This is a genomic window from Kitasatospora sp. NPDC101176, from assembly GCF_044768035.1.
Classification (GTDB): Bacteria; Actinomycetota; Actinomycetes; order Streptomycetales; family Streptomycetaceae; genus Kitasatospora.
Genome location: NZ_JBIWPA010000003.1, coordinates 56130 through 112556 on the forward strand (window position 1 = coordinate 56130; position 56427 = coordinate 112556).

A 56427-nucleotide genomic window follows, 5' to 3' on the forward strand; every position below is an offset into this window, starting at 1 on the left:
CCGCCACGACACCCGAGCCCCCCGCCCACGCCCCTGCCACCGCGCCCGCAGCCGACCTGCCGCCCGCCCCGCCGCACACCGAACCGACCACACCCGTCACCGCTCCGCGGCCGACGGCGCCCCGGGTGCACCCCGGCGCCCCCGCCCGTCCGTCGGCCCCGCCCACCGGCACCGGCGGACCGCACACCGACGCCCGGCCGCACCCCGCGCTGCCGCACGCCCCGGCCCGGCCCGCCGCGACGGCCCCCGCCACGACACCCGAGCCCCCCGCCCACGCCCCTGCCACCGCGCCCGCAGCCGACCTGCCGCCCGCCCCGCCGCACACCGAACCGACCACACCCACCACCGCCGAACCGGCACCCCAGGCCAGCCCCCACGCCGCCGACCTGCCCGGGGCGGCCCCGCACACCTCGCCCCAGCCACCCGCGCCCGAACCCGCCACCCACCGAACGCCCGCCCCGCCGCGCACCGAACCGACCGCACCCGTCACCGGCGGACCGTCGGCACCCGCCCCGCCGGACGGGCACCCGCCGCTGCGCCACCGCACGCCCCGCCCCGCCGTACCGGAGCCCGAGACGGCGCGACCGGCCCGCCCCGACGCTCCCGCCCCGACCGCACCGGCCGGGGCCGCGGCAGGCCTGCGCCCGCCACTGGCGCGTCCGGAGCCCGCCGCGCCCGCGCCGGCCGTACCCGCACGACCGGCAGTCGCGCAGGCCCCCCGAGAGGCGGGCCTGCGCGCACCCCTCGTCCACCCGGCCATGCCGACCGCACCGCCTCGCGCCCCGGCCGGCCCGGCCGTCCCCCAGGACATCGCCAGCGCCTTCGCCCACCTGTACGGGGCGGACGTCTCCGACGTCCCCGTGCACCGGGGCGGCGAGACCGGGGCGCAGGCGGCACGGATGTCGGCGCGGGCGTTCACCCGGGCCGGCGAGGTGCACCTGCCCGAGGAGGCCGGCCCGATCGAGAACCCCCGGGTCCGCGGTCTGCTCGCCCACGAGCTGACCCACGCCGTGCAGCAGCGGCGCCGCGGCGGCACGCTCCCGGCCGAGAACACCCCGGTGGGCGCGGCGCTGGAGTGGGAGGCGCAGGCGGTCGAGCGCCACTTCCGCGGCGATCCCGGCGCACCCTCCCCGCAAGAGGTCCACGAGGTGGTCGAGGCGGTGGAGGCCGCCGAGTCCGGGGAGGACGGTGGCGAGCACGAGCACGCCGCGGTGGAGGGCCTGATCGGTCTGTCGTGGACGCCCGACGGCGGCATGTCGCACGGAGACGAGGGCGTCCAGCGGGCCACCGACGCGGAGTTGACGGAGGAGTTCCTGGCGGAGCTCAACGAGTACCGCTTCAAGCGCAACCTGCCGCAGATCACGGGTGAGGACGCGCTCGACGAGGAGGAGCGCGAGAAGCTGCTGATCAAGCTCCGCCGCGCGTCCTCGGGGTCGGGATCGGACGAGGCTTCCCGGGCGGCCGACCGCCCGCTGGACTGGTCGGAGTGGGCCGGCCAGACCGGCGGCCTTCTCGGCTCCGGCCTCATGCGCTCCTTCTACAACATGGACGAGGAGGAGGAGCAGGAGCAGCGGGACAGGTGGCGGGCCCGTCACCAGCGGTGGCAGAACGGCGACACCCCGGGGGCGGAGAACCTCTCCCTCACCGATCTGTCCGACGGGGGCGGCCTGCCCGGCGCCGGTGGGCCGGCCGCGGCCGCCCTGCACGGAGGAATCGCAGGCACTCCTGACGACGCCTCCCTCGACGAGCTGTCGCAGCTGCTCTACGGGCGGCTGGTCGCCCAGCTGCAGGACGAGGGTCTGCTGCCTCCCGCCCCGGCCACGGGCAAGCAGCACCCGGGGCGTCGGGTCCCCACCGCCGGGATCGGCCGCAAGCCGACCACCGCGGCCTCTGACGGGCCGACGGTGACGCCTGCGGCGGCGGGCCACCCCGCGAGCGGGTCGGGGACCGGCTCAGCCGTCGTCGACCCGCCGGCACCGGTGGTCCCCACCGGCGGCACCACGACGCCCGTCACCTCCACCGCCCCGAAGACGGCTGCGACCGGAGCATCGTCGACCAGGCCCGCGGGCACGACCGCACCCCCGACGGCTGTGACCGCACTCCGGACCTCCGCCCCGGGCCCCGGGCTCGCCGCCCCCGTCCCGAAGTCCCCCGTCACCAAGCCCGGAACCACTGCGCAGCAGACCCCGGCCGCGTCCAAGACGGTGCCGCCCCTACCCTCCAAGGGCACGGGCACGGCGACGCAGCCGACGGCCGAGCCCCTGACGGCCGCGCCTGCAGCGACACCGCCCGCGGGCCGGACCGGCACGGCCAAGCCGGCCGGGACGCCGCTACCCGCTTCCGGGGCCGCCAAGCCCACCACGACCCCGCCCGTTCCCGCCAAGACGCCCGCCGCATCCCCCACTGGGACCGCGGGCAGGAGTGCGGGCACCGCCGGCGCCAAGAAGACGGGCCTCCAGAAGGAACTGACGGACGAGGAGCGGGCCGCGCAGCGCAAGCTCGACTGGTCCGAGTGGGCCGGCCAGACCGGCAGCCTCCTCAGCTCCGGCCTCATGCGCTCGTTCTACAGCATGGACGGCGAGGAGGAGGACGAGCAGCGCGACGCCTGGCGCGACGTCGCCGAACGGCGGCGTCTGGGGGACCGGCCGGGCGCGGAGAACCTCGCGCTGACCGACCTGTCACCGACGGAGCCGGAACCCGACGAGCCGCCGAAGGCCGCCGCGGCGCCGAAGGACGCTCCCGGCCACGGCCTCCAACCCAAGGACCTCGTCGAGCACTTGGACGACGCCTCGGTCGCCGCGCTCGCGGACCGGATGTACGAACGGTTGCACGAGCGGCTTCTTTCGGACCAGACCAAGTACGAGCGCAGGAGGTAGCGGGACGACCTTCCGGTAGCCGCTGCCCCTGACGACCGTCCCACCGATGTCCCGACCACATACCGCGAACACCAAGGAGACCCCCTCATGACCATGTCCAACAGCGCGTCCCTCGCCCTGGCCAACCGGTTCCAGGTCGTCGTCGACGACGGCGCGTACGACCTCGGCGCCTGGGCCCAGGTCCAGGGCCTCGACGTCCAGTGGAAGGTCTGTGACTACCGTGCCGGTGACGCCGGCAACCAGCGCTGGTTCTTCCCGGGCTTCACCGAGTACTCCACCATCAAGCTCACCCGGGCCGCCTGCCAGGACTCGGTCCAGGTGCAGAAGTGGCTCTCCAGCAACTCGTTCAAGAGCATGAAGCACACCGGCTCGATCGTCCTGATGGATCCCGCCAACGTCAAGGTGATCTCGTGGGAGCTGCGCGACATCATGCCGGGCAAGTGGTCCATCGCGAGCTTCGAGGCCGGTGCCAGCAAAGTCGCCCTGGAGACGCTCGAGTTGCAGCACCTGGGCTTCCTCAACGACGACATCGCCTGACCGGTCCCGCGGGCCCGGGAACCTCCCGGGCGTATGACACGAGAGGAGGGACACCGTGCCCACGAGACAGTCGAAGGTGCTGGGGGCCGAGCCCCGGATCGGGCTGTCGGCCCGGTTCCGCGTCACGGTGGACGGCCTCGACCTCGGCGGCTGGAGCAGCTGCAAGGGCCTGGCGGTCAACTTCGACTGCGAGGAGCTGGAGACCGGCGGGAACTACGAGCACACGTTCCTGCTGCCCAAGCGCCTGAAGTACAGCAACATCACCCTGAGCCGGGCGATGACCGCCGAGGGCACCGCGACCGTGCACCAGTGGCTGCGCGACATCGCCGGCGACTGGATGCACAGCTACGAGGACGACTACACGCCGAACACGGCCACGATCACCCTCCTGGACTCGAGCGGCCAGACCGCGGTCCATTGCTGGACGCTGAAGGACGTGTACCCCAGGGCGTGGAAGGGCCCCGACCTCGACGCCGACAGCACCAAGGTCGCCATCGAGACCCTCGAACTGGCCCACCACGGATTTCTCTAGGAAGGACGAACCATGATCTACGGGCCCGCCCTGCTGATCTGCTACGAGGGACTGCTCAAACCGGGCAAGGGGGTCACGCCCAAGATCAACAAGGGCATGCCCGTGTTCAACATGGGCGCGGTCCCCTTCGAGTTGACGCCAGAGAACATCAGCATGTCCAAGGAGGTGCGCTCGCACGCCCACGGCAAGCGCAAGACCGGGAACTGGGGCACCGTCTTCCAGCGCAGCGAACCCACCCGCATCTCGCTGTCCGACGTCACCATCCGCGGTCTGCACACCAAGCCGCTCTGCGACCAGCTGGTCAACTGGATGACACCGGGCGGCAGTCTGCTGGGCCAGGTCGCGGGCGGTGCACAGGCCGTGCGGACGAAGGACGCGAAGGGCCGGTTCACCAACCGGCTGCCGACCCTGCTGTTCCAGTGGGGCCCGCCGTACCTGGGCTTCTGCTACACGGTGATGCTGACCAGCACCACCATCAAGTTCACCCGCTTCAACCGGGACGCCATCCCGATCCGCGCCAAGGTGAGCCTGACCATGACCGAGCAGCCGTCGGTGCTGGGCACCCTGCCCACCAACCCGACCTCGGGCGGCCTGCCGGGGCGCAGCAGTCACACCGTGACGGAGGGGGACGACCTTCCGGCGCTGGCGCTGGAGGGCTACGGCACCCCGGCGGCCTGGCGCGAGGTGGCCGAGGCCAACGGGATCGAGGATCCGCTGCGGATCCGCCCCGGCCAGGTCGTCTACCTGCCGAACCCCGACGAGTTCTCCGGGAAGTGAACCGATGAGCGACGACGTCGCGACCCCGGTCTCCGTCGACCCGCAGGTGCGGGCCGGCGGGACGACGCCGACCGACCTGAGCCAGGCGCTGTCGGAGCGGATCGTGCGGGTGGTGGTGGACAGCCACCTCCACCTCCCGGACATGTTCGAGATCACCTTCTACGAGAACGACCTGGAGGCGGGGACCGCCGCGGACGAGCCGTCGCTGCAACTCGGCTGTCACGTCGAGGTGCTGGCGGCGTCCGGTGACCATCCGACCGGGACGAGGCTGATCCTCGGGGAGATCACGGCGGTCGAGGCGGTGTGCGAGAACATGACGGTGTACACCGTCGTGCGGGGGTACGACGCGAGCCACCGGCTCCAGCGGGCCCGGCGCAGCCACGTCTACCTGAACCAGTCCGACGGGGAGATCGCGCGGCAGCTCGCCAAGGCCTCCGGTCTGACGGTCGGTGAGATCGCGAACGGCCCGTCGTCGCCGTACGTGGCGCAGACGGCGGAGAGCGACTGGGACTTCCTGCGCCGGCGGGCGACGGCCGGCGGTTTCGAGGTCGGGGTGCGGGACGGGAAGTTCTTCTTCCGCCGCACCGTGGCGTCGTCGGGCGGCGGCCCGCGGGCCCGGCTGCCCGAGCTGGTCTTCGGGGACAACCTGCTGTCGTTCCGCCCGCAGGTGAGTTCCGACACGCTCGCCCCTCAGGTGGAGGTGCGTTCGTGGCACGCGGAGACGTCGAAGGTGGTGGTCGGCCGGGCGCCGGTGCGTTCGCCGGACGCCGTGCTGGAGTCGGGGACCACCGCACAGAAGGCGGCGCAGATGTTCGCGCCGGCCGCGCTGCCGGGGGCGAAGGTGGGCGACGCGCCCGCGCCGGCCCCGGACGCCTTCGTCGTGCCGGACTGTTCGGCCGGCCCGGGGGCGGGTGCCGCGGCGGGCGCGGAGGCGGCCGCCCGGGCCGTGGCGGAGCGGCTGGCGCGCTCCCACTGCGAGGCGACCGGGTGCGTGGTCGGCGAGCCGGGGGTGGTGGCGGGGGCCGTCGTGGAGGTGTGCGGGGTGCCGCGCCAGTTCGCGGGGCGCTGGCGGATCACCCGGGCCCGGCACGTGTTCGACGAGAACGAGGGCGGCTACCGCACCCGGTTCGAGATCGGCGGCCCGGACGCGGCGGCTGGGGCCGTGGCCGACACTCGGCCCTCGCCGTCGGGGGGCCTGGTGTGCGGGCTGGTCAGCGACATCAACGACCCGGCCGGGGCCGGGCGGGTGCGGGTGCGCCTGCCGTGGCTGGCGCCGGACTTCCAGACCGACTGGGCGCGGGTGGTGCACGGTGGGGCCGGGCGGCGCGGGGGCGCCCTGCTGCTGCCGGAGGTCGGTGACGAGGTCCTGGTGGGTTACGAACTCGGTGATTCGCGAAGGCCGTTCGTGCTGGGCGGGCTGCTCAACACGAAGGCCGCCTACCACAAGGACGGTCTGGGCGGGCCGATGGTCGAGGTCAAGGGCAAGACGGCTCGGCTGGCGCGGCAGGGCCTGGTGAGCCCGTCCGGCAACCGGCTGGTGTTCATCGACAACGTCCCGGAGGCCGGGGGCAAGCCGACGCAGTCCACCGTGGTGCTGGGCACCGGGCGCGACGAGCTGGCGCTGACCATCGACCGGACGGCGAAGGCGGTCACGCTGGCCTGCCGGCCGGAGCCGGGCGGGCCGTCCGGCCTGATCCGGATCGAGTGCGCCAAGAACGGCACGGTGACCATCGAGGCCGCCAAGGGCGGGACGGTCAACGTCCGCAGCGGTTCGGACGGCACGGTCAACATCGAGGGCGGACGTGCCGTGAACGTCAAGGGCGGCAGCGGCAGCGTGTCCCTCGAGGGCGGGGACGTCCAGGTCACCGCGTCGCGCCGGCTCGCCCTGAAGAGTTCGGGCGCCGTGACCATCAGCGGCACCGCGGTCAACATCAGCGGCACGCCGATCAAGCTGAACTGAGGAGTAGTCATGTCCCAGGCCGGAGCGGCCGACTTCATCGGCGCCGGGTGGGCCTTCCCGCTGGGCGTCGACGCGACCGGGGGGATCGCCCTGGCGCGGCGCCAGCAGGAGATCGAGCAGGCGATCCACCTGATCCTGGCCACCTATCCGGGCGAGCGGCCGATGCGCCCCGCCTTCGGCTGCCGGCTGCGGGACTTCATCTTCCGTGACACCGGCGGCCAGACCAGGGCGGAGCTCGCCACCGAGGTGCGCAACGCGCTGATGAGCTGGGAGCCGCGGATCGAGGTGCACGGGGTGCACGTCAACCCCGACCCGGACGAGCCCTCGCTGCTCTACATCGACGTCCAGTACGCGATCAGGACCACCAACGACTGGCGGAACCTGGTCTTCCCGTTCTATCTGATCCCCGAGGAAGGAGGCGACTACTGATGTCACTGCCCGCTCCCGATCTCGACGACCGGCGGTTCCAGGACCTCGTCGACGACGCCAAGCGCCTGGTCATGCGGCGCTGCCCGGAATGGACCGACCACAACGTCTCCGACCCGGGCGTCACGCTCATCGAGACCTTCGCCTACATGACCGACCAGCTGCTGTACCGGCTGAACCAGGTCCCGGACCGGCTGTACCTGAAGTTCCTCGACATGCTGGGCGTCACCCTGCTGCCGCCCACGGCGGCACGGGCACCGCTGACGTTCTGGCTGACCGCACCGGCCACCACCACGCTGACACTGCCGGCCGGCACCGCGGCCTCGACGCTGCGCGGGGACACCCAGGAGCCGGTGGTCTTCTCGACCACCGAGGAACTGACCATGCCGGCCTGCCGGCTCACCCAGCTGATGACGCTGGACACCGCGGCCGGCGGGATCCAGCCCCGGGACGAACACCTGCGCCTGGACATCGACTTCCCCGCGTTCGGCGACGGCCCGCCCGCCCCCGGCGACGCCCTCCTGGTCGGGCTCAGCGACCCGGCGCCGCGCTGCATGGTCCGCCTGGAGCTGGAGTGCCACATCCAGGGCATCGGCGTGGACCCGGACTACCCGCCGCTGCGCTGGGAGGCCTGGGACGGCACCTCGTGGCGGGCCTGCGAGCTCCACGAGGACGACACCGGCGGCCTCAACCGCCCCGGTGCGGTGGTGCTGCAGCTGCCCGACCAGCACGACGCCAGCGTGCTCGACGGGCGCCGGGCCGGCTGGCTGCGGGCCGTGGTGGTTCCGGCGGCCGAGGGCATGCCCGGCTACAGCTCCTCGCCGGTGGTCGAGGCGATGACCGCGAGCGTGATCGGCGGCACCGTGCCGGCCGTCCACGCCGAGCTGGTCGAGGAGGACATCCTCGGGGTGTCGGAGGGCGTGCCCGGCCAGCAGCTGGGGCTCGCCCAGTCCCCGGTGGTGCTCAGCGCGGCCGAGCCGGTGCTGGAGATCAGCACGGCCGACGGCTGGCAGCGGTGGAGCCGGGTCGAGCACTTCGCCGGCAGCGGCCCCGAGGACCGGCACTTCCTGCTGGACGCGGCCACCGGGACCGTCCGGTTCGGGCCGGCCGTGCGCGAGGCCGACGGCGGACTGCGCCTGTTCGGGGCGACCCCCCAGCGCGACGCGACGGTGCGGTTGTGCCGCTACGCCATCGGCGGCGGGCGCAGCGGGAACGTCGAGGCCGGGGCGATCCAGTCGCTGAAGACCTCGGTGCCGTTCGTCGGCGGGGTGGAGAACCTGCGGCCGGCGCAGGGCGGGGTGGACGGCGAGACGGTCGCGGAGGTCCGGGACCGGGCCCCGCTGCTGCTGCGCACCCGGGACCGGGCGGTCACCGCGGAGGACTACGAGGTCATCGCGCGCCAGGCGGCCCCGGAGACGGCCCGGGTGCGCTGCCTTCCGGCCGGCACCGACGGGGTCCCGGCGGGTTGCGCCAAGCTGCTGATCGTGCCGTCCGTGGAGGCCAGGGAGGGGCGGATCTCCTTCGAGGAGCTGGTCCCGTCCACGGAGATGCTGGAGCGGATCGCCGCCCGGCTGGACGCGACCCGGCCGATCGGCACCACCGTCGTGGTCGAGCCGCCGCTGTACCGGGGGGTCACGGTGGTCGCCCGGGTACGGGCCGCGCTGGGCGCCGGGGCGTCCCGGGTCAGTGCCGACGTCACGCGGGCGCTGCACCGGTTCATCAACCCGATCACGGGCGGGCCCGACGGCACGGGGTGGGCCTTCGGCCGGCCGGTGCAGTCCGGTGACCTCTTCGCGGTGATCCACTCGGTGCCCGGCGTCGAGCTGATCGAGGAGATCCGGCTCTACGGCGCGAACCCGGTGACCGGCGAGCGCGGTGAGCGGACCGACCGGCTGGAGGTGGCGCCGAACAGCCTGGCGTTCTCCTACGAGCACCACATCAAGGTGGAGGAGCACGCGTGAGGGGGACGGTACCGGGCCTGGGCATCCCGTACCCGATCGGCGGACTGCTGCCGGCGGTGTACCAGGAGGACTTCTTCGCCCAGCGTTTCACCGCCGGACTGGACGAGGTGCTCGCGCCGGTCGTCTCGACGCTCGACTGCCTCGACGCCTACCTCGATCCGGCGCTGGCCCCGGCCGACTTCCTCGACTGGCTGGCCGGCTGGCTCGGGCTGGACCTGGCCGAGCACCTCACCCCGCAGCGCCGCCGGGCGCTGCTCGCCCGGGCCTGCGACCTGTACCGGGCGCGGGGCACCGCACCCGGGCTGCGTGAGCACCTGGAGCTGGTGTTCGGCGGCCGGGTGGAGGTGACGGACACCGGCGGCGTCGTCATCGGGCCGCTGCGGCCCGGGCAGGTTCCGGGCGGCTCGGCCGCGGGCCCGGCGCTGCGGGTGCGGATCGCCCCGGCCGTGGCGGTGTCCCCGCTGCTGGTGGAGGAGTTCGTCGCCCGGGTCAAGCCCGCCCACGTGACCCACGTGGTGGAGGTGCTGCAGGCGTGATGGTCTGCCGGAAGTGCGGCTTCCAGAACCACGTCTCCGACGCGTTCTGCGGCTCCTGCGGCGGCTTCCTGGAGTGGACGGGCCAGAAGGTCGCCGTGGAGGCCGACGAGGAGATCCTGGAGGAGGCCAAGGCGGAGGCCGCCAACCCGCAGCAGGGCTTCTTCCAGCGGGCGAGGCGGAACCTGTACCTGGATGTCGGCGAACGCGAACCGCTGCCCGCCGACCAGCGGCGCGCGGGTGGGCCGCCGGGGATGTCCGGGCCGCCCGGCGCCCGCCCGGGGCCGCCCGGCGCCCGCCCGGGGCCGCCGGGGGCCCGCCCCGGGGCTCCGGGGGCTCCCGCTCCGCCGGGGGCACCGGGGGCCCGCCCGCCGGGACCACCACCGCCGCCGGGGGCCCGCCCGCCGGGACCACCACCGCCGCCGGGGGGAGCGAAGCCCCCGCCTCCGCCGCCACCGCCTCCGCCTCCGCCACCGGGAGGAGCGAAGAAGCCGCCACCACCCCCACCACCGCCGGGGGGAGCGAAACCCCCGCCCTCACTGCCGCCACCACCCCCGCCGCCACCACCACCGCCGGGAGCGAAACCCCCGCCGCCACCACCGCCGGGAGCGAAACCCCCGCCGCCACCACCGCCAGGAGGGGAGAAGCCGTCCCCGCCACCACCACCGCCACCCCCACCGGGAGGAGCGAAGAAGCCGCCACCGCCGCCACCACCCCCACCGCCACCGCCACCACCGCCGCCGCCGCCACCACCACCGCCCGTGGTGGAGAAGCCGAAGCCACCACGACCGCCGGCACCGGAGGAACGGAAGGCTCCGCCACCGGCCGCCACCGCGCAGCGCCCACCGGCCGAAGGACCGGCCGAGGCATCGCCGATGCGGCCGGATTCCGTCATGCCCGGGAAGGAGCCGGTCCGCGGCACCAGTCTGACCAAGACCGTGCCCGATCCCCCGGCCAAGGACGAGCCGACCGAAGTCGTCCCCCAAGCCGCCGTACGGCGCCCGCCGGTGCGCGCACCGCACCGCACCCCGCGTCGCCGCGAGGTGGGGGACGTCCTGTGCCCCGAGTGCGGTGCCGGGAACGACCCCGGCCGCAAGTTCTGCCGAAGCTGCGGCGCCTCGCTGGAAGCGGCCGAGGTGGTCCGCCGGCCCTGGTGGCGACGGTTCGTGCCACGCCGACGGCACCTCGTCCTGAAGGCCGGGGCGCGCCCCGGCCAGCCGGGCGTCAAGAGCGCGCGCGGGCTGCCCCCGATGTCCGCCCTGGCCGGACCGGTGCGGATGGTGGCCAGCGTGGCGGCCCTGACCGTCGCGGTGCTCTACTCCGTGCACCCGCCCTTCCGGGCGGGCGTCTGGAACCAGGTGGCCACGGTGCAGAAGACGGTCAACGGGCTGGTGAACCCGAAGCTGTCCCCGGTCCATCCGATCCGTACCGTCTCCAACCTGGCACTTCCCGACCACCCCCCCGAGGCGGCGACCGAGGGCTACAGCAACACCTTCTGGGCGTTCCCCACCGACGGTGACCGTCCTGTCCTGACCCTGGAGTTCCAGCACCCGGCGCGCCTCGACGGGATGCTCGTCTACAACGGGTCGACCACCGAGTTCAAGGACTACTCACGGGTCAAGGAGATCGAGGTCTCCTACGGCAACGGGAAGTCGGAGGTCGTCGAGCTCGCCGACCACCCGGAGCGCCAGCAGATCAGGCTGCACAGCAACGGTGCGGTGAGCACGATCACCCTCACCGTGCGCTCCTACTACGACGCGCCCGGAAAACTCCAGGGTGCGCTCTCGGAGTTGGAAGCCCAGACGCAGACCAGCGGTTCCCGGATCGGCTGGTAGGGGACACGGCGGCTTCATCCGGTGCACTGCCCGATCGGACGACGGCAGCGGACCGGGAGGGGAGGAGATCATGAGTCGGACGGTCGGGCCGGTGGGTCCGGGCAGCCCGCTGGGGCCGTCCTCCACCACGTGGACACAGGAGCAGCAGGTCAGATGACCCATGTTTTGATCATCGAGCCCGACGCCGGTACCAGGAGCGGCCTGGAGGGGGCGCTGCAGCAGCTCAGTTACCGCGTCTCCAGCGCCGGTTCGGGGCAGGCCGGTCTGTCCCAGGTCATCGAGGAGAGTCCGGACGTGGTGATCCTCGGACTGGACCTGCCCGACATGAACGGGCTCCAGGTGTTGAGGATGCTCCGCTCGGTGGTGCAGCTTCCCATCGTGACCGCCGTCCCCAGGACGGAGGAGGGCTTGGCGGTGCAGGCGCTGCGGGCCGGGGCGGACGACTCGCTGGAGAAGCCGTTCTCGATGCGGCTGGTGGACGCACGGCTGACCGCACTGATGCGGCGGTGCCGGGTGGAGGAGCCGCCGGCGCAGGTCACCGTGGGCGACCTGACCGTGGACGTCCAGGCGCACACCGCCAGTCTGGCCGGACGGCCGCTGGAACTGCGGCCGATGGAGTTCCGGCTGCTCGCCCACCTCGCCGCGAACGCCGACCGGGTGATCAGCAAGACCGAGCTGCGCCAGCAGGTCTGGGACAGCGCCTACACCACCAGCAAGACCATCGACGTCCACCTGTGCTGGCTTCGGCGGCAGTTGGGCGAGACGGCGGCCCGGCCGCGGTACCTGCACAGCGTGCGGCGGGTCGGCGTGCGGCTCAGTGCGCCGACGGGCACCGACATGGCCTGAGCCACGCGGCGCCCGTTCCTCCCGGTGGTACCCGTTCAGCCCCCGGGGAGGGACACGAGGAGGTCGGCGCCCTCGAATCGGGGCACGATGGCGCCGTTGGTGCTTTCCAGCAGGATCTTGCCCGTGTCCCTGCGTGCTTCGAGCCCCAATATCGGGGCGTCGCCCAGGGAGAGGGACCAACTGATCCCGGCGGTCTCGCGGGTGTTGTCCCGGGGGGCGTGGAAGTAGAAGAAGAGCGCGGCCTCCTCCTTGAACGGAAGTAACACCATGTCGATCTCCACCTGGAGGTCTGCGACACCGAGCCCGGGTGAGCGGTCAGGCGGCTGCCCTACCGCCGAACGGAACCTGTCCCACCGCGACGCGGACTTCTCACGCGGGTGGGTGGTGGAGAGGCCGACCCACCGTACCCTTCCGCGGACGTGGACCCGGCTACCAGGGATCGATCCCTGGCCCAGGGATATCGTCACCGGTACGTTCAAGGAGAATTCCGCGGTGGAGCGTGTTCCCTCCCGTTTCTCCGTGCTCCTGCCTCGGCGCGCCAGTTCCGCGAACCGCGCCGTGGTCGAGCGCACCGGTGCGAACCCGCGGATCTCCATACCGCCGCGCGAGAGGTCCCGGGAGCCCGCCATTCCGGCCGCCGTCCGCTGCTCCGGCGCGAGCTTCTTGATCTCCTCGACGCCTGCCAGGTAGGCGTCGTCGTAGCGCTTCCGTTGGGCCCGCCACTTCTCGAAGAGAACTCGACGATGGTCGTGCTCGACGAACAGCTCGACCGGGTTGTAGCGGGGGTTCGACTTGAAGTGGGCCAACCACTCTCCTTGGATGGCTTTCTCGGCCTTCAGCGCCTCCTCGACACGTGACACGGCCGGCCGGGTCTTGGAGCGGACGACGGCGTCGGTGAAGTAGTTGCCGAATTCCGCGAGCGAGGCGTTCTGCAGATTCGACCGGATGTAGCGCCAGTCCCCGCCCGCACCGCCGAACACCTGAATGATGGTCACGACGGCCCGCACACAACGGAATTCAGCGGCTTCGAGGACCCCCTGGTCGGGCTCCGTCCCAGAGGAACGGAGGAATTCTTTGTACGGCCCCTTGGCGTAGCTGAGGCACTTCTCCCAGTCGATCAGCTCGGGCACGGGAATGTCTACGGGTGCAGCCAACGGGGGGTTCCTCTCAGCGGTGTGCGGTCCGGATGTACGGGCGGGCGGGTCAGCTGGCCGTCACTCCGCTGCTGACCATGAGCTCGATGTCCCCCGGCAGGCCCTCACCCCGCAGGACACGACGTACGACGTCCTCGATGGTCTCCGGCCGTCCGGCGGCCGCGCCCCCCGGCACCGGCCGGTCGGATGTGTCGACGGGCCGGACCTGGGCCGGGGTCGGGTACACCTCCCCCACCGGGGCCGCCCAGGCCGCGGTCTTCGTCCCGTCCTCGTCGGCGGCCCGCGTGGTGGGGCCGTGCCAGGCCGCCAGCACGGCGCGGTCGAAGTCCGGCACCGGGGACAGGCCGCCCCGGAACAGGGCGAGGTAGTCGAGGGTGGCCTGCCAGCCGGGCTGCGCCCGGACCACCTCGGCCGCCCACCCGTCCCAGTCCCTCGACGGGGCCGCCGGCGGCTCGTGCCACCGGGCGAGGGTCTCCAGGTAGGTCAGCGAGTCCTCGAAGGGCAGGGCCGACTTCAGCCATCTCTCGGCCCGCAGCCATTCCTCGCGCAGGGCGCGGTGCCAGTGGCCGGTCTCCAGCCGCCAGCCGGGGCAGTACCGTTCGACGACCGCGGTGAAGATCCGGCCGGGTTCGCCGTCGAAGGCCGCCGAGGGGACGGCGAGGTACCACTCGCGCCAGTCCGCACCGGCGGAGGGGGGCGCCTGCCCCGCGCGGCAGACCGCGCTGACGAGGTCCGCGAACTCGGTGAACTCGTGCCGGTGGCCGGCCTGGTCGACGAAGTCGCCGAAGTGGGCGGAGCCGAGCCAGTCCTCGGCCGCCGTCCACTCGGCGACCAGGGCGGCGTGGAGCCCGGCGGGCAGGAAGTCCCCTCCGGAGGAGCGTTCCAGGACGTACGCCAGGCGCTGGGCGAACTCCGTGCGCTGCACCTGGTCGGGCAGCCTGACGTGCCGCTCCCGCCAGTTCTCGCCCGCCTCGGGCCGGGGCAGTCCGACCTGCAGCGACGCGTCCACCACGACGGCGAAGTCCGCGAACCAGTAGTCGTACCCGGCCTCCCGGAAGTACTCCTCGAGACGCGTGGCCGTGGTGCCGGATCCGGCGGGCTGCTCACGGTGGCCGTCCTGTTCGGCGGGGTCCCCGAAGTACGCCTGCTGGTCGACGGACCCGCCGAAGTACGCCTGCTGTCCGGCGAAGTCGGCCGGGTACGCCTGCTGGTCGACGGACCCGCCGAAATACCCCTGCTGGCCCGCGAAGTCGGCCGGGTACGCCTGCCGGCCGACGGACCCGCCGAAATACCCCTGCTGGCCCGCGAAGTCGCCCGGGTACGCCTGCCGGCCGGCGAGCCCGGCGGCGTTCGCCCCCGCGAGCCGCTCCTCGGCCATCGTCCACTCGGCGGCCAGGGAGTCGTGGAGCCCGCCGGGAGGCAGGAGGTCGCCCCCGCAGAAGCGCGCCAGGACGTCGGCCAGCCACTGGGCGAACTCCGTCCACTGCACCTCGTCGGGCAGCCTGTCGTGCCGCTCCCGCCAGTTCTCCCCCACCTCGGGCCGGAGCAGCCCCGCCCGCACGGACGCGTCCACCAGCGCGACGAAGTCCTCGAAGCGGTAGTCGAGGTACCCGGCTTCCCGGAAGTACTCCTCAAGACGTACCGTCATGGCACCGGGCTCCTCTCCGCTTCCGTGCGGCGCGGGCCGCCCGCGCCGGCGTCACGCGTGTCCGGCCGCGGGGCCGGAAGTCCTGCCGTGGCGGCGAGGCGCACGGACCGGGGTGACATCAGCCGCCACACGACGCCCGCGGCGGCCAGCAGCAGGGCGGCGGCCAGCCAGGAGGCGGTGGCCAGCCCGTCGAGGAAGGCGTGGTGGGCGCCGGCCAGCAGCCGGGGGGCGAGTTCCGCGGCGGCGGGCGCGGCGTGCACGGCGCCGCCGAGCGACTCGTGGGCGCCGTGGACCAGGTCGGGCGGCAGGCCGTCCGGCAGGTCGAGGGTGCCGCGGTAGACGGCGGTGAGGACGGAGCCGGTCAGGGCCACCCCCAGGCCGCAGCCCAGTTCGTAGGCGCTCTCGGTGACGGCGGCGGCCGCGCCCGACTTCTCCGGCGGCGAGTAGGCCAGCACGAGTTCGGTGGCCAGGGTGTAGACCAGGCCCTCGGCGACGCCGACGGCCAGGAACACCGTGCCGAGCAGCGCGTAGCCGCCGGTGTCGGTGGCCCGGCCCACGGCGGCCAGGGCGACGCCCATCAGGAGCAGCCCGGCGGTCATGGTGGCGCGCGCGCCGGCCCGGCGGACGAGGCGGCTGGTCAGGAGTCCGCCCGCCACCGCGCCGGCGAAGGCCGGGAGTTCGACCAGGCAGGCCCGCAACGGCGAGAGTCCGCGCAGCAGTTGCAGGTACTGGGAGAGGCAGAAGACCACGCCGGCCAGGCCGACCAGGGCGGTCAGGGCGGCCAGGGCCGCCGCGGTGAACCGGGGGTCCCGGAAGAGCCGCAGGTCCAGCAGCGGTACGGGCAGCCGGGCCTGGCGGCGGGCGAAGAGCACCAGGGCGAGGGCTCCGAGGACGGCGGCGGCCGGGACGTCCGGGCGCAGCGGGCCGTGTGCGGCCGCCTCCTTCACGGCGTAGACGAGGGCGAAGATCCCGATGGCCGAGAGCGCGACGCTGCGCAGGTCCCACGGGCCGGGGGCCGGGTCGCGGGACTCCGGGAGGAGCCGGGCGCCGAGGACGATCAGCAGGGCCATGACCGGCAGGTTGATCAGGAAGACCGAGCCCCACCAGAAGTGTTCGAGCAGGAGTCCTCCGACCAGGGGCCCGAGGGCGGCGCCTCCGGCGGCGGCCGCGCCCCACAGGCCGATGGCGGTGGCGCGTTCCCGGGGTTGCGGGAAGATCGTGCGGATCAGGGACAGGGTGGACGGCATGACGGTGGCGCCGGCCACGCCCAGCAGGGCCCGGGCGGCGATGAGCTGGCCGGGGCCGTGCGCGTAGGCGGCCAGCAGCGAGGCGGCGCCGAAGCCGGCGGCGCCCATCAGCAGGACGCGTTTGCGTCCGACGCGGTCGCCGAGCGCTCCCATGGCGATCAGCAGGGCGCCCAGGACGAAGGAGTAGACGTCGCCGATCCACAGCAGCTGGGGGCCGCTGGGGTTGAGGTCCTGGCTGATGCCGGGCACGGCCAGGGAGAGCACGCTGGCGTCCACGGAGACCAGCAGGACGGCCAGGACGAGGACGGCCAGGGCCGTCCAGCGGGTGCGGTCCCCGGCCGCCGCGGGTGCGGGTCGGGTGGTCATGACGCGCTCCCGTCCGCGGCCCGGGGGAGGTGCCCGTACCGCGCCGGTCGCGGGCGCGGCACGGTGTGCCGGGTCATGATCCGCTGCCGGGCGTCCCGGCCCGGGCCTGGTCGGGGTCGGGAGTGGGGTCGCCCTGGCGCGTGGCTGCGGCGGGCGTGGCGTCGGGGGCACCACGGCGGATCGCGAACGGCACCGCGGCGGCGAGCAGGCAGACCGTCGCGCCGATCAGCCACGCGTGGCGGTAGGCGTCGAGGGTGGGGAGCTCCAGCGGGGCGGGCAGGCCCGGGATCGTGTCGCCGGTCAGCACGGCGCCCAGGACGGAGGTGCCGATCGCGCCGCCGACCGTGCGTAGCACGGCGTTCATGCCGTTGGCGATGCCGCTCTGGTCGGGTTCCACGGCGGAGTTGATGTAGGCGGGCATGGCGGAGAAGGCGAGGCCGAGTCCGGTTCCGAAGATCGCGCAGGCCAGGTAGACGTCGCTCTCGTGGCCGTGTTCGAAGGCCAGGTAGTACAGGCCGGCGGCGGCCAGCAGGCCGCCGGCGACCAGGGGCGGGCGGGGGCCGTAGCGGGTGATCAGCCAGCTGCCGACGGGGGCTCCGGCCAGGCTTCCGGCGGCCGCGGGGAGGACGAGGATGCCGGCGTGCAGGATGGTGGCGCCGAAGCCGTAGTGGGTGATCCGCTCCGGTGTCTGGACGAAGTTGCTGACCACCATGAACGTGCCGTACATGCCGAAGCCGATCAGTGCGCCGCTGAGGTTGGTGAAGGCCACGGCGGGCTTGGCCATCATGCGCATGTCCACCAGGGGGTGCTGTGCCCGGTTCTCGACGAGCACCCAGGCGAGCAGCAGGACGGCGGCGAGGGCGAACAGGGCCAGGGTGCGGGTGGAGGTCCAGCCCCAGGAGTTGCCCTGGCTGACGGCGACGAGGAGCGCGACGAGCCATCCGGCGAGGGTGAGGACGCCCAGCGGGTCGGCGCCGCCCGTGACGTCGCCGGCGGGCTTGGCCGGGACGAGGAGCAGTACCAGCGCCATCGCCAGCAGTCCGATGGCCAGGCCGAACCAGAAGATGGACTGGTAGCTCCAGTGCTCGGTGAGGACGCCGGCGGCGACCAGGCCGAGTCCGGAGCCGACGCCGAGGGTGGCGCTGATCAGTGCCATCCCGCCGGTGACCCGGTCCGCGGGCAGTTCGTCGCGCACGACCGCGATGGCGAGCGGGAGGACGCCGCCGGCGAGGCCCTGCAGCACGCGGGCGACGATCAGCAGCGCGAAGGAGTGCGTGGTGACGGCCAGCAGCGAGCCCGCGACCAGGCCGCCGAGGGAGACCAGCAGGACGGGGCGCCGGCCGCGCAGGTCGCCGATCCGGCCCAGCAGCGGGGTGAAGACGGCGGCGGAGAGCAGGTTCGCCGTCATCAGCCAGGTGACGGTCGACGACGGGCGGTGGAATTCCTGCGCCAGCAGGGGCAGCACCGGGACGACCGCCGTCTGCACGATCGTGTACGCGAGCATGGCCAGCACCAGGGCCGGCATCACGCGGCGTCCCCCCGTTCCGGACGGGGCGGGGGACGATTCGGGCTTCATGGGTCTCCTCGGTGACGGTCCTGCGGCGGTGCGTCGGCGTGAAGCGGCCGGGCATGACGGCGGCGGGGCCAGGCCGGGGAGTGCCGGCTACGGGCCGCTCGCGCGACCGGTTCATCAAATCCCGCAGGTCAGCGCCCCGCCATGGCCGATCGGGCAGCCGATCGGGCACAACGCCGCTCCCCGGGCCGGGCGGGTCGTGGAACGACGGAACCCCCGACCGGCGGGGTCGGGGGTTCCGGGGAGACGTCGTGGTGGGCGACGGGCGGGGCGGTTACTCGAGCAGTCCCCGGCGCATGCCCTCGGCGACGGCGGCGGCGCGGTCGGAGACGCCGAGCTTGGTGTAGAGCCGCTGGGCGTGGCTCTTCACGGTGCTCGGGGCCAGGAAGAGCCGGCCGGCGACGTCCGGGATGCTGAGGCCGTCGGCGAACAGGGTCAGCACCTCGCGTTCCCGGTCGCTCAGGATCGGGGTGTCGTCGGCGCGGCGGATGCGGATCTCGCCGGCCAGTCCCGCGGCCAGCTCGGGCGGGATGACGGTGGCGCCGGAGGCCACCTGGGAGACCGCTTCGACGATCTTGCCGCGGGGGGCGTCCTTGAGGACGTAGCCGGCGGCCCCCTCCTGGATGGCCTTGAAGACGAGGCTGCTCTCCTCGAAGGCGGTGAGCAGGAGCACCCGGGTGGGCAGGCCGTCGCGGACGACCGCGTGCACGACCGCGATGCCGTCGAGGTCGGGCATCTGGTAGTCGACGACCGCGACCTGCGGGCTGTGCTCGGCGATCGCCTTCAGGGCGCCGCGTCCGGAGTCCGCCTCGGCGACCACCTCGATCCGACCGCTCATGGTGAGGGCCCGCCGCACCCCCTCCCGGTAGAGCGGGTGGTCGTCGGCCAGGACCACGCTGATCATCTCGTTGAGTGCGCCCATGTCCGTCTCTCTCGCGGGGTGGCCACGGGCGCGGGGAGGGCGGCGTCGCTGCCGGCCCGCCCCGGCACCCGCGGCACCTGGGTAAACGTTTCCTCACCCTGAGGCTAACGCCTCCGAAGGGCGACGACGCGACACGCGGTTCGCGGCTGCGGCACGGGTAGCGGCCGCTACCAGCCGATCCCGATGGTCAGCCGGGTCGGCGGGTCGGCGTTCGGAAGGATCTTGACCGAGCTCTGGTCGTTGACGTCGTCGTAGGCGAAGCCGTACGTGCGGTGGTCGACGGAGATCTGGTGGAAGAAGTCCGAGTAGTCGTTGGCCGGGGTGTTCGCCGGGTAGTACGACGGGTCCGTGTGCCACTTGGAGGTGTCGGAGGCGACCCCGCGGTTGAACGCGGCGCAGAACTCGGCTCCGAGTTCGAGTTCGGTGGTGTTCATGCCCTGGGAGGCGAGGGCTCCGGAGCACTGCACGACGTCCTGGGTGGTCGGCTCGCGCAGGGTGAAGCCGTCCTTGCCGTCCTTGGCGAAGTGCAGCAGGCCGTCGTCGCCGACCCGCCCGGTGAACGTCTGGCCGGAACGCGTCAGCGTGAACTGCTGGTTGCGGTACTCGGACCAGACGTCGTCGATCTGCTTCTTCAGGTAGTCGCCCTGCGCGGCGCCGGCGGCGAACTGCCCGGCCGAGCGCGGTGCGAGGATCCGGTACTGGTCGGCCAGGCCCTTGAACGCCGGGCCGACGGCGTTCGCGTACTGGGCGTACACCTGGGCCCGGGACTCGGTGATGCCCACCTTCTGGTCGAAGTGCGACTCCTGCTGTTCCAGGCGGGCGGTCATCGGGAAGCCGAACATGTCGACCTGGGTGGTGTTGCCGCCGAAGGGGATCACCCCGTGCTGGTAGGTGAACTCGTACCAGTCGAAGAACACGTCCGCGTTGGGGTCGCCGGGGTTGTGCAGGTCCGGGCCGGCCCAGCCCTTGTCGTCGGGCGAGATCCCCAGGTACATCGGTGCACCGAGCGAGACGTAGGCCCGGCCGCCCTCCAGGTGGTCGGGCAGGGTCACCTGGTGGTCCTTCGCCTGGGCGAGGGTGAAGGACATCGCGGCGTAGTCGTGCCCGTTCTTGGTGAGATGGCCGGGGGCCTTCTCCTCGTCGTGGTCGATCGGTGCCAGGGTCCCGTCCGGTTTGAGGTAGGACCACCGGCCGGGCTCCCGCTGGCCGAGGACGGTCACCCAGATCTGGTCGTCCCGCCAGGCGCCCTTGGTGTCGTTGCTGAACACCAGGGGGAAGGTGCCCGATCCCTGGTCGCCGTGCCCGGGGTCGGTGAAGTGCGAGGTGTCCTGGACGAGGCGGTCGTCTCCGTAGGTGAACCAGTAGCCGACCTTCGCCGCGGCCGGTGGGGCGGGCACCGTCTTCGTCCAGTGCCTGCCGTCGCTCGAGTCCATCCGCAGGTCCTGCTGGCCCGTGCCGTTCTGCGTGTAGTGGACGTCCACCAGGCCGACCGGCACGTCGGAGGCGAAGGCGAACGACAGCTTCCCGTCGGCGACGTCGGCGCTCTGCCGGTAGGGCGCCGGGTCCGCAGCCGGGTCCGCACGGGACGCGGGTGCGGCGGCCTCGGCGGTGGCCAGCACGACGGCCGCCACCAGGGCGGTCCTGGCGAGCAGGGATCGGTAGCGGGCGGGGCGGGCTTGGGCGACGGTCACGGATCTCCTCGCGGATCGTCCTGGCGGGTGTTCGGGGGCGGGCCGGACGGGTCAGTGCATCCGGAAGACGCCCTGGTAGACGTGCCGGCACTCGCGGCTCCACGGGGCCGGGGCCGTGGCCCAGGACCGGGCGCTCTGTCCCTCCGCGGGGATCCGGCACCATTCCGGGTACCGGCCCTCCCTGTCGAACCGACCGCCGGCCCAACGGGCGACGGCGTTCCTCAGGGCCTGGGCGAACATGGCTCTCCTCCGGTGGTAGCGGATCTTGTGCGGCCTCCACTCAAGCGTCCGGGCAGGCTCTTCCTCACCCTCCGATCGGCCGTTTGCGGGGTGGAACGCCGACGGGTCCGAACGGTCACACTTTCCGGCCCGATCGGTCTCGGCGGCGGACCGCCGCAGCCGGCCGGCGGCCGCAGCCCCGGACCCGGACGGGCCCCGGCGCCGGAGTCGACTTACCTCGAACTCTGCTTCAGCAGAAGGCATTTGGTGAACCGATCCGATCGGTGGAGGCGGCCGTCCGCCCGCTCCCCCGGCCGCCCGGAAGCCGGCGGACGGTCGCGCCGTGCAGGCGCGGCGCAGCGCCGGGCAGGCGGCACGATGGCAACCGATGCCCGGCGAACGGGCGTCATCGCCCCCCGGAAGTCGTTCGTACCCGCGGGACGGCCGCGTCGCGCCCTGTCGGACGTCCTGGTACCCGAGCGGATGAGGAGAGTGCGCCATGACGGCTCAGTGGACCGGTCAACCGTCCTGGGACCAGCAGGACCTGTGGCGGCCGGAGAACCAGCCACCACCCCCACCGCCCCGCGCACCCCATTTCGGGCCCGACACGCCGACCGTCGTGGGCGGCCGCCACAACGCCGGGTACCGGCCCGGCCCGTACCCCGCAGCCGACCCGCGGTTCCAGGGCCCCCAGCCCGGGCCGTACGACCCGTACGCAGCCGACCCGCGGTTCCAGGGCCCGCCCGCCCCCTACCCGGCCACCCCGCAGCCGCAGCGCCCCCAGCCCACCCCACTGCGCCCCCGGGCCACCACCGTGCAGCGGGACCGCAGGGTGCTCCCGGCCGCGGTCGGCGGGCCTCTGGTCGGCGGCGCCCTGGCCCAACTGTCCTTCCCCGCGGCCGGAATGCTGCTGGTGGGCTGTGTGGCGCTCGGCGCCGCCGTGGCGACCTCACTGGCCACCCGGGCCGGCTGGTGGTGGATCCTCTCCTGCGGCCCGGCGCTGGTCGCGGCGAGCACCACCGGGGCGGAGCTGCTCCTCCACTCCGCCCGGTACGCGAACTCCGTCGCACTGGGCACCGCGGTGATCCGCTCGACGGTCGAGGCCTTCCCCGCGATGGTCACCGGAGTCACGGCGACCCTGGTCGTGATGGTCTACCGGGTACTGCGAGAACGCCCGGTGCGTCCACCGCGAGGTGCCCGTGGCTGACGACGGAACCCGGCGCGCCACGGCCCGGCGCGGCGCCAGGCGGGCCGGGCGCCCCCGTGTCGGACCGGCACTGGTGCTCGGCCGCACGCTCTCCTGCACGGTGGCGCTCGCGGTGGTGGGCACCAGCGCCGCGATCTGGACGGGCTACCACAACGTCTCCAACGGGATGCTCACCTCCGGTGCGCTCGACGGGGTGAGGAACGGCGCTCCCCCGCACCTGGACAAGGCCGTCAACGTCCTGCTGATCGGCCTGGACAGCCGCAAGGACATGAACGGCAACGACCTGCCCGGCGACTTCGTCCAGGACGAGCTGCACGCCGGCTCCAGCAGCGACGTCGGCGGTTACAACACCAACACCCTGATGGTGCTGCACATCCCGCCGGACGGCGGCCAGGTGACCGCCCTGTCCATCCCGCGCGACGACTACGTGCAGACCGTCGGCGCCGACGGGAAGATGCGCAAGATCAAGGAGGCCTACGGGGTCGCCAAGGCCGCCGCCGAGGACAAGCTGAAGAGCAAGGGCCTCTCCCAGGCCCAGCTGGAACAGCAGAGCCGGGAGGCCGGCCGCAAGGCCACCCTGGCCACCGTGCAGAACTTCCTCGGCATCCCGATCGACCACTTCGCCGAGGTCAACCTGGTCGGGTTCTACGACCTCGCCAAGGCCATCGGCCCGATCCAGGTCTGCCTGAACAAGGCCACCAAGGACCCGGCGATGAGCGGGCAGGGCAGCGGCGCGGACTTCAAGGCCGGCCTCAACACGCTGGACGCCTCACAGGCGCTCTCCTTCGTCCGCCAACGGCACAACCTGGCCAACGGGGACCTCGACCGCACCCACCGCCAGCAGGCCTTCCTCGCCTCGGTGGCCTACAAGCTGAAGAACGACGGGGTCCTCAGCGACCTCGGCAAGCTGAACGGCCTGCTCGACGTGGTGAAGAAGGACGTGGTCATCGACGACCAGTGGAACCTCCTCGACCTGGCCCAGCAGGCCCCGAACCTGATGGGCGGCAAGGTGCAGTTCAACACCCTGCCGATCACCGGGTTCAAGACCGTCAACGGCCAGTCGGTGAACACCGTCGACCCGGCCCACATCAAGGAGGTCGTGCGGCAGGTGTTCACCGACCCGTCGCCCGGCAGCTCCCCCACCGACTCCCCCTCGGCGCCGCCCGCCCAGGGCTCCGGCGACCCATCCCCCGGCTCCGGGACGAACCACGCCCCGGAGGGGACGGTGGACGTCTACAACGCCTCGCGCACGGCCGGCGCCGCGGCCTCCGAGTCCAAGGCCCTGACCGGCACGGGCCTGCGGGCCGGCACGGTGGGCAACACCCGCAGCGGGCAGCGCACCACGACCGTGACCTACGGCAAGGGCGCCGAGGCGGGCGCCGAGCAGGTCGCGGCCCGGTACGGGGTCACCGCCAAGCCCTCCTCGACGGCGGCGCCCGGACACATCGTGGTCGTCCTCGGCACCGCCTTCACCGCCCCGTCCGGACCGTCGCAGAACAACTCCCCGGCCACGGGCGGGGGATCCGACGGCGAACCCTCCGGCGACCCGTCCGGCCCGGCGATGCAGGGCCCGGGCGTCACGGCCGGCGGCATCCCCTGCGTCGACTGACGACCCGCCCGGCGTGTCCCCTCCTGGTCGGCGGAGGCACGCCGCGCGGGCAGGTGCGGCGTCCCGGCGTGCTGCCCGGACGGCCCTGACGCGGCGTCGGCCGGCGCGATTGGCTGGAACCCTGCCCGGGGAGCGCGACCGAAACCGCTCGCCCACCGGCCGGACCGCACGGCGGGGCACATCACCGGGGCAGCTGAAAACGGACGGACCCCCATGGACCACCGGCTCGACCAGGTGATCGGCCCGGCTGCCGTGACCGCGCTCGTCGACGGCTACCGGCGGCGTCTGGAGCGACTGGACCTGCTGCCGACCGAGGCCGCCCAAGCCCTGGCGGCGGATGCGCACCGGCGTGCCTGCGTGTACGTCCTGGCGGCGCCGGGACAGTTCTGGCGGGCCCGGTCGGGAGGCACCGCCGCGGTCGAACGGATGGAGGTGCTGGCGGTGACGGACGACCACCTCGCGGGTCACCTGGCCTTCGCCCGTTCCGACGAGGGGGCCCTGCTGGTCGTCCCCCTGGACCGGCTCGACAGCGCCTACCGGCTCGAGTGCTGGCCGGCCGACCCCGACGGCGGCCCCGGCCGTCGCAGCGGACCGCCCGTGCCCGGGTGACCGGCCCGCAGACCCCGGCAGCCGCTCACCCCGGCCGTCCCGCAGCCCTCGCCCGGTGGTGCACCGGTCGGGGGCTGCGTGACGGTACCCGGCCGGTCAGGCCTGCACCGGGCGCGGCATGGGCTTGCGCTGGAACCTGGCCGTCCCGGCGAGCGGCGGCAGCGGATCGGGGAAGCCGTTGGGCGTCTGGGCGGGCTTGACGAGGACGAAGGTGAACAGGAAGCCCGCCCCCGGGTCCACCACCACAGGCTGTCCCCTGGTCAGGGCCCGGGAGTAGTGCAGGGGCAGGAGCTTGAACCGGAGCGTGCCCAGGCCGCCGACGAATCCCGGCTTGCTGTAGTTGCACGGGATCGGCGGCATCCCCTCGACGTCGAGCGGCGTGCAGGCGGGCAGTCCGCCCACCAGGACGGCGCCGGTGCCCTTCAGCGGGATCTGACCGGGTGCGATCAGCACTCCCGGGGGCGGGACGACCACGATCATGTCGCCGGCTCGTACGACGGGGGCCGCCATGGATCACCGTGTCTCTCCGCGCGGGACGCGCTCTGCTGGCAGGGGTCGGTCGGGGCGCGGGAGGTCGGCGGCGCCCCCGCCGCTCCGGCCTCCCCGCCCAGGCTAGGAAGGGCCCCGTCCCCGGCCGGTCCCCCGATCGGGGGGCTCCCCGGAGGGACCCGGGCCGCACGGGCGCCCGGTCCGCGACCTGACCCCGGGCCTGGCGCCGACGATCGCTTCCCGAACGCCCGCCGGCTGCCGCGGCTCCCCCGACCGCTCCGCCGTTCGGCCGAGTCCGCGCGGGCGGCGGGCGGGTGACAGTGGGACGGCGGGCCCCGTCGGTTCGGCCCACCTCTGCCCGGGTGCACGCCGACGCGGCCCGCAGCCAGATCCTGCGGCGCAGCCGACAGCCAGGCCACCGGGGACCCGTCACCGACCAGGACCGCCGCCATGCCAGCCACGCAGCCCACCGGCCCACGGGCCGGCGACGCCACCGACGGGCACCGGCCCGCCGCCGCGCCGCGCGAAGGAACCGCCGCCTCGGCACAGCACCTGAGAAGGGTGCTCCTGCTCGCCCTGGCCTTCCTGACCGCCGCCCTGCTCACCACCGTCCTCGTCACCGGCGGCCCGGCCCGGGCCGCCGGCAGCGCGCCCGAACCCCGCCCGGCCGCAGGGACGAGCAGCCCGGCCGCCCCGGGCCCGGGCCGGCACCCGCGGGCACCGGCGGTACAGCCCCGCGACCGGGGAGCCGTCTCCCTCGCCGACGCCACCTGGCAGGCCCGGGCCGTCGAGGTGGTCGCCGCCGGAGTGCTGCCGGTCGTCGCCTGCCTTGCCCACCGGCTGCTGGCGCAGCGCACCCGGCGCCGTGGGCGGCCTTCCGGGGAGTCCCCGCGCGCGGTCCGGCCTGCGCTCCCGCGCCGTGGTGCGTGTCGTGAGCGCGGCGCTTCGCCGCAGCCCCCCACCGGCCGTTCTGCGGGGTCCGGGCAGTCGTGCGCCGGGCCGGGTGCCGGCCCGGACGGGGAAGCCGGCCCGGACGGGACGTCCGGGCCCCCTCGTTCGGATCGTGCCGGTCGCTGACGTCACGCCGCTGCGACCGGACCCGGGCGAGGGGGCCTACGGGCACCGGGCTCAGCCCAGCGGGGATCCGCCCCGGCGGCGCAGCGCGTACGCGATCCAGCTGCCGCCCGCGAGGGTGACGACGCCACCGGCGGTCAGGGCGGCGGTGCCGGCGCCGCCTCCGGTGAGGGCGAGCTTGTCGTCCTTCTTCTCCTCGGTGTCCTTCGGCTCGGGGTCGGTCTTCCCGGTGGGCTCCGTCGTCGGCTGACGCGTCTCCTCCGGTGCGGGGCTCGCCGATCCGTCGCCGGGTCCGGGGGCGGCCACCTTGACGGTGGCGGCGGCGGTGTTGTCGTCCGTGGCGGGATCGAAGGTGGCGGACTCCACCCGGGCCTGCACGTCGATCTCCGTCCGGTCGGAGGGGACGGTGCCGGTGACGGTGAAGGTGCGGGTCTCGCCGTTCGCCAGGGTGCCGAGGTCCCAGTGGCCGTCGTCGTCCCCGGGGGTCCAGGTGCCGTTCTTCGTCTCCTCGGGGGTGAAGCCGGTGGGCAGCGTGGGCACGACCCGGGTCTCCCGGGCGGTGGCGGGGCCGGAGTTGGTGACCTTGACGGTGAAGGTCAGCCGGTCGCCGGCGTGCGGCTCGGTGGTGTCCGGGGCGATCTCGACGCGCAGGTCGGCGCTGTCGGCGCGGAAGGCGGTGGTGTTGTCGGCCGGCGCCGGGTCGGCGGTGCGGGCCTGGACGGTGGCGGTGACGGTCGGCGGCTCGGGGGTGGGGTCGCCGGTGCCCTCGACGGTCAGGGTGCGCTGCTCCCCGACGCCGAGCTCGGGCACGGTGCACTCCACGCCGGTGGTACCGACCTTGCAGGTGCCGCCGTCGATGTGGGCCCGTGCCTCGTTCGGCGGGGCCGTCGAGGTGGCCTTCAGGGTGATGTCGCGGGCGGTGCCGGGCCCGTCGTTGCGCAGCTGGACGGTGTAACCGGAGCGTCCGCCCTTCTCCTGCGGGGAGGTGACCGTGCCGCCTGAGACGGAGAGGTCGGCCTTGACCAGCGGGACGGCCGTCTCGTTGCCCTGCACGGTGCGGGTGCCGAGGGCGGGCCAGTCGGCGAGGCGGTAGGCGAGGGAGCCGCGCTGCTTGATCACGGTGTCCGGGTCGGCCTGCGCGGCGACCTTCAGCCGGTAGGACACCGTGGCCTTGGCCCCGGCGGCCAGGCTGCCCCCGTTCTTCGCGGTGGCGCCCTCGCCGAGGGCGACGACGAGGCGGCCGCCCTCGACCCGGGCGCGTTCGCGGGCCGGGGCGTCGTCGACGGTGACCGAGCCCTCGACGAGCTCGGTGCCGGCCGGGAGGGGCACGGTGTAGACGGCGGAGTCCACCGGCTGCTCGCCGTTCACGATCTCGGTCCGCTGGTCGACGGCGTCGCCGCGCTGGACCTGGTCCGTGGCGGAGGACTGCACCGTGGGGGCGGGGCCCACCGCGCGGAGGCTGACGGAGTCCAGGAGGTTGCCGTGCGTCCTGGCCTCGAAGCCGATCCGCAGGGTGTGCATGCCCTCGGGGACGGTGAAGGAGCCCAGGTGGTTCTTCCAGGCGCCCGTGGGGTCGGTGATGTCGGGCCCGTCGGCTCCGGCCGGGTTGACCGGCTTGAGTTCGCCGTCGGGCGGGCCGACCAGGACCCGCATGGTCTCCGCGGAGTTGCGGCCCCGGTGGGCCAGGCTCCAGACGAGTTCGGTGCCGGGCTCCACCTCGACGTCCTGGTACACCGTGTCCAGGGTCGCCTCGGAGTCCAGTTCGATCAGCTGGTCGCCGGTGTTCGCGGGGGCCTGGTGGTTGTGCCAGAACTCGATGCCCTTCTTGGGGGCGTTGGTCTTCCAGCCGATGCCGGGGTGGTCGGCCGGGTTCAACATGTGGTAGCCGTTGCCGAGGGCGGGCTTCTCGAAGTCACCGTTGACGAGCAGCTCCCGCGGGGAGGAGCCGGTGGTGGTGTGGTTGACGGAGTGCTTGGACCTGGTGTCCTCCGCCGCCGCTTCGGGGGCCAGTCCCAGGGGCGCGGCGAACAGGCAGGGGCTGACGGAGGCCGCCACCGCGTAGCGGCGCCAGTCCTGCGAGAAGTGCTTGCGAGTCGTCATGTCGTCTTCCGTGAGGGGGGTCGACCCTCCGAAGCCCACCCGGCGGGGTGTCCGGTCCGGGTGGTGGCTCGAAGCGGCGCGTTGGTCCGTTCCACGCTGTCACCGGGCCCAGGGCCGCCACAGGCGTGGCCGGGAGCCGGGGCGAGCCGTCTTTGCGGCCTGTTCGGTCGCCCTTCCGGGCAGCGCCCCGTGCGGTGGGGGGCGGCCCGTACGGGCGCGCCCCCGTCGTGGGCCGCACGGGCCCCGGCCGCCCCGGCTCCGTACGCTGGAGGGCATGATCGACCGAGACCGGCCGTGGGTCACCGCCGCCAGCGGCGAGGGGCTGCGCGAGGCGCTGATGACGGCGGCCGTGCTGGTCGGGCTCGGCTACGCGTTCGTCGACGTCACCATCACGGGCCCGGCGGCCGGGGGGTTCCGGGCGGCGGCGCCCTGGCCGCAGGTCCTGCTGGTGGGCGGTGCGGTGGCCACGGTCCTGCGCAGGCGCCTGCCGGCACTGGCCGTCGGGGTGGGCGCGGCGTGCTGGATCCTGCTGGACGTGCAGTGGCTGACCGCGGTCACCCTCTACGACCTGGCCCTGTGGGCCCCGGGTCCGCGGCGGCGGGTGGTCTGGCTCGCGGTGGCCGGTCTGGTCTCTCTGCTGATCCGTCCGTTCGTGCCCGGAGCGGCGGACCTGCCGTTCTTCGACGCCGTCTTCTGGACGGTCGCCTGCGGGGCGCTGCCGCTGGCCATCGGGCTGTGGCGGGCCACCCGGCTGCGGCTGCTGGAGAGCCTGCGCGCGCAGGTGGAGCAGGCCGAGCAGGCACGGGCGGCCGACGTGGCCGCGGCACGGACCGGGGAGCGCTCCCGGATCGCCGGGGAGATGCACGACGTGGTCGCGCACCGGGTGAGCCTGATGGTGCTGCACGCGGGGGCACTGGAGGTCTCCGCCGCCGACGAGGCCGTCGTGCGGCAGGCCGCACTGATCCGGGAGACCGGCCGCGCGGCGCTGCAGGACCTGCGCACCGTCCTGGGGCTGCTGCGCGCCCCGGAGGACATCGCGCTGGCACCGCCGCCGACCCTGGAGCGGCTCGACGACCTCGTGCGGTCCTCCCGGGAGGCCGGGACGGACGTGCGGCTCGTCGTCGAGGGGCGCCCGCGCGCACTGTCCGCCGCCACGGAGCACGCCGGGTACCGGATCGTGCAGGAGGGCCTCACCAACGTGCACAAGCACGCGCCCGGGGCGGGCACGACCGTACGGCTCCGGTACGCTGCGGACCTGCTGGAGGTGAGCGTGCGCAACGGCCCGGCGGCCGGCGCACCGGCCGCCCCGTTCCCCGGCAGCGGTCACGGGCTGCTCGGCCTGCGGGAACGCGTCGAGGTCCTGGGCGGCACGCTGCGCAGCGGCCCGCAGCCCGACGGCGGTTTCCTGGTGGCGGCCGAACTGCCCGCCGCAAACGACCCGGACACCCAGGAGGTGGCGTGATCAAGGTGCTGATCGCCGACGACGAGGCGCTGGTGCGTGCCGGCCTGCGCATGATCCTCCAGTCCGATCCGGAGATCGAGGTGGTCGCCGAGGCCACGGACGGCGCCGAGGCGATCGACCAAGCCCTCGCGCACCGCCCGGACGTCGTGCTGATGGACATCCGGATGCCGCGTCTGGACGGCCTGGCCGCCACCGAGCGGATCAGCGGCTGGCCGCAGCCGCCGCGGGTCCTGGTGCTCACCACCTTCGACCGGGACGAGTACGTCTACACCGCGCTCCAGCACGGTGCCGCCGGCTTCCTCTTCAAGGACACGCCCCCGCGGGAGCTCACCGCCGCCGTGCGCACCGTGGCCGAGGGGAACGCGATCCTGGCGCCCAGCGTCACCCGGCACCTGATCGACCACTTCAGCCAGGGCTCCGGGGTGCGCGACGGTGCCCGGCAGCGGGTGGCCGCCCTCACCCCGCGCGAGCGCGAGGTCCTGGCGGCCGTCGCGGAGGGGCTCTCCAACGCCCGGATCGGCCATGTCCTGCACCTGAGCGAGGCCACGGTCAAGGCCCACGTCAGCCAGATCATGGCGAAGCTGGACGCCGCGAACCGGGTGCAGATCGCGGTCCTGGCCCACCAGGCGGGCATCCTCTGATCGGCCGCGGCCCGGGGTACCGGGCGGGCACGGCGGGCGGCGGCACGGCCGGTCGCAGGAGCGGAGGGGGTGCGGTTTCCGGCCCGTGACCGCCGGTCCGGCGCGTCGGCGGCATGGCGCTCCTCCGGGTGGAGGAGTCCGGGTGGCCCCGCCGCGGGCCCGGTCGGGGGGTGGTGGGCGGGCGCCGCCGGTGGGAGCGTTCAGTGACGGCCCCGACCACCGCGGACCGGGTTCCCCCGGCCTCAGGGGCCGTCCTGCCCGGACCGCTCCGGGCCCACCCGTTCCCCCGCGGTGCCCCGCCCGCCTCGGCACACCGGCACGAGGCGCTTCGCAGCAGGGCACCATCCGACAGATTGCCTGCGATCCACCCATGTGCGCTGACGTGCTGATTGCCGAAGACGACGACAAGCAGGCCGAGTTGGTGCGCCTGTACCTCGAACGGGACGGCCACTCGGTCACCGTGGTCGCCAACGGCCGCGCCGCCGTGGACCGGGCCCTGGAGTGCGAACCCGACCTCCTGGTCCTGGATCTGATGCTGCCCCGCCTCGACGGCCTGGACGTCCTGCGTGCGCTGCGCGGCGAGGCCCGCAGGCTTCCCGTCCTGATGCTGACGGCCCGCTCCACCGAGGACGACATGCTGCTCGGCCTCGGGCTGGGCGCCGACGACTACATGACCAAGCCCTACAGCCCCCGCGAACTGACGGCCAGGGTGCGCACGCTCCTGCGCCGCACCTCCCCCGAGCCCGACGCGACGGACCCCGTCGGCCGGGTGCTGACCGTGGGCGCGCTGCGCGTGGACACCCGCCGCCACGACATCACCCTGGACGGGGTGCCCGTCGACTGCACACCGGCGGAGTTCAGGATCCTCGAGGCGATGGCCGCCGAACCGGACCGCGTCTTCACCCGGGAGGGGATCCTGCGGAAGCTGCACGGCTTCGCCCCGGGCAACTTCAACGCCCGCAGCGTGGACATGCACATGTCCCACCTGCGCAAGAAGATCGAACCGGTGCCCCGCAAACCGGTCCGGCTGATCACCGTCTTCGGCGTCGGCTACCGGCTGACCGACCCCGCCAGGGGGCGCGGCGCGCTACCGCAGCCGCGGGCCGGACGGCCCGATGCCGAATGACGCCGGCCGGCGCCGACGAGCACGACGGCGGCTGCGGCTGCGGCTGCGGCTGCGGCTGCGGCTGAAGCCACGACTTCGGCTTCGGCTTCGACTGCCCTCGCGCAGGAGCCTGCTCAGCCGTTTCCTCGCCGTCTTCAGCCTGGTGGCGGCCTGTTCCGTCGCGGCGACGGCATGGCTGGCGAGCCAGGGCACCTCGGCCGCGCTGAAACAGGAACAGGGACAGGCCCTGGCCGACAGCACCCACGTCTACGACGCCCTCCTCGGGTACGCGGCCACCCACCCCCGGTGGGACGGCGTCGACCCGACCCTGCAGGCCCTGGCCCGCCAGTACGACGTCCGGATATCGCTGACCACCCAGACCCGCCAACCCCTCGGCGACTCGGCCGGCGCACCGCAGCCCGACCAGCTGCCCACCCGGCCCGCCGCGGTCGTGGACCCGCTGTCCGTCAACAACGCCCTGACCGGGACCACCGACCCCGCCGCCACCCCCACCGACCGGATCTCCCCGCAGGCGGTCGGACCGTTCCTGCTCCCGCAGGCGGACCGCGACCGGCTACGGCAGTCCGCCGACCGCGCGGTGACGTGCCTGCGCGGCCTCGGCGTCACCGCGGACGTGACGGTCGCCCCCAACGGCCGGCCCCGCGTCGGCCCGGGGAACCTCTCCGCCGGACCCCCCAAGACCGCACAGTGCCTGGACGCCGACCTGGACACCCCCACCACGACCGAACGCGAGGCGCTCAAGGCCCTGACCGACCTGACCAACAGCTGCCTGCAGCACCGGGGCCTGCCGGAGGTGAGCGTGGACCAGGACTACGGCTGGCAACCAGCCGGTCAGCCGTCCCGGGAGCGGACGGACCCCAGAGCGACGGACGGCTCCGCCGTCACGTCCTGCATCGAAACGGCACGGCGCGAACAGCTGACCCCTTACGTCGCCCCGCCGGCGCTCCTGTTCATCGGCGACACCGACCACGGCGGCGGCGCCGGCTTCCACCTGACGTCGGCCGACACCGCGCGCATCACCGCCGCCGCGGCCCTCGTCCTCGCCGTCACCATCGGCGTGGCCGTGATCACCGGACACCGCCTGGTCCGCCCTCTGCACCAACTGACCGCGGCGACCCAGCGGTTGAAGGACGGCGCCGAGGTCACCCCCGTCACCGTCCCGGAACGCGACGACGAACTCCGCCAGCTGGCAGCCGCGTTCAACGACATGATCGACCACCGCACCCGCCTGGAGAGCCAGCGCAAGGCCATGGTCAGCGACGTCGCCCACGAGCTGCGCACCCCGCTGAGCAACATCCGGGGCTGGCTCGAGGCCGCCCAGGACGGGCTGGTCACACCCGACCCGGCCCTGGTGGCCTCGCTCCTGGACGAAGCCGTCCAGCTGCAGCACATCATCGACGACCTCCAGGACCTCGCCCAGGCCGACGCCGGCGTGCTGCGCCTGCACCCGCAGCCGGTCGACGTGCCCGCCCTGCTCCACCAGGCGGCGGCCGCCCACCGAGGCGAAGCCGGCCGCGCGGGCGTCACCCTGATCGTGTCCGCCCGCGAAGACCTCCCCGCCCTCACCGCCGACCCCGTCCGACTGCGGCAGAGCGTCGGCAACCTGCTCTCCAACGCCCTGCGCCACACCCCCACGGACGGCCGGATCCACCTGCGCGCCCACCTCACCGACGGCCTCCCTCCCGACGGGCCGGGCGACACGGCGCGCGCCCTGCACGTGGAGGTCGCCGACACCGGGCACGGCATCGCGGCCGAGGACCTGCCCCACGTCTTCGACCGGTTCTGGCGCGCGGACCCGTCCCGCGACCGGCGCACCGGCGGAAGCGGCCTGGGCCTCGCCATCGTGCGCAAGCTCACCGAGGCGCACGGAGGCGCCGTCGCCGTCACGTCCCGGGAGGGCGTCGGCACCACCTTCACCCTCCGCTTCCCCCTGCCGGACGCACGCGGCCCCGGATCCCGGGCGACCTCCGGCGAACACCCCGCAGGAACGGACGAGACGACCACGAGCAGCTGACAACTCGCTGACAACTCCTTGCCAGCATGGCCGTTGCGCACGAACCCCCACTTCCCCGCACACCCCGGAGCCCCCGATGACCCGCAACGACACCGACTGCGGCCGAAGCCGGACCGACACCCTGCCGGCCCACGAGCCCAGGTCCGCACCGACCGGAGCCGCCCGGCCCGTCCGCGTGTCCGCCCGGGCCCGCAGCGCCCTGTCCGGCCTCGCGCTGCGCCTGGCCACCTGGGCCGAGGACGACCAGAACCACCCGGAGCGCATCTCCCTCAGGAGCACCTCCTCCCCCGGCCACCGGCCCCGGCGCCCGAACGACTGATGACCCTCTCCCGGCACGCCCCGACCGGACGCGGCCGCCTCCACCTCCCGGGCCGTCCGGGCCCGACGCACCGGGCGTCCCCGCCCGCCGGCTCCCTCGGCCCTGCCCGTGCGAAGCGCACCCGGCGCATCACCGGCGCCGGTCCCGGCACCCGCCGACGCGCACGAAGGCCCCGGGGCGACGGCAGCACCACCATGGTGCTGGGATCGCTGGCCTCCCGCATCACCGGATTCCTGCGCAGCGCCGTGGTCGCCGCGGCACTGGGCACCGGGCTGACCGGCGACGCCTACAACGTCGCCAACACGCTCCCCAACATCGTGTTCATGCTGCTCCTCGGCGGAGCCCTGAACTCGGTGTTCGTCCCGGAACTGGTACGGGCGGCGCGCCGGCCGGACGGCGGAGCCGCCTTCACCGACCGCCTGGTGACGGCCTGCCTGACCGCCCTGCTCGCGATCTGCGCGGTCGCCGTCTGTGCCGCGCCGTGGCTGGTGCACCTGTACGCGCCGTCGTTCACGGACGGCCAGTCGCAGACCGCGGTCGCCCTGGCCCGCTACTGCCTGCCGCAGATCTTCTTCTACGGGGTGTTCGCGGTGCTCGGCCAGGTCCTCAACGCCCGCGAGCGCTTCGGCGCCATGGCCTGGGCCCCGGTGGCGAACAACCTCGTGGTCATCGGCGTCTTCGCCCTCTTCCTCGGGCTGGTGGGACGGGCCGGGCCGGCGGGGATGTCCCCCGGTCAGACCCTCTGGCTGGGCGTCGGCAGCACCGCGGGGATCGTGGTCCAGGCCCTGGCGGTGGTGCCGTCCCTGCGGCGATCCGGCTACCGGTGGCGGCCCCGGTTCGACTGGCGGGGGCCGGACCTGGCCGCGCCGCTGCGGGCCGCCGGCTGGACCCTGGCCCTGGTCGGCGTCGGACAGGCCGGCTTCTGGGTGATCACGGTCCTGGCCACCGGGGCCGGCGAGCGCGCCGCGGCCGGCGGCGTGACCGCCGGGGTGGGCCTGACCGCCTACAACAACGCCTACCAGCTGTGGACCGTCCCGCAGGGCGTGCTGACCGTGGCCGTGGTCACCGCCGCCCTGCCCGCACTGACCAGAGCCGCCCAGGGCGGAGACCACCGGGCACTGACCGACGGCCTCACCCGCACCGTCCGCTCCTCCGCCGGGATCATCGTCCTCGTCTCCGCGGCCTTCCTCTCCATGGGCGCCCCACTGGCCGCACTGGCCTACGGGTACGGAGCGGTCACCGACGCCGACGTCCGGATCCTCGGCCTGGTCCTGGTGGCCTTCGCCCCGGGCCTGCCCGCCTACTGCGCCCAGTACGCGCTCACCCGCGGCTTCTACGCCCTGGGGGACGCCCGCACGCCCGTCCTGCTCGCCCTGGTCACCACCGGCGCCAACGCCGCCCTGTCGACGACGGCCTGTCACGTCCTGCCCGCCCGCTGGGCGGTCGTCGGGATGGCCGCGGCCCACACCACGGCAAGCTTCGTCGGCATCGGCGTCACCTCCCTCGTCCTGAGCCGGCGCATCCACCGCCAGGCGGGCTGCGCCTCCGGCCCGGCGCCGCGCGGGCTCGCCCAGACCGGCCTGCACGTCCGCGCCGCCCTGGCCTGCGCCCCCGGGGCCGCAGCCGCCGCCAGCACCGCGCTGTACCTGCGCGAACAGCTCGGCCACGGCACCGCGGGCAGCCTCGCCGCGGTCACCGCGGGCGGCCTGCTCCTGGCGGTGTCCGTGCTCGCCCTCGCCGGGCCGCTGCGCGTCCACGACGCCTTCGGCCCCCTGGGCGCCGTCCTGAACCGCCTTCACCGGCCGTCGCGACCGGGGAGGTGAGGGCGGCCCCCGGCGGGCCGAGAAGACGGACGGGTGCCCCGGCCCGCCGGAGCGGACCGGGGCACCCGTTCCCGATGATCAGCCCTGCCGGTCGGCGAGGGTCTGCTGCACGCGCTGCTCGATCCCGCTCATCGCGGCCAGCCACTCATCGGTGTGGATGGCCCGCGCCGCGTACTTCCGGTCGGTGCCCTGGTTCGGGAGGATCAGGAACCGCTCGGCCCGGATGCCGCCCATGACGGCGTCGACCACCTCGTCCACCGTGATGGCGGTCGGCTCCAGCACGAGCTCGGCGTAGGGGTCGCTGTCGAGCATCGGGGTCCGCACGCCTTCCGGGCAGACCGCGTGGACGGCGATGCCGCGGTGCGCGTACGTGTAGGCCAGCCACTCGGTGAAGGCCTGCGCCGCGTGCTTGGTGACGGAGTATCCGGCGCCACCGGGCATGGACAGCAGCCCGGCACCCGAGACGGTGAACACGAACCGCCCGCTCCCCCGGCTCAGCCACTGCGGCAGCAGGATCCGGGCGGCCCTGACGTGGGCCATCACGTTCACGTCGAACGTCCGCTGCCACGCGTCGTCCGGGTCCGCCGGCGTCCGGGCCCCGCCGATGCCGGCGTTCCCGCAGAAGACGTCGACGCCCCCGAATTCCGCGACGGCCCGGTCGACGATGCTGCGCACGCCCTCGTCGGTCGAGACGTCGGCCGTGACGCCCACCGCCGACAGCTCGTCGGCTATTTCCCGGATTCGCCCGGCGTCCCGGTCCGCGAGGACGAGACGGGATCCTTCCTGCGCGAACCGACGGGCAAGACCGGCCCCGATTCCACTGGCAGCACCGGTGATGACGACAACCGAACCGTCAAAGCTCATGACGGGAACCTCCTGGAGAGTCGGGCGATGGTCGGGCACGCTAGCACGCGTCCCTATGAGGGACGGCCGCCCGGAATCCGCCGATTTCCAGCCACGACGACCCTGCCAGCAACACCGCCTCGACGCGCAGAGCCCCGGAGTGCGGGAGCGAAGTCACCTCCCGTCAATATCGGGGGGATTCCATCTGCACCAACGGGCAGCCGAAAGGGCCGTCCGCCTTTCCCGAAGGCCCGCATCATCGTGCGACGGATTCCACACTCCACGCCCGAACCCGGCATGCCGTCACTTGCCGTTCCGAATGGAGATCCCGGAAAGCCCGGTCCGGGGCATCGAGTCGACGACGGGCCTCAGACGAATGTGTCGATGTAGCCCTTGCCGACCCATTCGTTCCATTCCTCGAGGTAGGCATTGAAGGCTTCCCAGGAGACGTCGTTGACCTCCGTGCTGTTCGCGCGGAGGCGGACGGTGACCGGGTTGTCGGGGTCGAGGACGAAACGGTGGCTGCCGGGGTCCTCGGTGAGCGGGTTGTCGGGCAGCTCCGGATCGGCGAGGGTGTGGCCCTCCAGCTCCAGCGCGGCCTCACGCAGGAAGGCCACGCGGTCCTCGGCCCAGGGATCGCCGCAGGTCCAGCCGAGATAGGCGTGCTGCCCCGAGTCGAACTCGATCCTGAGTTCGACGTCGTCGACCGGGAAGTCCGGGCACCGGGCGAAACGGACGGTACCGGTGTAGGTGAACGTCATCCGGACGCCGTCCTGCTCGGCACCGGTGAACATCATGCGGTCCCAGGCCACCGGTGAGGCGTCGGAGGGGAACACGGAGTCGGCGGTACCGGCCTGCTCGGCCTGCCGGGCGGCTTCGAGCGCCCACAGGGCGACCGCACCCAGGCCCTCGGACTCGTCCACGAAGTTCATGAATCCGTCGAGCCAGCCGGTCCGCTGGTCGCCGGTCAACGGGTCCGCGAAACGGACCATGAGGGTGCTGCCCTCGGATCCGAGGGGCTCGACGGTGTCGATCATCGAGGTGAAGTCGTAGAGGAACAACGGGCCGAGGCAAGCACGGACGACCTCCTGGACGTTTTCCACCGCGGCCGTGTCGGCGGGGTCGACGACGTCGACCACCTCGTAGACGAGCTTGCTGAACTCCCTGGCGGCCGCGGGGACGGAGAGCGCCTGCGACACCCCGGGGATCTGCAGGACGTGGGACGTGTGAGTGGCCTGCTCCATCCCTTGGACCACCTTCCCGGCGTAGTCGGCCAGTCCGGCCCGGTGGAGGTGCTGGGCGGCGGTGTCCGCCGCCTTCACGACCTCGCCTGCATAGGACTCGTACTTGACGGTGTCGGCCGCCGTGCCGATCACGGACCGCACCCGCCGTCCGCCGTCCGCCGTGGAGGCGTTCACATGGGTCAGCCCGATGTTGAGGTCCTTGCCCGCCGCCTCCACGATCATCGAGACCGTGACACCCCAGTCGTTCGACAGCTCCCACGCCTTGGTAGCACCTGCCTTCACCAGACCGACGGCGGTGAACGCCCAGGCGATGGGCCCGAGTTGGTGCTGACAGGCGCCGGCCTTGATCCCGAGGTCGGCCACCGTGTTGGCGGTGTGGGCGATGAAGCCGGCCACCTCGTGGTCCAGGTGGCCGCTGCGCTGGGCCTGGTTGATCAGGTTGGCCTTCTCCCGTGCCCAGGTGTGACAGGCGTCCACCGTGTCGGCGAACAGCCGGCCCGTCTCGTTGGCGCGGACCACGCACTGGGCCGAGCTCTGGGCGAGCACCAGCTCCATCGCCTCCCAGCCGCCGGACTCGTCGGTGTAGGCCATCGCCGCGGCGTGGGCGTCCGCGCACGCCGCGATGTCCTCCAGCAGCCGCTCCAGCGCGCTGCGGGCACGGGCAAGCGTCCTGACGAACTTCGCGAAGTACTCCTTGCCCTGGAGCTCGCCGAAGCGCTCGTACGCGGCGAGCCCCGCCATCGCGTCGAGAACGCCGTCCATCTGCTCGTGGGCGACGACCAGCGCCGCGAGCCGCCGGCGGTACGTCTCCAGGTGCCGGCCATCCGGATAGGCGGCCTTCATGATGTCCAGGCCGGATGTCGGGCTCTGGTCCAAGTACGTCCGCAGGGCCGCCGCCATGTACGCGAAGGGGGGCAGGACTCGGGTGTCCAACACCTTGAGCCAGGCCCGGTAGGTGTCGAAGCCCTCCTTCTGTTCCTGCTCGGTGTACGACTCCTTGACCCGCCGCAGGTATTCGGCGCTGAAGACCTCGGTGAACGCCTTCGTCAGGCCGGACACGCCGTCGGCTTCCTTGAACCACGCACGGTAGCTCCGCTCGTAGTCCCGGACGTACTTCCACCCTGCGACGAAGTCGGTGCTCGGGTCCTGGCCCTCGAGGGCGGTGATGAACGCATCGAAGACGGGGACGAGCTCGGGGCGCTGCGCGGTCAGGTGCCCGACGCTCTTGGGAAGGGCCTGTGAGAGGTCGAGGGTCGCGGGGTGGATCCCCGCCGATGCCAGGAAGGCGAACTGTTCGGGCCGCAGAGTGTCGTTGCGGATCGCTTCCATCGATGGCCCTTCGTCGTCGCGGAGTACACCCGGCATGGCCCCACCCATGCGGCGGACCGGATGACGCCAACGCTAGGACCCGGCTCTGCCTCCCTGAGGCCCCGAAGGGGCAGTGACCGGGGCCGCGATACGCGCCCCCGGGGACGGACGGCCCCGTACTCCATGCGCCCACGGCGGAACCGGCTTCCTGCTGATCCACCGGTCCGTGCGGGAGTCTCCCGGGAAGCGGGCCAAGGTCCATGCGTACGGATCCGGACCGCCCTCCGGGGGCCGGACCGCCGCGCGGCGACCGGATCGGCGCCCGTGCCGAGGGGGCCGTCCTTCGTGCCCGGAAGGCCGGATGCCCGGACAGCCGGGGCGACGGATGGACGGGCTAGCTTCGACAGTCCGGCACTGACGCGGCGGACGCCCGGGAAGAGTACGCCCCCGCGATCACGGCCGGTCGTTGTCCACAGCGGATCCGGCAACCCGGTATCCGTCCCAGCCCGTTCCCGGCAGACCGCACGAGCATCCTGAGGAGTGTCATGACCGATCAGTACGAGAGTCACCAGCCCCCGGCCGGTGAGGCGTACCCGAGCCTTCGGCAGTGGCTGGCCGGGACGGACGCGTCGACCGACGGGATCGGCGAGGACCTGGTCCGGATGACGGGTGCGGGGTATCTCGTGCGGTTCGCCTACCTGGTCGACCTCCACGGTGGCAGTGGCGCCTGGGACAGGCTCTCGGAGAGCCTCTCCCCCGCCTTCCCGCAGCTGGCGCAGCAGGACCTCCTGGCCGTGGACTTCAGCGCCCACACAGACGAGGCGCCGCTTCCCGTCGGCGATGTGTACTGCCACGCCGTACTCCAGGCGCTCGACGAGCTGCACCCCGTATCCGAGGCGCCAGCGTCCGCCCACACCGGCAGTGACGACAGCGACGACGACTTCCCCGACGGCGCCGGCGACGGTTTCGAGGACATGTCGGAGGACGGGTACTACTCCGACGAGGACGACTCCGAGACGGGTGAATCCGACAAGGACGGAACGGGACGGGGCCTGCCTCGGAAGCAGGTCCTGCTGTGCGTCAGTCGCCAGATGCAGGACGGGGGCTGGCTGGCCGGAGAGTGGCAGCCGGTGCCGTCCCTGGAAGAGCTCCGAAGGGGGATCGGGGACAACGGGGGCACGGTGGAGGCCGACGACCTCGAACGGATCTGGGAGCAGGCCGGAACGCCCCTGGAGCCCGACCTCACGGAGTACCGGATCCCCGGCGAGGATTCCCCCCGGGTGCTCGACACCAGCGAGTCCCTGTCCCCTACGGTGCACCTCGCGGCCGACTCCGATGGGAACGTCAAGGTGACCGTCTACCGCCACGCACCGCAGATCACCGTCACCGTTGCGGGCTCCCGGTGGGCTCTGGAGGCACGTGGCCGCAAGGCCGTCCCGGAACTGAACGGCTCCCTCGCCGAGTTCGGCTTCGGAGCACTCGCCCCGGACAGCGTGAAGGACCTGGCCGACGCCCTGGACCGCTGGCCCGAGGGGGCTTACGCGTCCCGGCTCCGGACCGAGGACGGCGGCGACTTCGCCGCCACGGCGGACTCCTCCGGGGTGGCGATCGAACTCGTCCCCTCCTCGGGACAGGAGTGGCGGGGCTGCCGACTGCTCTGCTCGGTCGACGTTTCCCAGCTCGCCGAACCCGACGAGAGCGGCATCGGTCGGTTCGAGTTCGACGGCCCCGGACCGATGGCGATCTCCGACCTCACCGAGCACATCACCGTGTTCGGGGCCGGCACCCACATCGACACGGACGCCGTCACCGGGCTTCTCGAAAGGGCCATGGCCGCGGCGGTGGCCGGTGACTCCTGGACGGTCCCGGTGCCCGGGGCCACCGACGTCGACCTGGTGGCGGAGAACGGAACGGTGAGACTCGCCGTCCACCACGTCGGCACCAAGCTCCTGGGCCCCCTCGCGGCGGTGCTCACCCAGATGCACGTCCAGCGGAACAAGAAGTACTTCGAGATCTGAGCCGGCCGCGCAACGCACGAACTCCCCCGAGACCCGCCGCAGGGGCCAACGGCCGTCCCGGCCGGCGCACCACGGACGCACGCGACGGCGGGGGAAGGCGGAAGGGCAGGTGGGAGGACAGGAACCTCCTTCCCCGTCACTGCCCGGACGAGCTCCGCTGCACCACCCGGTGGCGGGGACAGTGGACGGGGACCGGTAACGCGACACGAAGGGAGTTCACGGCCATGGCAAAGATCGAGGCGGACGACATCGTCGAGGCACTCGGCGGGCTCGACAACATCGAAGAGGCAGAGGGCTGCATCACGAGGATCCGGGTGTCCGTGCTGGACTCCGACCTCGTCTGCGCCAAGAAGCTGAAGAGCCTGGGTGCCTTCGGCGTCGTCCAGATGGGGACCGCGATCCAGGTCGTGGTCGGCCCGACGGCAGACATCGTCGCAGGAGAGATCCAGGACAGGATCGACGCGAACGAGTGACGCGGGAGGTCCCAGGTGCGCGCATCGGTGGTGGCCGGGACGCCGGTCCGCGGCCCGGCCCCCATGACGACCGCCGACAACGGGAAGGACGCAATGCCGCAACACCATCGCTGTGACCGCCGCCCCTCCCCGGCCGCACGGTCGATCGGTTTCGCACCGTTCGCACTCGCCGAGCGGACCGCGGAGGTCGTCGACGTGCAGACGCGGGCGAACCTCCCCTCGCCGCACGAGCGTGACCTGCGGGCCCGCCTGATCGCGGAGCGCGCGCAGAACCCCGCCGTGCGTGCCGTCGGCGCCTTCCGCGAGGAGCGACTCGTCGGCTTCGCCTTCGGCGCGCCCCTGGACCCGGGCTGGTGGTGGGCCGACGAAGTCCTGCTACAGGTCCGCTCCCACGCCGAACTCGCCCTGCGGGATGAGCCGTTCGTGGTCCTGGAGCTTCACGTGCTGCCGGGCCTGCAGCGGCTGGGGCTCGGAACCTCGCTGATGGAGCGGCTGTGCGGCTCCTCCACACAGCCCTGGGCGCTGCTCACCAGGAAGTCCTCCGCCGTCGAGGCGGGGCGGTTCTACACGTCCCTCGGCTTCGCCGACGTGCCGGGCCCGGGCATGGCGGGCGGCCGCTTCCGCGCCATGGTCTCCGCCCTGCCGCTGGCTCCGGGCTCCGTCCGGCGGGCAGGGCGCGGTGGCGCGGTCCTGCCGGCGGTCACGGGGCGCTGATCCCGGGGCCGATCCGCCGGGTCGGCGTAATGCGGGGATGCGGTGGCCGCCCGTTCGGCCCGGCTCACCCCTGTGCCGTGACGTCGTCGGGCCACGCGCACAGTTCGTACGTCGCGTCGACCACGTCCAGGGGGATGTCCCGGATGCCCCTGTCGTCCTCCAGGCAGACCGCGTAGTGGATGCCGTCGGGGCGGAGACCGGTCCTGAGGAGCCGGAACCGGCGGGGGTAGCGGTCGTCGTCGGTGACGCGCCGCCAGACCTGCTGCGGGGCGCCGAGGACGTAGACGCTTCCGTCGGCGTAGGCGGTGCGGGCGGCGGCGAGGGCCGCCCGGTCGGACAGCAGGTCCAGCTCGCGCAGTCGGCGGCGGTAGTCGTTGACGAGCTCGGCGGCGCGCGCCGGGCCCACTACGAGGTCGATGCGCACTGCTGTCCTCCCGTCGCGGCGCCCATCCGGTGTCCTCGGCTTCCGGGCCGGTCCGGGGCCGTGCCGCGGCGGCCCCGTCCGCCCCATGGTCGCCGTGGCCGGGCCGTTCCCGCCCCGCTCCGCAGGCGGTCTTCGAGACCTGCACAGGTGCGCGATCGCGTGCCCTGACGGCTGCTGACGGCGGCGGCGATCCCGGGTTCCCTGGGGGCGGATCCACACACCGGATCCGCTCAAGCGATTCCCGCACCACTGGAGTACAGATGCAGTCCACCATCACCGCACGCGACGAGCTCGGCACGGTCAAGTGGTTCAACGCCGAGAAGGGGTTCGGGTTCATCATGCGCAGCACGCCCGGCATGCAGGACGTCTTCGTGCACTACTCCGGGATCGTCAGCGAGGGCTACCGCACCCTGCAGGACGGCCAGGGGGTCGTCTTCGACATCCTCGCCGGCCCCAAGGGCCCGCAGGCCGAGAACGTGCGCTCAGCCTGACGGACACCGACGGGGGCCGGTCCGGGGAGGCGTCCCCGGACCGGCCCCTTCCCCGGGGCGGCGCTGCCGGAGCACGGCTGCGGTCGTGCGGGGATCCGCCCCGGACACCGGCCGATCGGGGGAGCCGTGGCTGTCAGCCGCTTTTCTACGGTGGTGGGGGACGTACGTGCCCGTGGACGTGCGAAGAGGCGCCCCGGAACGGGCCCGTAGCCCGTGTCGACGCCGCGGTACCCGTGGCGGGAGGGGATCCCCGAAATGGCAGAGCCTGCAGCACTGCGCACCCGTGTCGCCCTGTGGACCGTGTCCCTGGCGATGTTCTGCGTCCAGTTGGACTTCTTCGCCCTGAACCTGGCCGTGCCCCACATGGCCGGTGACCTGCACGTGAGTGCGGTCGACCTGCAGTGGGTGGTCAGCGGTTACATGCTGTCCGCGGGCTCCTTGATGATCGCCGCCGGGCGGCTGGGCGACATCCTGGGACGCCGGCGCATGCTGCTGGCCGGTGTCGTCCTGTTCGGTCTCACCTCGCTGGCCGGCGCGGTCTCTTCCTCCGCCGGGCTGTTGGTGGCCTTTCGCGTCCTTCAGGGCGCGGGTGCTGCGCTGATCATGCCCGTCGGATTCGCCCTGCTCACCAATGTCTTCCCGGAGGACAAGCGCAGCCAAGCGACGGGGTTCGCCCTTGCAGTGGCGGGGATCGGCACCGCGGTCGGCCCGTTCGTGGGCGGGGTGCTGACCCAGTGGGCCGGCTGGCGGTGGGTGTTCCTGATCAACGTGCCGCTGGCTGCGGCAACCGCGTTGCTGGCCCTGCGTGTGCCGGAGTCCCGTGACGAGAAGGCTCCGCGCTCGGTCGACTGGCCGGGCTTGGCCACCGTCACCGCCGCCATCGCCGCGCTGACCGCCGCTGTCGACCGCAGTCACGCGTGGGGCTGGGCGTCGCCCCGCACACTGGGGCTGCTCGCCTTCGGCGTCGTGTGCTTCGCGGCCTTCACCGCAGTCGAGCGCCGGGCCGCGTACCCGCTGGTGGACCTCGGGCTGTTCCGCCACCGGCTGTACGTCGCCATCACCGTCACCGGTACCGTCGCCAACACCGCTGCGGTCGTCTACCTGTTCGTGGCGACGCTCTACCTCCAGCAGGTCCGGCACCTGTCGCCGGTCGACGCCGGTGTGGTCTTCCTGGTGCCCGCCACCGCCACCGCCGTTGCCGGTCCCCTGGCCGGGCGCCTGGCCGAGCGGTACAAGCCCCTCACCGTCATGGCGGCGGCGACCGCCCTCGGGGGCGTCGCGGTTCTGGTGCTGGCCGCCGTCACCGCGCTTTCGGTCTACGTCCTCGTCCTCGGCGTGTGCGGCGGTGCCCTCGGCCTGGCTTACGCGTTCACGACGATCGGCACCCAGGCCGTCATCCGCCCCGAACGTGCGGGCGAAGCCTCCGGGGTCACCCTCACCGCTATGACGACCGCGGGCGGTATGGGCATGGCCCTGGCCGGAAGCACGCTCGCCGGTCACACCGCTCCCACGTCCGGCGCTCTCGCGTTCCCCCTGGTCATCGTGGCCGGAGCCTGCCTCGTCACCGCCGGCGGTCTCGCCGCCGTACGACGCCGCACCGGCCTGACCACCGATGTGGAGGGCTCCCGCGTCACGGAGTGCGCCCGGCAGCTGTCCTGCCGCACGCCCGGGGCCGAGGCTCCCGGGTAGGGGCGGCCGGCGAGGTCGCCGAGGCGATGCTCACGCTCGGGTAGCGGGCAACGGCACCAAGGGTCGGGCCGCCGCGCGTCCGGGGACGCGCAGCGGCCCGATCGGGCACGGCCGGAGTGGCGCTGCCATCGTCCTTCCGGCCCTGGCGGGACCCCGCCCCTGCCTCCGGCCCTCGTCCCCTACGGCCGGGCGGGGCGCGGTCCGGAGAAGGATCAGTGGATGAGGTGGAACTCGTTCCCGCCGGGGTCGGGGAACTCGCCCGGTTCCCGGTCGGGGCGGGTGACTTCCAGGCGGAGCCTGTTGCGCCCCGCCTTCGACGCCGCGGGCGGCCCCAGCACCATCGAGACCGGGCTGGTGGGTGTGCGGCGCAGCCGGGTGTAGCGGTCGTGGGATTCGACGCGCCGCCAGTCGGCCCGGGAGTGCCAGAAGGCGGACTGTGCGGGGAGGTCCTGCTCAAAGGTGTCGAGGCAGATCGCCACGAGGCCGGAGTCGGCGAGCACGCCCGGGTGGCCGGGGCGCAGGACGCAGAACTCGTTGCCCTCCGGGTCGGCCAGCACGTCCCAGGGGACGTCCCCCTGGCCGATGTCGGCCCGGGTCGCGCCGAGGGCGAGCAGGCGCGCCACCTCGGCCTGGTGGTCCGCTCCCCCGGCGAGGTCGAGGTGGAGCCGGTTCTTGTGCGCCGCCTTCGGCGTGGTGGTCGGCACGAACCGCAGCCGCAGGCCGTCGGTCCGGCCCCTGGTGGCCTCCTGCCAGAAGCGGTCCAGGCGCGCGGTGTCCAGCGCGTCGATCACGATCCCGGTCAACATCCCGTCCCCTCACTGTCGGACCCGTTGCCCGCTCATCATCGCGGCTGACACAGCACGGCGGCACGGGCGGCACGGTGGGCCGGGTGCGGTCGCAGCGGGCGACCGCACCCGGGTGGGTTCAGCCGGCGAGGCCGAGGCCCAGGGTGACGGCGACGGGGGCGAGGTAGAGGAGGGGGAAGGGCATGGTCTTGTAGGAGCGGACCCGCAGGGTGGTGAGCACGGCGCCGAGGAAGTAGAGGATCAGGGCGACCGCCGCGGCCACACCGATCGCCGGCACCGCGAGGCCGACCAGCAGGCCCGCCGCCCCGGCGAGCTTGGCCAGCGCCAGCCAGGCCCACCACGAACGCGGCACGCCGTACTCGACGAGCGGCTGGGTCACGAACTCCGCGCGCCGTGCCAGCGAGACACCGGAGAACCCGACCCACAGGGCGGTGACGACGGTGAGGACGACGTGGGCGACGGACATGGCTGGTACCTCGGTCTCGTGTGGAGGAGGGGGACGGCGCTCCGTCGCCCTCGTCGCGGTTGCTTCGACACTCCACTGACCCGCCGCCCCCGCCGGATGTGACAGCCCGGGCGAAAAACTTTTCGGCGGCCGTCCCGAGGGGGCGACGGGCCCGGTCGGACTCCGGGGGTTGAGCCCGGCCGCGGCCGGTCCCCGCGCCCCCTACCCACCCGGGGCGGGCTCGTGCGCGCCCCGCTCCCGCCCGGGTGCCATCGTGCGCGCCGTGCCTCCGGCCCCGGGCCGGGCGGCGTTGACGCCCGGTCACGCCGGGGTGGAGCGTGGCCCGGGGCGGACAGGACCCGCCCCGCAGGCAGTGCCCCGAACGCCCCCGTACGCCCGAGGAGTTCCCGTGCGTCGCTCCGGCACCTCCGTCCGAAGAACCCCCGCCCGCATCCGAGCCCTGGCCGCCGGTGTGGTCACGCTGGCCGCCCTGCTGTGGCCGACGGCCGCGGCCTCCGCCTCCCCCACGGCCCTCGCCGCCGACCCCCCGCTCGGCACCCAGACCACCATCGGCCTGTACGCGCCGGTCCCGGCCGGCTGGGCGGCCATCGCCCAGAACCAGGCGACCGGGCTGAAGACCATCGAGTTCCTCGGCGGTGCGCCCTACCTGGCCAGGGTCGCCGTGCTGGCCAACACCACCGTGCCCGCCGGCTGGGTGCTGGTCGCCGTGTCCACCGACGCCCGGACCTCCCAGGTCGCCTACCTCGGCGGCGCGCCGCACGGTGCGACGGTCACCGCCGACGTGGGCTGCACGATGCCCGGGGGCCGGGTCTACGGCTACCCCGTGCCGGCCGGCTGGACGATCGTCGGCAGCGGCGTCAACTCCGTCTGCTCCTACCAGAACCTGCGCTACCCCTGACCGGGCCCCGCCCGCCCGGCCCGGTCCCGCCCGGTCGGGGCGCGACGGGCGGCTCCCGCCGTCGCAGATGGGAGGCCGGATCGGCCGGCTTCCCGCCCACGACCGTGTCCCGTCGACCGGCCCGATCAGGCCTTGGACTCCCCCCGTGCGTACGGCGGCGTGTCCGGCGGCGTCGCGGTGGATCCGTCGTGCGGCCGGGCAGCGGCTGTGCTCCCTCCGGGGGGCGTGCCGTGTGGCGCCCGCTTCCGCCGAGCCGTGCGACGCGATACTCGGCTGGTGTTCAGCACCCTCCGCGCCCGCGTGCTCCCCGACCACCAGCGAAGGACCCTGGAGGAACTGGAGGAGGACCTGGACCTGTCGGCCGGGGACACCCGCGCCAAGCAGTCCGCGTTCTGGACCATGCTCCTCCTGTCGGCGGTGATCGCGGCCGGCGGGGTACTGACCGACTCCACGGCCACGGTGATCGGCGCGATGATCATCGCCCCGCTGTCCACGCCGATCATGGGGATCGCCCTGGGCGCGGTGCAGCGCCGACGGTCGACGGCGGCGCTGTTCGTGGCGTCCGGGGGCCTGCTCGTGGTGGCCCTCGGGGCACTGTTCTCGCTGGTGGTGCCCGCCTCCTACGATCTGCTGTCGAACAGTCAGATCTCCAGCCGCACCTCGCCCGGGCTACTGGACCTGGTGGCCGCGCTCGCCACCGGCTTCGCCGGCGCGGTGGCGCTCGCCCGCCGGGACGTCGCCGCCGTCCTGCCCGGCGTGGCGATCGCCATCTCGCTGGCGCCCCCGCTCGTGGTGACGGGGGTCTGCGCCGGCCAGACCGCCTGGTGGCTGGCCCTGGGCTCGTTCGTCCTGTTCGTGTCCAACCTGCTGGCCCTGGTGGTGGCCGGCATGGCGGTGTTCGGCGCCCTGGGGTACGCGACGGGCGACCGTCCGCGCCCGGCGGGCTCACCCCGCAGGACCTACCTCGCACTCGGACTGCTCTTCACCGCGGTGGGCCTCCTGCTGGCGGCGAACACCGCGGGCACCCTGCTCGTCCAGCTGTGGACCACCCGGGCGACGAACGCCACCTCGGCGTGGCTGGCCGCAACACCCGGGGCATCCGTCGTCAGCGTCCAGGCGCAGTCACGGAGCCTCTACATCCAGGTCCGGGCGCCGGGGGACCTGCCCCCGCTCGACTCGCTCCTCGCCGACCTCCAGGGGCAGGTCCCGGACGGAGTGCCGGTGGTGGTCACGACCACCGCCGGCCGCCGGATCCAGGCCGGGCGCGTCGGCGGCTGAGCCGCCCACGCCCTGACGGCGAGGCGGGCGGCTGCCCCTCTTCCCTCTCCCCCGGTCCCGTTCCGGCGTGCTCGGCCGGGGTCGACCTGTGACTGCCTCAGCGCGATGACGCCGAGCGGTCCGCCCGGGCCACGGGCGGACCGCCTTGCGTTTCGGCACCGCTTCGGCACCGCTCGGCCTGGGCGCCGGTGCGGTGGCTGCGGCTACTGGTGCAGGTAGGTGTCGGTGAAGCTGGTGCCGCCGGAGCCGAGCGCGCTGGTGCGGGCCTCGTAGGTGCCGTTGGAGCTGGGGTCGAGGGCGACCGGTCCGAAGGAGCCGAGGGACTTGCCGTTGACGGTGGCCGAGGTGAAGGAGAGGGTCCCGAACTCGGGGTACGAGCCGGTCGGCGACTCGATGATGACCTCGGCGCTCGTCCGCTGCGCGGACAGGGACTTGGTCGTGCTGTAGGTCCAGCCCCGCGAGGAGTCGGTCAGCTTGAGGGTGTACTTGCTGCTGCCGGCGTAGGTGACGGAGGCGGTGATGACGTCGCCGGCCGACACCGGGTACGAGCCGAGGCTCAGGTAGACCGGGCTCGCCGGGTACATCTCGTACCAGGCCTGGTTGACGGGGCTGCCGCTGGAGCAGTCGGTGGCCACCCCGGTCTGCTCCACGGTGGAGGAGCCGTACCCGTCGATGCCGACCCAGGGCGCGTAGAGGTCGTCGGTGGAGTTGCAGGTCGCGTGCGGCTCGGTCCAGGTCGCCGAGACCGAGGTGAAGCCGCTGCCCGTGGCGGCGTAGCCGCCCCAGTTGTAGCCGTTGGTGTTGTACTGCAGGGGGCGGAAGGACAGTCCCTGGGCGGCCGCCGCGGTGGTCGGCGCGGCGGGCGCGGCGAGAGTGGTGGCTGCTGCCGCGAGGGTGGCGACGCGTATCAGGAACGTGCGCATGCTGGCTCCTTCGTGGGGGGCGGGCCGGCGGCTCACACGCCGAGTCGGGCCGTGGGGGCGGCCGTGGTGGGGTGGCAGTCAGGATTACCGACTGTCATGAGCCGGGCAAGAGGAGCAGCGGGAAGGTTGATGAAGGAATTGCCTTGCCGAGTAAAGGACTTGACGTTCACCCCGCGCACACGGGGACGAGATTGTCCGACGGAAGCCGTTCCCGCGCCCCTTGCGGCCCAGGGAACACACCTGCCCCATGGCTTCGGGCCCGGCGCAGGAACGCCGGGCCCGAAGCCATGGGGCAGGTGTCGGCACCTCGGCGGGTGCCAATGGGAGGGGGTTCCCTGTTACCGGGCCGGATCGTCTACGGCCGCGACCACTGACGCGGCCTGGCGGTCGCGGTCCTTGAGCCGGTCAGGAGGAGGGGACCTCGTTGTCGGGGACGGGCACGAGGCCGGGCGGCTTTCCTCCGCAGTACTTGGCCTTCTGCGCGTCGGTCATGGCGACCCCGTGGGCGGCGAACACGCCCGTTCCGCCCTTGTCGGGGCTGTCGAAGGAGACGTCGTGGAGGTGCCAGGTGCTGTTCCCCAGGGCCACGGTGAACTCCCCCGTGTCCCGGTAGACCGGGGCCAGGTCGCTGACCCAGCCGATCTGGCCCGGCTCGATCTTCAGGTCGACGCTCTGGCTGAAGGTGTGAGTCTCCGTCACCTCGTGGTGGTAGGTGGCTTCGACCGGCGGGCCGATGACCCCGAGGAGCTTTCCGTCGACCTTGACGTCGATCGCGTCACTGACGCCCACGTCGTCGGAGTACTCGAGCGTCGTCTCCGACTCGTTCGTCGAACAGTCGGCCAGGGCCTGCCCGACGATACGAGGGGCGGACTGCGTGTGCTCGTCCTTCGCCGGGGTGAAGGTGCAGTCCCCGATCCCGTCGGCCGTACACAGGGTGTTCAGGAGCTGCGCCTCCTGCTGGGCCTTGTCACCCCCGACGTCGAACACCGGGTGGCCCGCATCCATCACCTGGATGTGCATCTGCCCCGTACTGGGGGTCTTTGTGACTGTGCACAGATGGGTTGTACTGCCGAGGAAGTCGCAAGAGGCATGCGCATTTATGCCTCCCGTGTCCAGGTAGAGGTGGAGGTCGAATCTGGTGGTGGAGCCGTCCTGGTTGGCGATCACGTAGTGCACCGTCGGGTTGTTGCTGTAGAAGAGGTACCAGACGACTTCCCAGTCGTGGTCCTCTCCGGGGTCGAGCTTCCACCGGTCGGGCGGGGGCATCTGTATCGCCCCGTTGTCGTCCTTGTCCACGCCGGTGGCCGTGATGGTCTCCCCGCTGAGATCGGAGACCACGAAGCCGCCCGTCAGGTCCCCGGATCCGGGGGAACTGCGCGACCCGGAGTCCGCCGGACCGCCACTGGCGAAAGCGACACCCGAGAACATGAGGGTCCAGACAGCGGCCAGCACCGCCAGGGCGGGAAATCGACGAGAAATCATGACAACCTCGCGTTCGACTGGGATTCAGTTTTGAAGGTCCGTCAACAGGCGGTGGGCCTCTTGGGGACCTTGTCTTGACGGTAGCCCCCGAAGGTCGCCCCCTCCTCCGCCGATCGGGGGAACGGCCGGGGGAACGGCCGGCCACGCGTCCTGCCCTGCCCGTGGGGGGTGGGGGTTCGTCGGTATGGGGTGCACTGTTCGCTGACGCCGTGTTCGTCGGTCGCCGCGGGTCGCTCACGGGACCGCTTCGAGCGGGCCGGGGGCCGGTGGCGCTTCGTGGAGCGGCGGGTGCGGATCACCCTGGTCGGCGACGTGAGCCGCCGTCTGCGCCGGGCGGGCTGACGCGGGGCGCAGGTGGGGCGGGGGTCAGGACTGCGGCTCCTCGGCGAGGAGTTCGAGGACGGGCAGGGCGGCGAGCAGCGCCGTGCGCTGGTCGGCGGTGAGCAGCGCGGTGCGGTCGGCGAGGACCTGGCTGCGTTCGGCGCGGATCTGGGCGAGTGTGGCGCGGCCGTCGTCGGTGATCCGGATGAGGGCGGAGCGCCGGTCCTGCGGGTCGGCCTCCTTGCTGAGCAGGGCGTCGGCGTGCAGCGGGGCGAGGGTGCGGATCAGGGAGGGGGCGGAGACCTGTTCGCGGGCGGCGAGGTCGACCAGCCGGATCGGGCCGTGGGCCTCGATCCTGGCGAGGGCCGAGAGCTGGGCGAAGGTGAGGTCGCGCCGGCCGGAGGCCTGGACCATGTGCCGGTGCAGCCGGGAGACGGCCAGGCGCAGCCGGGCGAGGTCGTCGGCCGGTAGCGGGTGTTCGGCCCCGGGCGGGGTCGTGGTGGTCGCCATGGGCCGGTGGTCCTCCTCAGGTGCGCGGGTCGGTGCCGGTCCGCGCCGGGGCGGGCGTTTGCTTCACCGTACCGGCCGGCGGGGCGGCCTCGGCGGGACGGGCGCGGATCAGGGAGGCGGCGGCGCCGGCGAGGGAGAGGGCGATCGCGAACCAGAACACCACCACCAGGCCGTCGTGGAAGGGGCCGGCGATCAGCTGGGGGAAGAACTGGCGCCCGGTGAGGGTCTGGGCGTTGGCCGGCGGGAGGTGGCCGAGCAGGTCGGGGCCGAGGAGTTCGCGGACCGGGTTGTAGCCGAGGAAGGCCGCGAACAGGGTGCCGACCGGGGGCAGGGCGGCGATCGTGTGCGCGGCGGGGGCCGGGACGCCCTGCGCGGTGAGGCCGGTGTCCAGTCCGTGGGGCAGCGAGCCGGACAGGCCGGCGACCATCAGCGAGAAGAACACGCCGATCGACAGCACCATCCCGGCGTTCTGGAAGGTGGCGCGCATGCCGGAGGCGGCGCCGCGGGCGTCGGCCGGGACGCTGGACATGATCAGCGCGGTGTTCGGGGCGGCGAACAGGCCGCCGCCCAGGCCGTTGAGGAGGATCAGCAGGGCGAACCAGCCGTAGCCGAAGTCGGTGGGCAGGAGCAGCAGGCCGCCGAAGGACAGGGCCATGACCGCCAGGCCGGCGGCCGCGTACAGCCGGGCGCCGTGCTTGTCGGAGAGGTGGCCGGCGAGCGGGCCGGCGATCAGGAAGCCGATGGTCAGCGGGATCATGTAGATGCCCGCCCACAGCGGGGTGTCCTCGTACTGGTAGCCGTGCAGCGGCAGCCAGATCCCCTGCAGCCAGATGATCAGCATGAACTGCAGGCCGCCGCGGGCGACGGAGCCGAACAGGGTGGCCGCGTTGCCGCCGGTGAAGGCGCGGTCGCGGAACAGGCGCAGCGGGAACATCGGTTCGGGGGCGCGGAGTTCGACCAGGCAGAAGAGGGCGAGGACGGCGGCGCCGCCGATCAGGCCGGCCAGCACCCACGGGTTGGTCCAGCCCATGGTGCGGCCGCCGTAGGGCTGGATGCCGTAGGTGATGGCGGCGAGCAGTGCGGTCAGGCCGACGGCGAAGGTGAGGTTGCCCCACCAGTCGATGCGGGCCGGGCGGCGCACACCGGTGTCGCGCAGCGAGCGGTAGGCCCAGGCGGTGCCCAGCAGTCCGATCGGGACGTTGACCCAGAAGATCGAGCGCCAGTTCCACTCGGCGAGGACACCGCCGAGCACCAGGCCGATGAAGGATCCGGCGATGGCCGCGACGACGTTGACGCCCAGGGCCATGCCGCGCCGGCGGGCGGGGAAGGCGTCGGTGATGATCGCTGCGGAGTTGGCCATCAGCATCGATCCGCCGACGGCCTGGGCGACCCGCCACAGGATCAGCCAGAGCGCGCCGCCACCGCCGGAGACGGGGTCGAGGGAGAGGGCGACGGAGGTGAGGGTGAAGAGCAGGAAGCCGGCGTTGTAGATCCGCACCCGGCCGTGGATGTCCCCGAGCCGTCCGAGGGTGACCACCAGCACGGCGGTGACCAGGAGGTAGCCCATCAGCATCCAGAGCAGGTAGCTGACGTTGCCGGGCTGCAGCGGGTCGAGGCCGATGCCGTTGAAGATCGCGGGCAGGGAGATCAGCACGATCGAGCTGTTGATCGTCGCGACCAGGGTGCCGAGGGTGGTGTTCGACAGCGCGACCCACGGGTAGCGCGGGTCCTCCTGCTCGTGGCTCGGGTTCTCCCGCTCGTGGCGCGGGTGTTCCTGCGGGACCGTCGGCATGCCACCACTCCGCCCGGGTGAGGTTTCCTGGAACGCCTGAAATAGTTAGTTGCTACTAGCTAACTATCCTCCTGGCGGGCGCCCGGGCACAAGGGTCGGGGCGACTGCTAGAAAGGCACTCGAACGCGGACCGGCCCGCCCGGATCCCGCCCCCGCCCGTCCCCTCCCCCTCCCCCTCCCCGTCCCCGTCCCCGGGAGAGCAACGACGTGCCCGAGACCGAACCGCCCTTCCTGATGGTCGTCGACGACGTCTTCGGCGCCCACCAGTGGGGCGGAACTGCCCTGTACGGCCGGGCGAACAGGGCGTGGTGCGGATCGGGGACGAGCTGGAACTCCTCGGCCTGCGCCCGGCCCGCCGGTTCGAGGTCGGCCGCCTCATGGAGTCCCGCAGGCCGCTCACCGAGGCCGGGGCCGGCGGGCGTCAACGCCGTCCTCGCCCTCGCCCGGCCGGTGGTCTGCGCGGCGGGGACGGACTTCGCCCTCGTGGCGGCCGGGGCCGGCCCCGGCGTGGCGGCCGGGGCCCCACGGCCCGCCGGCACCGGCCGGGTCACCGGGGTCCTCGACTGAGGGGCCGTGCGGGACGGACCCGGGGACGGACGGTGCGGGCCCGGTGCACGGGGGTCACCGGGCCCGCGTCGGGACGTGCGCGGGGCGGCCGCGGCGTCAGGCCCAGGGGTTGAACGGGATGCCGCCGGGCTTCGAGGCGTTGAGCAGGTTGCGGAAGCGGTCGTCCTTGTCGGTGGTCTTGATGGTCGCCGATCCGAAGTCCGCGTTGTTGAGGCGGTCGCGCAGCCAGGTGCTGGGCCAGCCGTTCCAGTCGACGATGGGGGGCTGGCGCCAATTGTGGTAGTGGTTCTCCGGCGGCTCGTCGTTGCCGTTGGCGAGTCGGAAGAGGTGGCTGCCCGGACCGCCCGTGCCGCCCTCCTTGTGGTAGACGACCTTCGGGTGGCTGCCGTCGAAGCGCACCGACGAACGCGGGTAGGTGTGCTGGCTGTTGTGCTGGGTGACGGTCAGGAACTCGACCTGGTTGGACGACTGGTTGACCCACGAGACGACGTGCTCGAAGTCGTGGCGGTGGCCGCCCGCGCCGCCGTTCTGCGTCTGGTCCTTCTCGAAGTAACTGGCGTACACGATGGCGCACCAGCCGTTGTTGCACTTGGAACGGGCGTAGGTCTGCGAGCGGTCCAGGTCGGACTTGTCGCGGCAGTTCCCGTTGACGTCGCCGCCCAGCTTCAGGCCCGGGTTGAGGGTGCCGTCCGGGGCGATCGCGGCGACCGCGTAGCAGCCGTCGGTGTCGTAGTCGTAGGCGGGCGAGAAGGACGCCTCGTAGCCGCCGGCCCGCTGCGGCAGGTTCGGCAGCGAGTCCGCCTGGGCGACCGGCCCGGGCAGGGTGAGGGCCAGGGCGCCGGCGCCGACGAGCGTGGCGACCCGGCGACGGACCCGGGTGGCGCGGGTCGTCCCGGACGCGGTGTCCGCCTGCGTGGCGGCGCGGCCGCGTGTCAGGAGGTCTTTCATCTTCGCCTGCTTTCCTGGTCGTCGGTGCGGCCGTCCGCGGCGGTGGCGGGCGGCCGGTGACGATCCTGTCGGCTTGGTCCGGACCTGCGGATCCGTCAAATGACGCAAGGAAATCGGAGAGTTGCGCAGTCACGTGGTCCGGACGGCTCCGCCGACGTTCCGCCGACGTTCCGGCGACGTTCCGGCGACGGGCAGTCAACCGCCGTCAACGACATGAGCCCCGGCCCACTCCTGGCCACCGGCCACCACGGACGCCCTGGCTCACCGACTCACGGCGGCGCACCGACTCACCGCGGCGCAGCGGGCGGCGGGCCCGGGTGGCTGCCTACAGTGGGGGCCATGACCGACCCGCGCCCCACCTCGGCCTTCCACGCGGCCAACACCGACCCCGCGGTCACGGACCGGATGGTCGCCGCGCTGGACGTCCAGGCCGCCAATCCCGGTGTGCGGAGACTGCGGGAGTGGGCGCACGCGCGGCTGGGTGCGCACCCCGGTGAGCGGGCACTGGACGTCGGCTCGGGCACCGGCTCGGAGACCCGGGTGCTCGCGGCGGCCGTCGCCCCGGGCGGCGAGGCGACCGGCGTCGAACCCAACCCCGGCCTGCGCGCCGTCGCCCTGCAGCGGGCCGCCGTCGACACCTCCCCCACCCGGTTCCTCGACGGCGACGCGCTCGCGCTGCCGCTGCCCGACGCCGACCGGGACGTGGTCTGGTGCGAGCGCGTCCTCCAGCACCTGACCGACCCGGCGCGGGCCGTCGCCGAGATCGCCCGGGTCCTGCGCCCCGGCGGCCGGGTCGCCCTGCTGGACACCGACTGGTCCACCTTCGTGCTCCACCCGGCCGACCCGGAGGTCCGCCCCGCGCTGGCCGCCGTCACCCGGGCCACCGCCGCCACCCCGGACGCCGGACGCCGCCTGGCCGGCTGGCTGAGCGCGGCCGGCCTGAGCGTCGACGAGCTCGGCGCCGACGTCCTCCTGCACGACCCGCACGCCGTCGCCTGGCCGATCGTCCGCGCGCTCGGCGCGGCGGCCGTCGGGCGGGGCCTGGTCACCGAGGAGCAGCGCGAGCGGCTGCACGCCGGCCTCACCGCCGCCGCCGAGCAGGGTGCCTGCCACCTGTCGGTGACGATGTTCGCCGCCGTCGCCCACCGGCCGCGCTGACCGGCGGCTGCCCGCCCGGGCCGCGGTCGGGCTACTCGCCGTCCCAGGGCAGGGCCACCAGCACTCCCCCGCCGGCCAGGCGGGCGTAGCGGCAGGTCGCGCCGATCGCCCAGAAGTCGACGGCGGCGCGGCCGGTGACGGAGCGCAGGTCGGCCAGCCTGGCGTCGTCGGGCAGGCCCTCCGCGGCCGCGCGCAGCACGTCGTCTCCGCTGGTCCGCAGCCGGGCCGCGGTGACGTCCTCGACGCTGGTGGTGCGCCGGTCGCCGTCGGGCCACAGGTCCCCGAACCGGCGGCCGAAGGCCCCGACGTCGGCCGCGGTACCCCCGGTGCCGGTGGCGGCGAGGGCCTGCTCCAGGCAGTCGGCCAGGTGGTCGAGCCACGCGGTCAGGGAGGGCGCCATGCGGTCGGTGTCGGCGGCGTCCCAGAACCGGAACACCGGGCCCCAGGCCCCGGTGCGCGGGTCGACGTCCACGTAGGTGTGGCCGTCGCCGTGGTCGG

General features: G+C 73.5%; 48 protein-coding genes (1 of these 48 cut by a window edge). 28 read left to right on the plus strand and 20 right to left on the minus strand.

The genetic code is table 11. The features are described 5' to 3' along the window. The first annotated feature begins 758 nt into the window (after window positions 1-758). The 10 genes from ACIRS1_RS05450 (at window position 759) to ACIRS1_RS05495 (ending at window position 12283) form a co-directional block, all read left to right on the plus strand. On the plus strand, window positions 759-2876 hold the full coding sequence (locus tag ACIRS1_RS05450) for a DUF4157 domain-containing protein (RefSeq protein WP_402836988.1): 2118 nt from the start codon (window positions 759-761) through the stop codon (window positions 2874-2876). An 87-nt stretch (window positions 2877-2963) separates the two neighbouring features. Continuing rightward, entirely contained in the window at window positions 2964-3413 is a 450-nt protein-coding gene (locus ACIRS1_RS05455; RefSeq protein WP_402836990.1) for a phage tail protein, read from the plus strand. 55 nt (window positions 3414-3468) lie between these two features. After that, the gene (locus tag ACIRS1_RS05460; RefSeq protein ID WP_402836992.1) at window positions 3469-3945 is read left to right on the plus strand and encodes a phage tail protein; all 477 of its coding nucleotides are present in this window, start codon (window positions 3469-3471) and stop codon (window positions 3943-3945) included. A gap of 12 nt (window positions 3946-3957) precedes the next feature. After that, complete coding sequence (locus ACIRS1_RS05465) at window positions 3958-4722, plus strand: LysM peptidoglycan-binding domain-containing protein (protein ID WP_402836994.1); 765 nt, start codon at window positions 3958-3960, stop codon at window positions 4720-4722. Window positions 4723-4726: 4 nt separating this feature from the next. Beyond that, window positions 4727-6682: a VgrG-related protein gene (locus ACIRS1_RS05470; protein WP_402836996.1), complete on the plus strand. Its 1956-nt coding sequence runs from the start codon at window positions 4727-4729 to the stop codon at window positions 6680-6682. Window positions 6683-6691: 9 nt separating this feature from the next. Continuing rightward, window positions 6692-7111: a GPW/gp25 family protein gene (locus ACIRS1_RS05475; protein ID WP_402836998.1), complete on the plus strand. Its 420-nt coding sequence runs from the start codon at window positions 6692-6694 to the stop codon at window positions 7109-7111. After that, window positions 7111-9069 carry a putative baseplate assembly protein gene (locus ACIRS1_RS05480; protein WP_402836999.1) on the plus strand — a complete coding sequence of 653 codons (1959 nt, stop codon included), beginning with the start codon at window positions 7111-7113 and terminating at the stop codon, window positions 9067-9069. Before ACIRS1_RS05475 ends, ACIRS1_RS05480 begins: the two co-directional genes overlap by 1 nt. Further along, window positions 9066-9605, plus strand: a complete 540-nt coding sequence (locus ACIRS1_RS05485; protein ID WP_402837001.1) for a phage tail protein — start codon at window positions 9066-9068, stop codon at window positions 9603-9605. The genes ACIRS1_RS05480 and ACIRS1_RS05485 overlap by 4 nt, the downstream gene beginning before the upstream one ends. An 890-nt stretch (window positions 9606-10495) precedes the next feature. Beyond that, window positions 10496-11437, plus strand: a complete 942-nt coding sequence (locus ACIRS1_RS05490) for an NADase-type glycan-binding domain-containing protein (protein ID WP_402837003.1) — start codon at window positions 10496-10498, stop codon at window positions 11435-11437. A gap of 153 nt (window positions 11438-11590) precedes the next feature. Beyond that, on the plus strand, window positions 11591-12283 hold the full coding sequence (locus tag ACIRS1_RS05495) for a response regulator transcription factor (protein ID WP_402837005.1): 693 nt from the start codon (window positions 11591-11593) through the stop codon (window positions 12281-12283). A 35-nt stretch (window positions 12284-12318) separates the two neighbouring features. Here the strand turns inward: ACIRS1_RS05495 and ACIRS1_RS05500 are convergent, their stop codons facing one another. The 7 genes from ACIRS1_RS05500 to ACIRS1_RS05530 all read right to left on the minus strand — a co-directional run bounded on the left by ACIRS1_RS05500 (window position 12319) and on the right by ACIRS1_RS05530 (window position 21124). Next, on the minus strand, window positions 12319-13413 hold the full coding sequence (locus tag ACIRS1_RS05500) for a hypothetical protein (protein ID WP_402837007.1): 1095 nt from the start codon (window positions 13411-13413) through the stop codon (window positions 12319-12321). Between the two features lie 73 nt (window positions 13414-13486). Beyond that, window positions 13487-15085 carry a hypothetical protein gene (locus tag ACIRS1_RS05505; protein ID WP_402837009.1) on the minus strand — a complete coding sequence of 533 codons (1599 nt, stop codon included), beginning with the start codon at window positions 15083-15085 and terminating at the stop codon, window positions 13487-13489. Beyond that, the gene (locus tag ACIRS1_RS05510; RefSeq protein WP_402837011.1) at window positions 15082-16698 is read right to left on the minus strand and encodes an MFS transporter; all 1617 of its coding nucleotides are present in this window, start codon (window positions 16696-16698) and stop codon (window positions 15082-15084) included. Before ACIRS1_RS05510 ends, ACIRS1_RS05505 begins: the two co-directional genes overlap by 4 nt. Before the next feature lie 73 nt (window positions 16699-16771). Continuing rightward, window positions 16772-18274 (minus strand): MFS transporter, encoded by a 1503-nt coding sequence (locus tag ACIRS1_RS05515; RefSeq protein ID WP_402837013.1) that lies wholly within the window; start codon window positions 18272-18274, stop codon window positions 16772-16774. A gap of 271 nt (window positions 18275-18545) precedes the next feature. Further along, on the minus strand, window positions 18546-19193 hold the full coding sequence (locus tag ACIRS1_RS05520) for a response regulator (RefSeq protein WP_402837015.1): 648 nt from the start codon (window positions 19191-19193) through the stop codon (window positions 18546-18548). Between the two features lie 167 nt (window positions 19194-19360). Next, window positions 19361-20884, minus strand: a complete 1524-nt coding sequence (locus tag ACIRS1_RS05525) for a glycoside hydrolase family 64 protein (RefSeq protein ID WP_402837017.1) — start codon at window positions 20882-20884, stop codon at window positions 19361-19363. Between the two features lie 51 nt (window positions 20885-20935). Continuing rightward, on the minus strand, window positions 20936-21124 hold the full coding sequence (locus ACIRS1_RS05530) for a hypothetical protein (protein ID WP_402837019.1): 189 nt from the start codon (window positions 21122-21124) through the stop codon (window positions 20936-20938). 478 nt (window positions 21125-21602) lie between these two features. On the opposite strand from ACIRS1_RS05530, the gene ACIRS1_RS05535 reads away from it, so the two are divergent. The 3 genes from ACIRS1_RS05535 (at window position 21603) to ACIRS1_RS05545 (ending at window position 24528) form a co-directional block, all read left to right on the plus strand. Then, a complete protein-coding gene (locus tag ACIRS1_RS05535; RefSeq protein WP_402837021.1) occupies window positions 21603-22310 on the plus strand; it encodes a hypothetical protein in 708 nt (235 codons plus the stop codon). Then, window positions 22303-23919, plus strand: coding sequence for an LCP family protein (locus ACIRS1_RS05540; protein ID WP_402837023.1), 1617 nt, complete (start codon window positions 22303-22305; stop codon window positions 23917-23919). The genes ACIRS1_RS05535 and ACIRS1_RS05540 overlap by 8 nt, the downstream gene beginning before the upstream one ends. 213 nt (window positions 23920-24132) lie before the next feature. After that, window positions 24133-24528: a hypothetical protein gene (locus ACIRS1_RS05545; protein ID WP_402837025.1), complete on the plus strand. Its 396-nt coding sequence runs from the start codon at window positions 24133-24135 to the stop codon at window positions 24526-24528. A gap of 96 nt (window positions 24529-24624) precedes the next feature. Here ACIRS1_RS05545 and ACIRS1_RS05550 read toward each other — a convergent pair whose 3' ends face one another. Together ACIRS1_RS05550 and ACIRS1_RS05555 are read right to left on the minus strand one after the other, a co-directional pair. Next, entirely contained in the window at window positions 24625-25038 is a 414-nt protein-coding gene (locus tag ACIRS1_RS05550; RefSeq protein WP_402837027.1) for a hypothetical protein, read from the minus strand. 1107 nt (window positions 25039-26145) lie between these two features. Further along, on the minus strand, window positions 26146-28191 hold the full coding sequence (locus tag ACIRS1_RS05555) for a CARDB domain-containing protein (protein ID WP_402837028.1): 2046 nt from the start codon (window positions 28189-28191) through the stop codon (window positions 26146-26148). Between the two features lie 274 nt (window positions 28192-28465). On the opposite strand from ACIRS1_RS05555, the gene ACIRS1_RS05560 reads away from it, so the two are divergent. From ACIRS1_RS05560 to murJ, 6 genes are all read left to right on the plus strand, one after another. Then, entirely contained in the window at window positions 28466-29653 is a 1188-nt protein-coding gene (locus ACIRS1_RS05560; protein WP_402837030.1) for a sensor histidine kinase, read from the plus strand. Next, window positions 29650-30294 (plus strand): response regulator, encoded by a 645-nt coding sequence (locus ACIRS1_RS05565; RefSeq protein ID WP_402837032.1) that lies wholly within the window; start codon window positions 29650-29652, stop codon window positions 30292-30294. The genes ACIRS1_RS05560 and ACIRS1_RS05565 overlap by 4 nt, the downstream gene beginning before the upstream one ends. 370 nt (window positions 30295-30664) lie before the next feature. Beyond that, window positions 30665-31420: a response regulator transcription factor gene (locus tag ACIRS1_RS05570; RefSeq protein WP_402837034.1), complete on the plus strand. Its 756-nt coding sequence runs from the start codon at window positions 30665-30667 to the stop codon at window positions 31418-31420. Further along, on the plus strand, window positions 31410-33434 hold the full coding sequence (locus ACIRS1_RS05575; RefSeq protein WP_402837036.1) for a sensor histidine kinase: 2025 nt from the start codon (window positions 31410-31412) through the stop codon (window positions 33432-33434). Before ACIRS1_RS05570 ends, ACIRS1_RS05575 begins: the two co-directional genes overlap by 11 nt. A 76-nt stretch (window positions 33435-33510) precedes the next feature. After that, entirely contained in the window at window positions 33511-33753 is a 243-nt protein-coding gene (locus tag ACIRS1_RS05580; protein ID WP_402837038.1) for a hypothetical protein, read from the plus strand. Between the two features lie 194 nt (window positions 33754-33947). Next, a complete protein-coding gene (gene murJ, locus ACIRS1_RS05585; RefSeq protein ID WP_402837040.1) occupies window positions 33948-35576 on the plus strand; it encodes a murein biosynthesis integral membrane protein MurJ in 1629 nt (542 codons plus the stop codon). 78 nt (window positions 35577-35654) lie between these two features. Here the strand turns inward: murJ and ACIRS1_RS05590 are convergent, their stop codons facing one another. Both ACIRS1_RS05590 and ACIRS1_RS05595 read right to left on the minus strand, forming a co-directional pair. After that, window positions 35655-36440, minus strand: a complete 786-nt coding sequence (locus tag ACIRS1_RS05590) for an SDR family NAD(P)-dependent oxidoreductase (protein WP_402837042.1) — start codon at window positions 36438-36440, stop codon at window positions 35655-35657. A gap of 347 nt (window positions 36441-36787) precedes the next feature. Then, window positions 36788-38992 carry a hypothetical protein gene (locus tag ACIRS1_RS05595; RefSeq protein ID WP_402837044.1) on the minus strand — a complete coding sequence of 735 codons (2205 nt, stop codon included), beginning with the start codon at window positions 38990-38992 and terminating at the stop codon, window positions 36788-36790. Between the two features lie 524 nt (window positions 38993-39516). Between ACIRS1_RS05595 and ACIRS1_RS05600 the strand changes: the two genes are divergently transcribed. The 3 genes from ACIRS1_RS05600 (at window position 39517) to ACIRS1_RS05610 (ending at window position 42176) form a co-directional block, all read left to right on the plus strand. After that, a complete protein-coding gene (locus ACIRS1_RS05600; RefSeq protein ID WP_402837046.1) occupies window positions 39517-40989 on the plus strand; it encodes a hypothetical protein in 1473 nt (490 codons plus the stop codon). A gap of 224 nt (window positions 40990-41213) precedes the next feature. Then, the gene (locus tag ACIRS1_RS05605; RefSeq protein WP_402837048.1) at window positions 41214-41462 is read left to right on the plus strand and encodes a glucose PTS transporter subunit EIIB; all 249 of its coding nucleotides are present in this window, start codon (window positions 41214-41216) and stop codon (window positions 41460-41462) included. Between the two features lie 93 nt (window positions 41463-41555). Next, window positions 41556-42176 (plus strand): GNAT family N-acetyltransferase, encoded by a 621-nt coding sequence (locus ACIRS1_RS05610; protein ID WP_402837050.1) that lies wholly within the window; start codon window positions 41556-41558, stop codon window positions 42174-42176. Window positions 42177-42240: 64 nt separating this feature from the next. Here ACIRS1_RS05610 and ACIRS1_RS05615 read toward each other — a convergent pair whose 3' ends face one another. Further along, the gene (locus ACIRS1_RS05615; RefSeq protein WP_402837052.1) at window positions 42241-42600 is read right to left on the minus strand and encodes a hypothetical protein; all 360 of its coding nucleotides are present in this window, start codon (window positions 42598-42600) and stop codon (window positions 42241-42243) included. Window positions 42601-42860: 260 nt separating this feature from the next. Between ACIRS1_RS05615 and ACIRS1_RS05620 the strand changes: the two genes are divergently transcribed. Together ACIRS1_RS05620 and ACIRS1_RS05625 are read left to right on the plus strand one after the other, a co-directional pair. Next, entirely contained in the window at window positions 42861-43091 is a 231-nt protein-coding gene (locus ACIRS1_RS05620; protein WP_402837053.1) for a cold-shock protein, read from the plus strand. 255 nt (window positions 43092-43346) lie between these two features. Next, window positions 43347-44780, plus strand: coding sequence for an MFS transporter (locus tag ACIRS1_RS05625; protein WP_402837054.1), 1434 nt, complete (start codon window positions 43347-43349; stop codon window positions 44778-44780). A 212-nt stretch (window positions 44781-44992) separates the two neighbouring features. On the opposite strand, the gene ACIRS1_RS05630 is transcribed toward ACIRS1_RS05625, so the two are convergent. Together ACIRS1_RS05630 and ACIRS1_RS05635 are read right to left on the minus strand one after the other, a co-directional pair. After that, window positions 44993-45586 (minus strand): VOC family protein, encoded by a 594-nt coding sequence (locus ACIRS1_RS05630; protein WP_402837056.1) that lies wholly within the window; start codon window positions 45584-45586, stop codon window positions 44993-44995. Between the two features lie 118 nt (window positions 45587-45704). Beyond that, complete coding sequence (locus tag ACIRS1_RS05635; protein ID WP_402837058.1) at window positions 45705-46052, minus strand: DoxX family protein; 348 nt, start codon at window positions 46050-46052, stop codon at window positions 45705-45707. A 388-nt stretch (window positions 46053-46440) separates the two neighbouring features. Here ACIRS1_RS05635 and ACIRS1_RS05640 point away from each other — a divergent pair, with 388 nt between their 5' ends. Both ACIRS1_RS05640 and ACIRS1_RS05645 read left to right on the plus strand, forming a co-directional pair. Next, entirely contained in the window at window positions 46441-46950 is a 510-nt protein-coding gene (locus ACIRS1_RS05640) for a hypothetical protein (RefSeq protein WP_402837060.1), read from the plus strand. Between the two features lie 276 nt (window positions 46951-47226). Further along, the gene (locus ACIRS1_RS05645) at window positions 47227-48228 is read left to right on the plus strand and encodes a DUF389 domain-containing protein (protein ID WP_402837062.1); all 1002 of its coding nucleotides are present in this window, start codon (window positions 47227-47229) and stop codon (window positions 48226-48228) included. 203 nt (window positions 48229-48431) lie between these two features. Here the strand turns inward: ACIRS1_RS05645 and ACIRS1_RS05650 are convergent, their stop codons facing one another. The 4 genes from ACIRS1_RS05650 to ACIRS1_RS05665 all read right to left on the minus strand — a co-directional run bounded on the left by ACIRS1_RS05650 (window position 48432) and on the right by ACIRS1_RS05665 (window position 53256). Continuing rightward, window positions 48432-49151, minus strand: a complete 720-nt coding sequence (locus ACIRS1_RS05650; RefSeq protein WP_402837064.1) for a G1 family glutamic endopeptidase — start codon at window positions 49149-49151, stop codon at window positions 48432-48434. Window positions 49152-49556: 405 nt separating this feature from the next. Continuing rightward, on the minus strand, window positions 49557-50633 hold the full coding sequence (locus tag ACIRS1_RS05655; protein ID WP_402837066.1) for a hypothetical protein: 1077 nt from the start codon (window positions 50631-50633) through the stop codon (window positions 49557-49559). Between the two features lie 366 nt (window positions 50634-50999). Then, on the minus strand, window positions 51000-51464 hold the full coding sequence (locus tag ACIRS1_RS05660; protein ID WP_402837068.1) for a MarR family winged helix-turn-helix transcriptional regulator: 465 nt from the start codon (window positions 51462-51464) through the stop codon (window positions 51000-51002). 16 nt (window positions 51465-51480) lie between these two features. Next, window positions 51481-53256 (minus strand): MFS transporter, encoded by a 1776-nt coding sequence (locus ACIRS1_RS05665; RefSeq protein ID WP_402837070.1) that lies wholly within the window; start codon window positions 53254-53256, stop codon window positions 51481-51483. A 207-nt stretch (window positions 53257-53463) separates the two neighbouring features. Here ACIRS1_RS05665 and ACIRS1_RS05670 point away from each other — a divergent pair, with 207 nt between their 5' ends. Continuing rightward, entirely contained in the window at window positions 53464-53823 is a 360-nt protein-coding gene (locus ACIRS1_RS05670; RefSeq protein ID WP_402837072.1) for a hypothetical protein, read from the plus strand. A 96-nt stretch (window positions 53824-53919) separates the two neighbouring features. On the opposite strand, the gene ACIRS1_RS05675 is transcribed toward ACIRS1_RS05670, so the two are convergent. Beyond that, complete coding sequence (locus ACIRS1_RS05675; RefSeq protein WP_396317122.1) at window positions 53920-54771, minus strand: NPP1 family protein; 852 nt, start codon at window positions 54769-54771, stop codon at window positions 53920-53922. A 339-nt stretch (window positions 54772-55110) separates the two neighbouring features. On the opposite strand from ACIRS1_RS05675, the gene ACIRS1_RS05680 reads away from it, so the two are divergent. After that, entirely contained in the window at window positions 55111-55929 is an 819-nt protein-coding gene (locus tag ACIRS1_RS05680) for a methyltransferase domain-containing protein (protein ID WP_402837074.1), read from the plus strand. Between the two features lie 31 nt (window positions 55930-55960). On the opposite strand, the gene ACIRS1_RS05685 is transcribed toward ACIRS1_RS05680, so the two are convergent. Then, window positions 55961-56427, minus strand: partial view of an SMI1/KNR4 family protein gene (locus ACIRS1_RS05685; RefSeq protein ID WP_402837076.1) — the 3' portion only. Its footprint extends 376 nt past the window's final position; the window shows 467 of its 843 coding nt (coding positions 377-843); its start codon lies beyond the right edge, outside the window; its stop codon occupies window positions 55961-55963.

What these genes read in the sequence shown, in the direction of transcription:
- ACIRS1_RS05450 (WP_402836988.1), top strand. Translation starts at nt 759, where the DNA reads ATGCCGACCGCACCGCCTCGCGCCCCGGCCGGCCCGGCCGTCCCCCAG.
- ACIRS1_RS05455 (WP_402836990.1), top strand. Translation starts at nt 2,964, where the DNA reads ATGACCATGTCCAACAGCGCGTCCCTCGCCCTGGCCAACCGGTTCCAG.
- ACIRS1_RS05465 (WP_402836994.1), top strand. Translation starts at nt 3,958, where the DNA reads ATGATCTACGGGCCCGCCCTGCTGATCTGCTACGAGGGACTGCTCAAA.
- ACIRS1_RS05470 (WP_402836996.1), top strand. Translation starts at nt 4,727, where the DNA reads ATGAGCGACGACGTCGCGACCCCGGTCTCCGTCGACCCGCAGGTGCGG.
- ACIRS1_RS05475 (WP_402836998.1), top strand. Translation starts at nt 6,692, where the DNA reads ATGTCCCAGGCCGGAGCGGCCGACTTCATCGGCGCCGGGTGGGCCTTC.
- ACIRS1_RS05480 (WP_402836999.1), top strand. Translation starts at nt 7,111, where the DNA reads ATGTCACTGCCCGCTCCCGATCTCGACGACCGGCGGTTCCAGGACCTC.
- ACIRS1_RS05490 (WP_402837003.1), top strand. Translation starts at nt 10,496, where the DNA reads ATGCCCGGGAAGGAGCCGGTCCGCGGCACCAGTCTGACCAAGACCGTG.
- ACIRS1_RS05495 (WP_402837005.1), top strand. Translation starts at nt 11,591, where the DNA reads ATGACCCATGTTTTGATCATCGAGCCCGACGCCGGTACCAGGAGCGGC.
- ACIRS1_RS05505 (WP_402837009.1), bottom strand. Translation starts at nt 15,085, where the DNA reads ATGACGGTACGTCTTGAGGAGTACTTCCGGGAAGCCGGGTACCTCGAC.
- ACIRS1_RS05510 (WP_402837011.1), bottom strand. Translation starts at nt 16,698, where the DNA reads ATGACCACCCGACCCGCACCCGCGGCGGCCGGGGACCGCACCCGCTGG.
- ACIRS1_RS05515 (WP_402837013.1), bottom strand. Translation starts at nt 18,274, where the DNA reads ATGAAGCCCGAATCGTCCCCCGCCCCGTCCGGAACGGGGGGACGCCGC.
- ACIRS1_RS05520 (WP_402837015.1), bottom strand. Translation starts at nt 19,193, where the DNA reads ATGGGCGCACTCAACGAGATGATCAGCGTGGTCCTGGCCGACGACCAC.
- ACIRS1_RS05530 (WP_402837019.1), bottom strand. Translation starts at nt 21,124, where the DNA reads ATGTTCGCCCAGGCCCTGAGGAACGCCGTCGCCCGTTGGGCCGGCGGT.
- ACIRS1_RS05535 (WP_402837021.1), top strand. Translation starts at nt 21,603, where the DNA reads ATGACGGCTCAGTGGACCGGTCAACCGTCCTGGGACCAGCAGGACCTG.
- ACIRS1_RS05545 (WP_402837025.1), top strand. Translation starts at nt 24,133, where the DNA reads ATGGACCACCGGCTCGACCAGGTGATCGGCCCGGCTGCCGTGACCGCG.
- ACIRS1_RS05550 (WP_402837027.1), bottom strand. Translation starts at nt 25,038, where the DNA reads ATGGCGGCCCCCGTCGTACGAGCCGGCGACATGATCGTGGTCGTCCCG.
- ACIRS1_RS05555 (WP_402837028.1), bottom strand. Translation starts at nt 28,191, where the DNA reads ATGACGACTCGCAAGCACTTCTCGCAGGACTGGCGCCGCTACGCGGTG.
- ACIRS1_RS05560 (WP_402837030.1), top strand. Translation starts at nt 28,466, where the DNA reads ATGATCGACCGAGACCGGCCGTGGGTCACCGCCGCCAGCGGCGAGGGG.
- ACIRS1_RS05570 (WP_402837034.1), top strand. Translation starts at nt 30,665, where the DNA reads ATGTGCGCTGACGTGCTGATTGCCGAAGACGACGACAAGCAGGCCGAG.
- ACIRS1_RS05575 (WP_402837036.1), top strand. Translation starts at nt 31,410, where the DNA reads ATGCCGAATGACGCCGGCCGGCGCCGACGAGCACGACGGCGGCTGCGG.
- ACIRS1_RS05580 (WP_402837038.1), top strand. Translation starts at nt 33,511, where the DNA reads ATGACCCGCAACGACACCGACTGCGGCCGAAGCCGGACCGACACCCTG.
- murJ (WP_402837040.1), top strand. Translation starts at nt 33,948, where the DNA reads ATGGTGCTGGGATCGCTGGCCTCCCGCATCACCGGATTCCTGCGCAGC.
- ACIRS1_RS05590 (WP_402837042.1), bottom strand. Translation starts at nt 36,440, where the DNA reads ATGAGCTTTGACGGTTCGGTTGTCGTCATCACCGGTGCTGCCAGTGGA.
- ACIRS1_RS05595 (WP_402837044.1), bottom strand. Translation starts at nt 38,992, where the DNA reads ATGGAAGCGATCCGCAACGACACTCTGCGGCCCGAACAGTTCGCCTTC.
- ACIRS1_RS05600 (WP_402837046.1), top strand. Translation starts at nt 39,517, where the DNA reads ATGACCGATCAGTACGAGAGTCACCAGCCCCCGGCCGGTGAGGCGTAC.
- ACIRS1_RS05605 (WP_402837048.1), top strand. Translation starts at nt 41,214, where the DNA reads ATGGCAAAGATCGAGGCGGACGACATCGTCGAGGCACTCGGCGGGCTC.
- ACIRS1_RS05610 (WP_402837050.1), top strand. Translation starts at nt 41,556, where the DNA reads ATGCCGCAACACCATCGCTGTGACCGCCGCCCCTCCCCGGCCGCACGG.
- ACIRS1_RS05620 (WP_402837053.1), top strand. Translation starts at nt 42,861, where the DNA reads ATGCAGTCCACCATCACCGCACGCGACGAGCTCGGCACGGTCAAGTGG.
- ACIRS1_RS05625 (WP_402837054.1), top strand. Translation starts at nt 43,347, where the DNA reads ATGGCAGAGCCTGCAGCACTGCGCACCCGTGTCGCCCTGTGGACCGTG.
- ACIRS1_RS05630 (WP_402837056.1), bottom strand. Translation starts at nt 45,586, where the DNA reads ATGTTGACCGGGATCGTGATCGACGCGCTGGACACCGCGCGCCTGGAC.
- ACIRS1_RS05635 (WP_402837058.1), bottom strand. Translation starts at nt 46,052, where the DNA reads ATGTCCGTCGCCCACGTCGTCCTCACCGTCGTCACCGCCCTGTGGGTC.
- ACIRS1_RS05650 (WP_402837064.1), bottom strand. Translation starts at nt 49,151, where the DNA reads ATGCGCACGTTCCTGATACGCGTCGCCACCCTCGCGGCAGCAGCCACC.
- ACIRS1_RS05655 (WP_402837066.1), bottom strand. Translation starts at nt 50,633, where the DNA reads ATGATTTCTCGTCGATTTCCCGCCCTGGCGGTGCTGGCCGCTGTCTGG.
- ACIRS1_RS05660 (WP_402837068.1), bottom strand. Translation starts at nt 51,464, where the DNA reads ATGGCGACCACCACGACCCCGCCCGGGGCCGAACACCCGCTACCGGCC.
- ACIRS1_RS05665 (WP_402837070.1), bottom strand. Translation starts at nt 53,256, where the DNA reads ATGCCGACGGTCCCGCAGGAACACCCGCGCCACGAGCGGGAGAACCCG.
- ACIRS1_RS05675 (WP_396317122.1), bottom strand. Translation starts at nt 54,771, where the DNA reads ATGAAAGACCTCCTGACACGCGGCCGCGCCGCCACGCAGGCGGACACC.
- ACIRS1_RS05680 (WP_402837074.1), top strand. Translation starts at nt 55,111, where the DNA reads ATGACCGACCCGCGCCCCACCTCGGCCTTCCACGCGGCCAACACCGAC.